General features: G+C 70.7%; 54 protein-coding genes and 1 pseudogene. 35 read left to right on the top strand and 20 right to left on the bottom strand.

All coding sequences use genetic code 11. The annotated features are described in order from the left end of the window. Positions 1-4: 4 nt before the first annotated feature. Positions 5-1243: a GDSL-type esterase/lipase family protein gene (locus ACLJQF_RS17105; RefSeq protein ID WP_410609785.1), complete on the top strand. Its 1239-nt coding sequence runs from the start codon at positions 5-7 to the stop codon at positions 1241-1243. Between the two features lie 117 nt (positions 1244-1360). Here ACLJQF_RS17105 and ACLJQF_RS17100 read toward each other — a convergent pair whose 3' ends face one another. Continuing rightward, on the bottom strand, positions 1361-2377 hold the full coding sequence (locus ACLJQF_RS17100; protein WP_410609784.1) for a LacI family DNA-binding transcriptional regulator: 1017 nt from the start codon (positions 2375-2377) through the stop codon (positions 1361-1363). Positions 2378-2544: 167 nt separating this feature from the next. On the opposite strand from ACLJQF_RS17100, the gene ACLJQF_RS17095 reads away from it, so the two are divergent. Genes ACLJQF_RS17095 through ACLJQF_RS17080 form a run of 4 tightly spaced genes read left to right on the top strand, consistent with a single transcriptional unit; the run spans position 2545 to position 7275 of the window. After that, the gene (locus tag ACLJQF_RS17095) at positions 2545-3774 is read left to right on the top strand and encodes an extracellular solute-binding protein (protein WP_410609782.1); all 1230 of its coding nucleotides are present in this window, start codon (positions 2545-2547) and stop codon (positions 3772-3774) included. An 8-nt stretch (positions 3775-3782) separates the two neighbouring features. Continuing rightward, a complete protein-coding gene (locus ACLJQF_RS17090) occupies positions 3783-4727 on the top strand; it encodes a carbohydrate ABC transporter permease (RefSeq protein WP_410609779.1) in 945 nt (314 codons plus the stop codon). Between the two features lie 11 nt (positions 4728-4738). Beyond that, a complete protein-coding gene (locus tag ACLJQF_RS17085) occupies positions 4739-5548 on the top strand; it encodes a carbohydrate ABC transporter permease (RefSeq protein ID WP_410610331.1) in 810 nt (269 codons plus the stop codon). A 26-nt stretch (positions 5549-5574) separates the two neighbouring features. Next, complete coding sequence (locus ACLJQF_RS17080) at positions 5575-7275, top strand: amylo-alpha-1,6-glucosidase (RefSeq protein WP_410609777.1); 1701 nt, start codon at positions 5575-5577, stop codon at positions 7273-7275. A 15-nt stretch (positions 7276-7290) separates the two neighbouring features. Here ACLJQF_RS17080 and ACLJQF_RS17075 read toward each other — a convergent pair whose 3' ends face one another. Further along, positions 7291-7659: a VOC family protein gene (locus ACLJQF_RS17075; RefSeq protein WP_410609775.1), complete on the bottom strand. Its 369-nt coding sequence runs from the start codon at positions 7657-7659 to the stop codon at positions 7291-7293. Positions 7660-7722: 63 nt separating this feature from the next. Here ACLJQF_RS17075 and ACLJQF_RS17070 point away from each other — a divergent pair, with 63 nt between their 5' ends. The 3 genes from ACLJQF_RS17070 (at position 7723) to ACLJQF_RS17060 (ending at position 9318) form a co-directional block, all read left to right on the top strand. Beyond that, positions 7723-7878, top strand: coding sequence for a hypothetical protein (locus ACLJQF_RS17070; protein WP_410609773.1), 156 nt, complete (start codon positions 7723-7725; stop codon positions 7876-7878). A gap of 154 nt (positions 7879-8032) precedes the next feature. After that, positions 8033-8725, top strand: a complete 693-nt coding sequence (locus tag ACLJQF_RS17065) for a glycoside hydrolase family 12 protein (RefSeq protein ID WP_410609772.1) — start codon at positions 8033-8035, stop codon at positions 8723-8725. 206 nt (positions 8726-8931) lie between these two features. After that, the gene (locus ACLJQF_RS17060; RefSeq protein ID WP_410609771.1) at positions 8932-9318 is read left to right on the top strand and encodes a hypothetical protein; all 387 of its coding nucleotides are present in this window, start codon (positions 8932-8934) and stop codon (positions 9316-9318) included. Positions 9319-9330: 12 nt separating this feature from the next. Here ACLJQF_RS17060 and ACLJQF_RS17055 read toward each other — a convergent pair whose 3' ends face one another. Continuing rightward, on the bottom strand, positions 9331-9915 hold the full coding sequence (locus tag ACLJQF_RS17055; RefSeq protein ID WP_410609769.1) for a TetR/AcrR family transcriptional regulator: 585 nt from the start codon (positions 9913-9915) through the stop codon (positions 9331-9333). Positions 9916-10000: 85 nt separating this feature from the next. Between ACLJQF_RS17055 and ACLJQF_RS17050 the strand changes: the two genes are divergently transcribed. Beyond that, positions 10001-10891, top strand: coding sequence for an aldo/keto reductase (locus tag ACLJQF_RS17050; RefSeq protein WP_410609767.1), 891 nt, complete (start codon positions 10001-10003; stop codon positions 10889-10891). Between the two features lie 55 nt (positions 10892-10946). Here the strand turns inward: ACLJQF_RS17050 and ACLJQF_RS17045 are convergent, their stop codons facing one another. Beyond that, positions 10947-11615, bottom strand: a complete 669-nt coding sequence (locus tag ACLJQF_RS17045; protein WP_410610329.1) for a GntR family transcriptional regulator — start codon at positions 11613-11615, stop codon at positions 10947-10949. 118 nt (positions 11616-11733) lie between these two features. Between ACLJQF_RS17045 and ACLJQF_RS17040 the strand changes: the two genes are divergently transcribed. Both ACLJQF_RS17040 and ACLJQF_RS17035 read left to right on the top strand, forming a co-directional pair. Beyond that, complete coding sequence (locus ACLJQF_RS17040) at positions 11734-12717, top strand: YbhB/YbcL family Raf kinase inhibitor-like protein (RefSeq protein ID WP_410609766.1); 984 nt, start codon at positions 11734-11736, stop codon at positions 12715-12717. A 40-nt stretch (positions 12718-12757) separates the two neighbouring features. After that, positions 12758-13699, top strand: coding sequence for a GlxA family transcriptional regulator (locus tag ACLJQF_RS17035; protein ID WP_410609764.1), 942 nt, complete (start codon positions 12758-12760; stop codon positions 13697-13699). Positions 13700-13858: 159 nt separating this feature from the next. Here ACLJQF_RS17035 and ACLJQF_RS17030 read toward each other — a convergent pair whose 3' ends face one another. After that, the gene (locus ACLJQF_RS17030; protein ID WP_410609762.1) at positions 13859-14323 is read right to left on the bottom strand and encodes a VOC family protein; all 465 of its coding nucleotides are present in this window, start codon (positions 14321-14323) and stop codon (positions 13859-13861) included. A 91-nt stretch (positions 14324-14414) separates the two neighbouring features. Between ACLJQF_RS17030 and ACLJQF_RS17025 the strand changes: the two genes are divergently transcribed. Continuing rightward, positions 14415-15392, top strand: coding sequence for a helix-turn-helix transcriptional regulator (locus ACLJQF_RS17025; RefSeq protein WP_410609760.1), 978 nt, complete (start codon positions 14415-14417; stop codon positions 15390-15392). A gap of 3 nt (positions 15393-15395) precedes the next feature. Here ACLJQF_RS17025 and ACLJQF_RS17020 read toward each other — a convergent pair whose 3' ends face one another. The 7 genes from ACLJQF_RS17020 to ACLJQF_RS16990 all read right to left on the bottom strand — a co-directional run bounded on the left by ACLJQF_RS17020 (position 15396) and on the right by ACLJQF_RS16990 (position 22100). Continuing rightward, on the bottom strand, positions 15396-16367 hold the full coding sequence (locus tag ACLJQF_RS17020; RefSeq protein WP_410609758.1) for an amidohydrolase family protein: 972 nt from the start codon (positions 16365-16367) through the stop codon (positions 15396-15398). Between the two features lie 94 nt (positions 16368-16461). Beyond that, positions 16462-17259 (bottom strand): ATP-dependent sacrificial sulfur transferase LarE, encoded by a 798-nt coding sequence (gene larE / locus ACLJQF_RS17015; RefSeq protein WP_410609756.1) that lies wholly within the window; start codon positions 17257-17259, stop codon positions 16462-16464. Continuing rightward, the gene (larC, locus tag ACLJQF_RS17010) at positions 17259-18392 is read right to left on the bottom strand and encodes a nickel pincer cofactor biosynthesis protein LarC (protein WP_410609755.1); all 1134 of its coding nucleotides are present in this window, start codon (positions 18390-18392) and stop codon (positions 17259-17261) included. Before larC ends, larE begins: the two co-directional genes overlap by 1 nt. Then, the gene (gene larB / locus ACLJQF_RS17005; RefSeq protein ID WP_410609753.1) at positions 18389-19060 is read right to left on the bottom strand and encodes a nickel pincer cofactor biosynthesis protein LarB; all 672 of its coding nucleotides are present in this window, start codon (positions 19058-19060) and stop codon (positions 18389-18391) included. The genes larC and larB overlap by 4 nt, the downstream gene beginning before the upstream one ends. 72 nt (positions 19061-19132) lie before the next feature. Then, entirely contained in the window at positions 19133-20413 is a 1281-nt protein-coding gene (gene larA / locus ACLJQF_RS17000) for a nickel-dependent lactate racemase (RefSeq protein WP_410609751.1), read from the bottom strand. Beyond that, positions 20410-21252 (bottom strand): amidohydrolase family protein, encoded by an 843-nt coding sequence (locus tag ACLJQF_RS16995; RefSeq protein ID WP_410609750.1) that lies wholly within the window; start codon positions 21250-21252, stop codon positions 20410-20412. Before ACLJQF_RS16995 ends, larA begins: the two co-directional genes overlap by 4 nt. After that, complete coding sequence (locus ACLJQF_RS16990) at positions 21249-22100, bottom strand: fumarylacetoacetate hydrolase family protein (RefSeq protein ID WP_410609748.1); 852 nt, start codon at positions 22098-22100, stop codon at positions 21249-21251. Before ACLJQF_RS16990 ends, ACLJQF_RS16995 begins: the two co-directional genes overlap by 4 nt. A gap of 183 nt (positions 22101-22283) precedes the next feature. On the opposite strand from ACLJQF_RS16990, the gene ACLJQF_RS16985 reads away from it, so the two are divergent. The 7 genes from ACLJQF_RS16985 to ACLJQF_RS16955 all read left to right on the top strand — a co-directional run bounded on the left by ACLJQF_RS16985 (position 22284) and on the right by ACLJQF_RS16955 (position 31199). Further along, positions 22284-23606: an enolase C-terminal domain-like protein gene (locus ACLJQF_RS16985; protein ID WP_410609747.1), complete on the top strand. Its 1323-nt coding sequence runs from the start codon at positions 22284-22286 to the stop codon at positions 23604-23606. After that, positions 23603-24373, top strand: coding sequence for an SDR family NAD(P)-dependent oxidoreductase (locus ACLJQF_RS16980; protein WP_410609745.1), 771 nt, complete (start codon positions 23603-23605; stop codon positions 24371-24373). Before ACLJQF_RS16985 ends, ACLJQF_RS16980 begins: the two co-directional genes overlap by 4 nt. Next, positions 24370-25437 carry a sugar ABC transporter substrate-binding protein gene (locus ACLJQF_RS16975; protein ID WP_410609743.1) on the top strand — a complete coding sequence of 356 codons (1068 nt, stop codon included), beginning with the start codon at positions 24370-24372 and terminating at the stop codon, positions 25435-25437. Before ACLJQF_RS16980 ends, ACLJQF_RS16975 begins: the two co-directional genes overlap by 4 nt. A 115-nt stretch (positions 25438-25552) precedes the next feature. Further along, entirely contained in the window at positions 25553-27052 is a 1500-nt protein-coding gene (locus ACLJQF_RS16970; protein ID WP_410609742.1) for a sugar ABC transporter ATP-binding protein, read from the top strand. After that, the gene (locus tag ACLJQF_RS16965; RefSeq protein WP_410609740.1) at positions 27045-28070 is read left to right on the top strand and encodes an ABC transporter permease; all 1026 of its coding nucleotides are present in this window, start codon (positions 27045-27047) and stop codon (positions 28068-28070) included. The genes ACLJQF_RS16970 and ACLJQF_RS16965 overlap by 8 nt, the downstream gene beginning before the upstream one ends. Further along, a complete protein-coding gene (locus ACLJQF_RS16960) occupies positions 28070-28927 on the top strand; it encodes an aldo/keto reductase (RefSeq protein ID WP_410609738.1) in 858 nt (285 codons plus the stop codon). Before ACLJQF_RS16965 ends, ACLJQF_RS16960 begins: the two co-directional genes overlap by 1 nt. 25 nt (positions 28928-28952) lie before the next feature. Next, complete coding sequence (locus tag ACLJQF_RS16955) at positions 28953-31199, top strand: alpha-L-fucosidase (protein ID WP_410609736.1); 2247 nt, start codon at positions 28953-28955, stop codon at positions 31197-31199. 31 nt (positions 31200-31230) lie between these two features. On the opposite strand, the gene ACLJQF_RS16950 is transcribed toward ACLJQF_RS16955, so the two are convergent. Next, positions 31231-31944, bottom strand: coding sequence for a FadR/GntR family transcriptional regulator (locus ACLJQF_RS16950; RefSeq protein ID WP_410609734.1), 714 nt, complete (start codon positions 31942-31944; stop codon positions 31231-31233). A gap of 133 nt (positions 31945-32077) precedes the next feature. Here ACLJQF_RS16950 and ACLJQF_RS16945 point away from each other — a divergent pair. From ACLJQF_RS16945 to ACLJQF_RS16925, 5 genes and pseudogenes are all read left to right on the top strand, one after another. Then, positions 32078-32344: pseudogene (locus ACLJQF_RS16945) on the top strand (nuclear transport factor 2 family protein); the annotation flags it as partial. Positions 32345-32447: 103 nt separating this feature from the next. Next, positions 32448-32576, top strand: coding sequence for a hypothetical protein (locus ACLJQF_RS16940; RefSeq protein WP_410610358.1), 129 nt, complete (start codon positions 32448-32450; stop codon positions 32574-32576). Positions 32577-32870: 294 nt separating this feature from the next. Next, positions 32871-32999 carry a hypothetical protein gene (locus ACLJQF_RS16935; RefSeq protein WP_410609732.1) on the top strand — a complete coding sequence of 43 codons (129 nt, stop codon included), beginning with the start codon at positions 32871-32873 and terminating at the stop codon, positions 32997-32999. A 4-nt stretch (positions 33000-33003) separates the two neighbouring features. Further along, entirely contained in the window at positions 33004-33876 is an 873-nt protein-coding gene (locus ACLJQF_RS16930) for a substrate-binding domain-containing protein (RefSeq protein ID WP_410609730.1), read from the top strand. 154 nt (positions 33877-34030) lie between these two features. After that, on the top strand, positions 34031-34855 hold the full coding sequence (locus tag ACLJQF_RS16925; RefSeq protein ID WP_410610327.1) for a DUF72 domain-containing protein: 825 nt from the start codon (positions 34031-34033) through the stop codon (positions 34853-34855). Between the two features lie 214 nt (positions 34856-35069). On the opposite strand, the gene ACLJQF_RS16920 is transcribed toward ACLJQF_RS16925, so the two are convergent. Next, on the bottom strand, positions 35070-35489 hold the full coding sequence (locus ACLJQF_RS16920; protein ID WP_410609729.1) for a hypothetical protein: 420 nt from the start codon (positions 35487-35489) through the stop codon (positions 35070-35072). A 388-nt stretch (positions 35490-35877) separates the two neighbouring features. Here ACLJQF_RS16920 and ACLJQF_RS16915 point away from each other — a divergent pair, with 388 nt between their 5' ends. The 3 genes from ACLJQF_RS16915 to ACLJQF_RS16905 all read left to right on the top strand — a co-directional run bounded on the left by ACLJQF_RS16915 (position 35878) and on the right by ACLJQF_RS16905 (position 38469). After that, positions 35878-36447 carry a hypothetical protein gene (locus ACLJQF_RS16915; protein ID WP_410609727.1) on the top strand — a complete coding sequence of 190 codons (570 nt, stop codon included), beginning with the start codon at positions 35878-35880 and terminating at the stop codon, positions 36445-36447. 113 nt (positions 36448-36560) lie between these two features. Next, complete coding sequence (locus ACLJQF_RS16910; RefSeq protein ID WP_410609725.1) at positions 36561-37298, top strand: hypothetical protein; 738 nt, start codon at positions 36561-36563, stop codon at positions 37296-37298. Positions 37299-37572: 274 nt separating this feature from the next. Beyond that, positions 37573-38469 carry an alpha/beta hydrolase gene (locus tag ACLJQF_RS16905; RefSeq protein WP_410609723.1) on the top strand — a complete coding sequence of 299 codons (897 nt, stop codon included), beginning with the start codon at positions 37573-37575 and terminating at the stop codon, positions 38467-38469. A gap of 110 nt (positions 38470-38579) precedes the next feature. Here the strand turns inward: ACLJQF_RS16905 and ACLJQF_RS16900 are convergent, their stop codons facing one another. Further along, positions 38580-39548, bottom strand: a complete 969-nt coding sequence (locus tag ACLJQF_RS16900; RefSeq protein ID WP_410609721.1) for an AraC family transcriptional regulator — start codon at positions 39546-39548, stop codon at positions 38580-38582. Positions 39549-39629: 81 nt separating this feature from the next. On the opposite strand from ACLJQF_RS16900, the gene ACLJQF_RS16895 reads away from it, so the two are divergent. Next, entirely contained in the window at positions 39630-40457 is an 828-nt protein-coding gene (locus tag ACLJQF_RS16895; RefSeq protein WP_410609720.1) for an NAD(P)H-binding protein, read from the top strand. A gap of 203 nt (positions 40458-40660) precedes the next feature. Further along, complete coding sequence (locus tag ACLJQF_RS16890) at positions 40661-43108, top strand: glycoside hydrolase family 3 N-terminal domain-containing protein (protein WP_410609718.1); 2448 nt, start codon at positions 40661-40663, stop codon at positions 43106-43108. A 168-nt stretch (positions 43109-43276) separates the two neighbouring features. On the opposite strand, the gene ACLJQF_RS16885 is transcribed toward ACLJQF_RS16890, so the two are convergent. Beyond that, complete coding sequence (locus tag ACLJQF_RS16885) at positions 43277-43660, bottom strand: hypothetical protein (RefSeq protein WP_410609716.1); 384 nt, start codon at positions 43658-43660, stop codon at positions 43277-43279. Positions 43661-43947: 287 nt separating this feature from the next. Here ACLJQF_RS16885 and ACLJQF_RS16880 point away from each other — a divergent pair, with 287 nt between their 5' ends. Further along, positions 43948-44694: an SAM-dependent methyltransferase gene (locus ACLJQF_RS16880; protein ID WP_410609714.1), complete on the top strand. Its 747-nt coding sequence runs from the start codon at positions 43948-43950 to the stop codon at positions 44692-44694. A gap of 284 nt (positions 44695-44978) precedes the next feature. On the opposite strand, the gene ACLJQF_RS16875 is transcribed toward ACLJQF_RS16880, so the two are convergent. Both ACLJQF_RS16875 and ACLJQF_RS16870 read right to left on the bottom strand, forming a co-directional pair. Then, positions 44979-45416, bottom strand: a complete 438-nt coding sequence (locus tag ACLJQF_RS16875; RefSeq protein WP_410609712.1) for a hypothetical protein — start codon at positions 45414-45416, stop codon at positions 44979-44981. Then, complete coding sequence (locus ACLJQF_RS16870; RefSeq protein ID WP_410609711.1) at positions 45413-46006, bottom strand: RNA polymerase sigma factor; 594 nt, start codon at positions 46004-46006, stop codon at positions 45413-45415. The genes ACLJQF_RS16875 and ACLJQF_RS16870 overlap by 4 nt, the downstream gene beginning before the upstream one ends. A gap of 197 nt (positions 46007-46203) precedes the next feature. Between ACLJQF_RS16870 and ACLJQF_RS16865 the strand changes: the two genes are divergently transcribed. The 3 genes from ACLJQF_RS16865 (at position 46204) to ACLJQF_RS16855 (ending at position 51530) form a co-directional block, all read left to right on the top strand. After that, entirely contained in the window at positions 46204-47265 is a 1062-nt protein-coding gene (locus ACLJQF_RS16865) for a hypothetical protein (protein WP_410609709.1), read from the top strand. 72 nt (positions 47266-47337) lie between these two features. Continuing rightward, positions 47338-49017 (top strand): S8 family peptidase, encoded by a 1680-nt coding sequence (locus tag ACLJQF_RS16860; protein ID WP_410609707.1) that lies wholly within the window; start codon positions 47338-47340, stop codon positions 49015-49017. Continuing rightward, positions 49017-51530, top strand: coding sequence for a CHAT domain-containing protein (locus ACLJQF_RS16855; RefSeq protein ID WP_410609705.1), 2514 nt, complete (start codon positions 49017-49019; stop codon positions 51528-51530). Before ACLJQF_RS16860 ends, ACLJQF_RS16855 begins: the two co-directional genes overlap by 1 nt. Before the next feature lie 161 nt (positions 51531-51691). Here ACLJQF_RS16855 and ACLJQF_RS16850 read toward each other — a convergent pair whose 3' ends face one another. Next, positions 51692-52363 (bottom strand): hypothetical protein, encoded by a 672-nt coding sequence (locus tag ACLJQF_RS16850; RefSeq protein WP_410609703.1) that lies wholly within the window; start codon positions 52361-52363, stop codon positions 51692-51694. Between the two features lie 201 nt (positions 52364-52564). Between ACLJQF_RS16850 and ACLJQF_RS16845 the strand changes: the two genes are divergently transcribed. Further along, a complete protein-coding gene (locus tag ACLJQF_RS16845) occupies positions 52565-54334 on the top strand; it encodes a trehalose-6-phosphate synthase (protein ID WP_410609702.1) in 1770 nt (589 codons plus the stop codon). A 526-nt stretch (positions 54335-54860) separates the two neighbouring features. Continuing rightward, a complete protein-coding gene (locus ACLJQF_RS16840) occupies positions 54861-55769 on the top strand; it encodes an IS110 family transposase (RefSeq protein WP_410609700.1) in 909 nt (302 codons plus the stop codon). Here ACLJQF_RS16840 and ACLJQF_RS16835 read toward each other — a convergent pair. Next, positions 55720-56241, bottom strand: a 522-nt coding sequence (locus ACLJQF_RS16835; RefSeq protein ID WP_410609699.1) for an IS3 family transposase, incomplete at its 5' end; no start/stop codon positions are given. The genes ACLJQF_RS16840 and ACLJQF_RS16835 overlap by 50 nt on opposite strands.

Below are 56241 nucleotides of genomic sequence, written 5' to 3'. Positions count from 1 at the left end.
TCGGATGCGCCTCCGCCGAACCGCCGTGCTCCTGGCCGTTTCCGCGTCGCTGTTGAGCCCGGCGACCGCGGAAGCCGCGCCGTCGGGCGGTGCCCCACCGGGATGGGTGACCCTGACGGAGTCCGCGCTCCAAGGCGTGCACGGCACCGCGCCCGACGTCACCATCCGCAACGTGCTCACCGTGACCGCAACCGGGGCGGCACTGCGGGTCCGGCTGAGCAACCCGTTCGGCAGCACCGCGATGACCGTGCGGTCGGTGTGGGTCGGCCGGCAGCCGTCGACGAATTCGCCCGCGCTCGTGCCGGGTTCGAACCGCCGGGCCACCTTCGGCTTCCGGCACGCCGTGACGATCCCGCCCGGCGGGAGCGCGTGGACCGACCCGCTGCCGCTGTCGGTCCGGCGTGGCGACCACGTCGCGGTGAGCATCTACGCGCCGGGCGCGCCGGTCAACGACCACACCTTCCCGCCGCCGGAGAAGTACACGCCGGGGTCGTTCACCTCGGCCGGCCCCGGTGACGCCGGCGCGGACGAGTCGGGGAGTGCGTACGGGCCCTTCGCACCCGGCGTCCTGTGGTGGGCGGACGCGATCAGCGCCGCCTCGCCCGCCCGCGGCACGATCGTCGCCCTCGGCGACTCGATCACCGACGGCTACAACGCCTTCGGCGGCGGTCCGCGCTGGACCGACGTGCTCGCCGAGCGCATCGGGACGCTCCCGCCGTCGCGGCGGCTCTCGGTGGCGAACGCGGGCATCAGCGGCAACACCGTCAGCGTCCAGCCGAACCCGTACGACCCGACCGGCCAGTGCTGCGGCCCGCCCGCGCCGGTCCGGCTCGACCGGGACGTGCTCTCCCTGCCCGGCGTGCGGTACGTCCTGCTCCTGGAGGGGACGAACGACCTCGGCGGCGGCGACAACGCGGCCCCGGCCCCGGCCACGCAGGTCATCGCCGCCATGCGCACCATCGCCGGGCGGGTGCACGCGGCGGGCCGCAAGATCGTCGGCGCGACGGTCCTGCCGATGTGCAACGCGGCCGGCAGCCCGAAGGAACAGGCCCGGCTCGCGGTCAACGCGTGGATCCGCACGTCCGGGACGTACGACGCGGTGCTCGACTTCGACGCCGTGCTGCGCGACCCGGCGGACCCGACGGTGATCCGCGCGGACTGGCGGACCGACTGCTACCACCCGAACGCGGCAGGCGACCGGCTCCTCGGTGATGCGATCGACCTGAAGGTGTTCGCCCGCTGAAGCTCCGGGCGCCGCCACGGGTCGCCGGGCGCCGCCGGTCTGCCGCGGCTTGTCGTGAGTGGTAATTAGGGTTAGAACCCTAATTACCACTCACGAGCGCCAGCCAGGGTCGGCCTGTCAGGTTTGGCGGGGCCGGGCGCCCGTGCTGGACCGCAGCGAGATCGGCGGCTCCAGCAACGCGTGCCGCGGCTCCGCGTCCCTGTCCGCGATCTGCGCCAGCAGCAGATCCACCGCCAACCGCCCCAGTTCCACGGCGGGCACGTCCGCCGCGGTGAGTGCGGGGTGGAAGTCCTCCGCCAGGCGCTCCGCGATCACGCCCGTCAGGGAAAAGTCGCGAGGCACCTCGAGTCCGGCCCGGTGCAACGCGCGCTGGACGCCCGGCAGGGCCGCTTCGTTGATCGTCACCGCCGCCGTCACCGATGGCCACTGGGTCCGGATCTGCTCGAAGCAGGCCAGGCCCGCTGCCGCTTCGTCGGCGCAGCAGACCGTTCGGGCCGTCAGGCCGCGCGCCGCCGTCGCGTCGAGGAAGCCCGTGGCCGAGCGCAGCGCTGGGCCGTAGCCCGCCGCCACCAGCTCGGCCGAACGGTTGATCAGCACCACCTCTTCGTGGCCGAGGTCCGCCAGGTGGTGTACGCAGCGCGTGATCAGGGCGCCGTAGTCGACGTCGACCCACCAGGATGCTCCCGGGTGCTCGACGTGGCCGATCGTCACGAACGGCAGGCTCGCCTGGCTCAGCCGCTCGACCCGGGGGTCTTCGAGGAGGATCTCCATCAGGATCACGCCGTCGACGCGCCGGCCGGTCACGATGCGCTCGAACGAACGGTCGTGGTCGCCGCCGCTGGGGGAGAGCAGCACGTCGAGGTCGTGGGCGGCGGCCGCGTCGACGACGCTGCCGACGAAGCCCAGCTGGACGTCGGTCAGGCGGCGGCTGGCCGGCGGCACCACCAGGCCCAGGGTGCGCGTGCGGCCTTCGGCCAGTGCGCGGGCGCTGGCGTTGGGCCGGTAGCCGAGCTCAGCGATGACGTCGTTGATGCGCTGCACGGTGGCGGCCGAAACCGGGCGTTTGCCGCTCAGCGCGTACGACACGGTGCTGCGTGAAACGCCCGCGCGCCGCGCGATCTCCCCGATGTTCATGCCACTCCTGACGCTGGTGCTCAGAACCGGTTCGATCGTAGTACACGCAGTATTGCGCAGGAGCGCCTTCGAGGTTTACGGTGACGCGGCCCTCCCGCATCGAACCGGTTCGATGATGCCGAGACTGCCTCCAGGTCGTCACAGGTGCCGACAGGAAGGACCTCCCCATGAAGCGTCACCCCCTCATCCGGCTGCTGTCGGTGGCCGTCGCCGCGACGACGCTGGCCGCCTGCTCCGCGGGCCCGGCCCCGACCGCGGGCGGCGGCACCTTCACCGTCTGGGACCCCTACCCGCAGTTCGACGCGACTTCCGCGTGGGCGAAGGTGATCGACAAGTGCGGCGCCGACGCCGGGGTCAAGATCGCGCGGCAGGCGTTCGACACGACCGACCTCACCAACAAGGTGCTGCTCGCCGCCCAGCAGAACACCGCGCCGAACGTCCTCGTGGTCGACAACCCGGTCGTCTCGACCCTGGCCGAGGGCGGGGTGCTGAAGTCCAATGCGGACACCGGCCTCGACGCCGCGCAGGTCGCCCCGAACCTGCTCGCCGCCGGTGACGTCAAGGGTCAGGTGTACGGCGTCCCGATCGGGGCGAACACGCTCGCCCTCTACTACAACAAGGCCGTGCTGACCGCGGCCGGCGTCGACCCGGCGTCGGTGAAGGATTGGGCGGGTCTCGATGCGGCGCTGGCCAAGGTGCACGCCGCGGGCAAGAAGGGCATCACCTTCTCCGCCATCGGCACCGAAGAGGGCAGTTTCCAGTTCCTGCCGTGGTTCTGGGGCTCGGGCGCAAACCTGACCGACCTCGCCTCGGCCGACGCCGTCTCGGCGCTCACGCAGTGGAAGTCCTGGCTGGACAAGGGGTACGCGCCGAACTCGGTGGTCGGCAACACGCAGACCACCAGCTGGCAGGAGTTCGCGACGGGCGACTACGCCTTCGCCGAGAACGGCACCTGGCAGCTGCAGAACGCGAAGAAGGCCGGCCTCGACTACGGCGTCCTCCCGATCCCCGCGCGCACCGGGGGACCGGCCCCGGCACCGACCGGCGGCGAGTTCGTCACCGTGCCTGCTCAGAGCAGCCCGGACGCCGAGAAGACCGCGGGCAAGATCGCGTCCTGCCTGACCAGCCCGGCCAACGTCCTCGACTCCGACACCGCGCTGACCTACGTCTCCGCCGTGCCGTCCGTGCAGGAGAAGCAGGTCGCCGCCCAGCCGGAACTGAAGGTGTGGGTCGACGCGGTCAAGGTCGCGAAGGGCCGCACCGGCGACAACCTCGGCACCCGGTACCCGCGGATCTCCGAACCGCTCTGGGGCGCCGTGCAGACCGCGCTCACCGGCGCGAAGGCCCCGGAGGCGGCGCTCGCGGCCGCGCAGGCGACCGCCGCGTCGGCGAAGTAGGCCTGCTCGTGCCGGACATCCGTGAACCGGTCACCGTCCGTCCGGCCGCGCGAGCGCCCGGGCGGACGGGACGCCGGCGGCCGCAGCTGCTCGCGTGGGCGTTCCTCGCGCCGCTCGTCGCCTACCTGCTGCTGTGCTACGGCTATCCGCTGGTGACGAACGTCGATCTCAGCCTGCGCAACTACACCGTCCGCACCTTCGTGCACGGCGGGGCACCGCTGGTCTGGTTCGACAACTACGCAGGAGTGTTCACCGATCCGACCTTCCGCACGGCGTTGCTCAACACGCTCGTCTTCACCGCCGCGTCGCTGCTCTTCCAGTACGGCATCGGCCTGGCGATGGCGGTGTTCTTCGCCCGCAACTTCCGCTTGGGCCCGACGCTGCGCGCGCTGTTCCTCGTGCCCTGGCTGCTGCCGCTGATCGTCTCCGGATCGACCTGGGCGTGGCTGCTCAACAGCGAGTCCGGCGTGGTCAACTCCGTGCTGGGCTGGTTCGGCGCCGGCCGGATCGACTGGCTGACGTCGCCGTCGTGGGCGCTGGTCTCGGTGATCATCGCCAACATCTGGATCGGCGTGCCGTTCAACCTCGTCGTGCTGCACAGCGGCCTGCAGAACATCCCGGCCGAGGTGTACGAGGCGGCGTCGCTCGACGGCGCCGGGGCGTGGCAGCGGTTCCGGCACGTCACCTTCCCGCTGCTGCGGGGAGTTTCGGCGATCACCCTGCTGCTGGGGCTGGTTTACACGCTGAAGGTGTTCGACGTCATCTGGATCATGACCAAGGGCGGACCCGGCGGGTCGTCGACCACCCTGGCCACCTGGTCCTACCAGCTCGGGTTCGGCGGCATGCTGCCGCGGTTCGGGCCCAGCGCGGCCGTGGGCAACGTGCTCATCCTGCTGGCCCTGGTCGCCGGGCTGCTCTACATCCGGGCGCAGCGCAGGCAGGAGGCAGTGTGATCGGCCGCTGGGTGATCCGCCGCTGGCGCACCGCGGTGGGGTTGCTTCTCACCGCCGTCATGCTGTTCCCCGTCTACTGGATGGTCAACGTGTCCTTGACCCCGGCCGGGCGGATGCGCAAGTCGCCGCCCGACTGGTTCCCCGCCGCGCCGACGTTCGAAGGCTACGAGCGGGTCCTGCGCGAGCAGCTCCCGTACTTCGCCACCAGCATGGTCGTCGCGCTGGGCACGGTGGCGCTGACCCTGGCCCTGGCCGCGCCTTCGGCCTACGCGCTGGCCAAGCTCCGCCCGCGCGGGCACCGGGCACTGGGGTTCGTGCTGCTGGCCGCCCAGATGATCCCCGGCATCATCATGGCACTGGGGTTCTACGGCATCTACGTCTCGCTGGGCATCACCAACACCGCCTGGGGCCTGGTCCTCGCCGATTCGACGATCGCGGTGCCGTTCGCTGTGCTCATCCTGACCTCGTTCATGACTTCGGTGCCGGACGAGCTCGTCCAGGCGGCCACGATCGACGGCGCGGGCCCGGTGCGCGCGTTCTGGTCGGTGGTGCTGCCCGCGAGCCGCAACGGGGTGGTGACGGCGGGGCTGTTCTCGTTCCTGTGGGCCTGGTCGGACTTCGTCTTCGCGGCGACGCTCGACGGCGGTGGCTCGATGCGGCCCCTGACCCTGGGCATCTACCGCTACATCGGCAACAACAACCAGGAGTGGAACTCCATCATGGCGACGGCGGTGGTCGCTTCCGTGCCCGCCGCCGTGCTCCTCGTGCTGGCGCAGCGGTTCGTCGCCGCCGGCGTCACCGCGGGCGCCGTCAAGGACTGAGCCCCTCTCTCGGAAAGGACGCTTCTGTGCCCACGGGCGAATTTTCGCTGCGGGAGATTCCCTTCAGCCACCCGGGATCGTGGTTCGACGTCTCCCCGGTGGTGGCCCAGGCCACCTACGCCGACGACCTGCACCTGGTGTCCCACCGCCACGGGATGCACGCCGTCCTGGCGCTGATCCCCGAAGAGGGCGGGAAACGGGCGGACGTCCCGGCCGTTGCCACGCCGTCCGCGCTCACCTGGGGGACCGGCGACCGGCGGATCACCGCGGCGTTCGCCACGCCGGACGCGCTCCGGATCGCCGGGCGCGGCCTGGCCTTGCGGATCCGCGCGGCCGAACTCACGCTGACCCCGTTCACCGGCACCTACTTCTTCGCCGATCCGGTCGACGGTTCCGCCGTCTTCACCTCCTACGAAACCGGGCACCGCTACCGCGTCACCGTCCTTTCCGGACACGTGCGGCACGTGGGCGCCGAAGCGCTCGGCACCGCCGAGCGGGCCGTCGTCGTCAGCGGCGACGCCTGGGAGGTGGCGATCGAGGAACTCCCCGGCGCCCGCGAGCCGTACGCGGCGACCGCTGCCTTCGACGACGTGGTCGCCACCGCCCGGGCCGGGTTCGCCGCTTTCACCGATTCAGTGGCGCCGTGGCGCGGCGAGCGCACGCCGGCGGCCGAGCTCGCCTGCTACGTGCTCTGGTCGGCCATCGTGGCGCCCGCCGGGTTCGTCGGCCGCCCGGCGGTGCTGATGTCGAAGCACTGGATGGACAAGGTGTGGAGCTGGGACCACTGCTTCACCGCGCTGGCGCTCGCCCCGGGACGGCCGGAGCTGGCCTGGCACCAGGTCCAGGTCGTCTTCGACCACCAGGACGACCGGGGTGCGCTGCCCGACTCGGTCACCCACGCCGAGGTGCTGCGCAACTTCGTCAAACCGCCCATCCACGGCTGGGCGCTGAGCCGCCTGCGCGGCCGCCTCCCCGGTGGCCTGCCCGAACCCGGGCTCGCCTACCGGCAGCTGGCGGCGTGGACGACGTTCTGGCTCGAGCACCGCCGCGTGCCCGGCGGGCCGTTCGCCCACTACGAGCACGGGAACGACAGCGGCTGGGACAACGCGACGCCGTTCGCGCGGCGGCGGCTTGTGCAGACGCCCGACCTCGCCGCGTTCCTGGTGCTGCAGCTGAAGGAACTGGCCGGGCTGGCCGGCGAGCAGGGCGATCCCGATGCGGCCCGGCGGTGGGACGCCGAAGCCGAAAGCATGCTGGCGGCCCTGCTGGGCGAGCTGTGGGACGGCACGAAGTTCGTCAGCCGCTCGGCCGCGACCGGCGCGGCGCAGTCCGGGGCGAGCCTCCTGGAACTGATGCCGATCGTGCTCGGCGAACACCTGCCGCCCGAGGTCCGGGACCAGGTCGTGGCCGGGCTGGAGGCGCACCTCACCGGGATCGGGCTGGCGACCGAGCGGCCGGAGTCCGCGTTCTACGAGGCGGACGGCTACTGGCGCGGCCCGGTGTGGGCGCCGGTCACCGTGCTGATCGAGGACGGCCTCCGGCGCGCCGGCGCGACGGAGCTCGCCGACCGCGTCAGCGCCCGGTTCCGCGCGGTGTGCGAAAAGTCCGGGTTCGCGGAGAACTTCGACGCGTTGACCGGGGACGGCCTGCGTGACCGCGCCTACACCTGGACCGCTGCCGCCTACCTCGTGCTCGCCGGCGACGCCGAGGCGCGCTCGAAGCCGTAGGCGGCCCACCGCGGGTCAGGTGCGGTCGTGGAGCGTGACGTGGTAGCCGTCGGGGTCGGCGAAGGTGAACGTCCGGCCGAAGGGGCCGTCGATCGGGGCGGCGACGATCGGGTGGCCGTCGGCGGCGAGAGCGTCGTGAATGGCCTGGACGTCGGTGGCGTGCAGCCAGATCGCGGCGCCGATGCCGGGCCGGGCCGCGGAGGCGAGATCGGTGCCCGGAACGATGTCGCGGAGCGCGAACGCGATCGGCTTCGTCTCGAAGACGACGGCGTGCGGAGGTCCGGCCGGTGAGCGGACGAGGCCGAGGTACCGCTCGTAGAACGCCTGCGAAGCGTCCAGGTCGCGGGCCTGGAGCGAGATGAAGTCGGGGCCGGTGGCGGGCATGGTGCTGCTCCTTCTCTTCATGTCAGGTTCCTGACATCGACCACCGTATGTCAGGAACCTGACATGAGTCAAGCCGGGGGCGGCCGGCTGTCGAACCGCATCGACGATCGCGGTGCCGAGATAGCCCTCCTGGTGGCGCGCGAAAACGGATCCCGATTCGACGAAATCGAATCCGGTGCATGGGTCGAAATCATCGAAGTATTGTTTTACGATTTTTGATCGATGCTGGTCGAATGCGGGTAAATCACACACAGTATCTTGACCGGTACGCGGCCTGCCTGCGATAGTCGTCCCACTCCCGTTCACGCCGCGCCGGCGATGAATACCTCGTCGAAACGATTCGACATCGAGTCCACCGGGAAAGGACGAACCAATGCACAACGTTGTGCGTTCCCTGCTCGTCTCGCTGACCGCGGCCGCCGTGGTGGCGACCACCGCCGGGGTGGCCGAAGCGGCCACCTGGTCGTCTTCGGACAAGTGGGCGACCTGGTCCAACGGCGGGTACACCATCCGCAACGACGTCTGGGGCAGCGGGGCCGGCCCGCAGTCGATCTGGGCGAACTCCTACAGCAACTGGGGGGTGAACTCCAACCAGCCGAACACCGGCGGGGTCAAGTCCTACCCGCACTCGGCGAAGAACGTCGGCCGGACGCTCAGCTCGCTGCGGCAGGTTTCCAGCAGCTTCAACGTGAGCCGCCCGGGCAGCGGCGCGTACGAGACCGCCTATGACATCTGGGCGAACAACAACGCCTACGAAATCATGTTGTGGGTCAACAAGCAGGGTGCGGTCGGCCCGATCGGCAGCAAGCAGACGACGGTGAGCGTCGGCGGGCACACCTGGGACGTCTACAAGGGATCGAACGGCTCGAACGCGGTGTTCTCGTTCCTGCGCACGTCGAACACGAACGCCGGCACCGTCGACGTCCTCGCGGTCATGAACTGGATCAAGGCCCGCGGCTGGTTCGGTGACGTGACCCTCGGGGAAGTGCAGTTCGGCTTCGAAATCACGTCGTCTTCGGGTGGGTTGAACTTCACCTCGAACAGCTATTCCGTTTCCGCGTCCTGATCGTTCACCGCATTCGGGAAAGAGGCGGCGTCAGGTCGCGGCCGCCTACGGGCCGTTCCGGACCGCGCAGCGACGGACGTCCTCGACCTGGCGCCGGCCGCCGGAACGCGCTCCCGTTCCGGCGGCTCTACACTTCGCCCAGCCCGCCCGCTCGCATTGTGCGAACCGGCTTGAGGGCAGCGAAGTCCCGATGAGAGGGTGGATCGATGGAACCAGGTGACGCCGCGCGGAAAGCGCTGGCCTGCGTGCGGATCTTCAACGGCGCGGTCGGGCGGCTCGCGCCCGGCCGGATGGCGGCGAGCCTGGGCAGCACGCCGGGGGAGGACCGGCGGTTCGGCTACCCGGCGCGCATGTTCGGCATCCGCACCCTGGTCCTCGGGACGGACCTGCTGCTGCTCAAGGCGGACGATCCGGCGGCCCGGCGGATCCTGCGGCAGGCGGTCCTGATCCACGCGACGGACACCGCGGCCGCCGCCTATGCCGGTGCGCGCGGCGAACTCCGGGGCAAAGCGGCGAAGCTGACCGTCGCCATCTCCGCCGTCAACACCGTGCTGGCGGTGATTTCGCTCGTGACCGCGAAGCCGCGCGGCTGACGCGCTCCCCGATCAGCGGTTCACGCGCAGCGCGTCGACGATCAGGTCGAGCATCCGCCCGGTCCGCCCGGGATCGCGCTCGTCCACCGTGGACAGGAACGTGCCCAGCAGGAGCAGGGTCACGTCCTCCGGGTCGGCGCCGGCGCGCAGCGTGCCCGCTTTCGCGCCCGCGTCGAGGATCGCCCCGATCGCGGCGGTGATGCGCTGCCGCGTCACCGGGGTCGCGATGCGGCCCGACGCGACGCTCGCGCGCAGGACGTCCGCCATTCCGCGTTTGGTCGCCACGAACGCCGCATAGCGGTCCATCCACGCGCGGAGGGCGTCTTCGGGCGCGAGCGCGTCGAGGAGAGCCGGCGCGCCGGCGGTGACGTCGTCGAGTTCCGCCGCGTAGACGGCTTCGACGAGCGCCTCGCGGGTCGGGAAGTGCCGGTAGAGCGTCCCGATCCCGACGCCGGCCTCGCGGGCGACGGCTTCGAGTGCGACGGTCCCGTTGACAGTGCCGTCGGTGGCGAACGCGGCACGCGCGACCGCGACGAGCTTGTCCCGGTTGCGGCGCGCGTCCGAGCGCACCGGTCGCGAGGGGTCGGGAGAAGGCAAAGCGGAGGCACCTCCGGTTGTGCTACGGTCGGCTCGAGCGGAGGCTCCTCCGCTTCGTCATCATCGCACGAGGACGGGGACACCCATGCCTTCTCCCGAACGCGCCGCGCTCGCCGGCCACACCGTCTCCCGCGTCGGCTACGGGGCGATGCAGCTCGAGCGCCTGCACGACGACCCCGCCGCGGCGGTCGCCCTCCTGCGCCGCGCGGCCGAGCTCGGCGTCGACCACGTGGACACGGCCCAGTTCTACGGCAACGGCTTCGTCAACGGCGTCATCCGCGAAGCCCTCGGCTCCGACGTCCTGATCGCCACCAAGGTCGGCGCCGATCCGGACCCCAGCGGGCCGATCCCGCTCCGCTTGGCGCAGCGGCCGGAAGAGCTGCGCGCGAGCGTCGAGGACAACCTTCGTTCGCTCGGGCTGGACCGGATCCCGCTGGTCAACCTGCGCCGGGCCGACCGGCGGCCCGGCGTGCTCGCCGAGGGGGACCAGCGCGTCGGCCTCGACGACCAGCTCGCGGTGCTGACGGCCCTGCGCGACGAGGGCAAGATCGGCGCGATCGGGCTCAGCGCCGTCACCCTCGACGTCCTGCGCCGGGCGCTTCCGGCGGGTATTGCCTGTGTGCAGAACGCCTACAGCCTGGTCGGCCGCGACGACGAGGAGATGGTGGAGTTGTGCGTCGCGGAGGACATCGCCTGGGTGCCGTTCTTCCCGCTGGGCGGCGCGTTCCCGGGGCTGCCGAAGGTGACCGACGAGCCCGCCGTGCAGGCGGCCGCGCGCTCTTTGGGGCGGACGCCGGCGCAGGTCGGACTGGCCTGGCTGCTGCACCGCGCGCCGAACGTGCACCTCATCCCGGGTACCGCGAGCGCGGCGCACCTCGAGGCCAACGTTGCGGCGGCGGACATCGTGCTCGACGGCGAGACGCTGGCCGCGCTGGACGCGATCCCGGTCCGGGCGATGGACGCCAGCCTGCTTTGAGGGCGCCGGCCCAGCCCTCGTGAGTGGTAATTCGGGTTAGAACCCTAATTACCACTCACGAGGGGTGCGGCAGGCGGGGGTCCGGCGCCGGGTCGTCCGTCAGGGCCGCCGCGGTCGATGTCAGGTGCCGGGTCAGGGCCTCGGCCGCGGCGTCGGCGTCGCGGGCCAAGGCCGTCTGCTCCAGCAGGGCGTGCTCGGCCAGGTGGTCGCGGCCGGGTGCGCGGTGGGCGGACCAGCGGCGGGCCAGCTCGCTCGCCGTCCACATCCGGTCGAACGTCTCCAGGAGCACCGGGTTGCCGCATCCCTCCAGCAGCGTGCGGTGGAAGATCCGGTGGGCTTCGGCCCATTCGCCGCTGTAGTGGCGGCCCTCGCCGGGGGCGAACGCCGGGGTGCGGGCCAGCCGGTGGTGCGTGGCCCGGACCCGGGCTTCCCAGTCGAGGTCGCCACGCTCGAGGGACAGGCGCAGCACGAGCGGTTCGACCGTCCGGCGGGCCTCGGCGACCTCCTGCCAGCGGCGGTCGGAAACGGTCGGGACCGCGAAGCCGCGATTGGGCAGGCGGTCCGCGAGACCGTCGCCGACCAGCCGCACGAGCGCCTCGCGCACGACGGCCAGGCTCACGCCGTGTGCCTTGGCCAGTTCCTGCGGTTTGAGGGCTTCGCCGGGGGAGTGCTGCCCGCGCATGATCGCGTCCCGCAGGTGCGCGTAGACCTGCTCGGAGAGCATCTGCCGCGCCGGTGAAGTCGTCTCGGTCACTCCAGAAGTATAGACGATCGAGTTGATAATCGATTATTGGTGCTATGGTCGATGGTGACGCCGCTCAGCTCAGGGAGAAAGTGATCCGATGAACGACCCGTTCGCCCGCCTGCCCGAGGTGCCTTCCTTCACCGTCACCAGTACGACGATCGCCGACGGCGCCGCCCTGCCGCCCGAACAGAGGTCCGGGAAAAACGTCTCGCCGCACCTGCGCTGGAGCGGTGCCCCGGCGGGCACGAAGAGCTACGCCGTCACCGTCTACGACCCCGATGCCCCGACCGGCTCCGGGTTCTGGCACTGGGCGGTCGCCGACATCCCCGCCACCGTCACCGAACTGCCCGTGGGCGCGGGCGACGACACCGGCTCGGGCCTCCCGGACGGCGCTTTCCAGCTCCCGGGCGACACCCGCGAAGCCCGCTTCGTCGGCGCGGCCCCGCCGGCCGGCCACGGCCCGCACCGCTACTTCTTCGTGGTGCACGCCCTCGACGTCGCCTCGATCGGCGTCCCGGCCGAGGCCACCCCGGCCGTTCTCGGCTTCACCATGGCCGGGCACGTCCTCGGCCGCGCGGTCCTGACCGCCACGGCCGAAACGCCGGGCGCCGAACGCCTCGAGGTGTCCCGGGTCGTCCCCGCGCCCGCCGACGCCGTCTTCGCGGTCTTGACCGACCCGAAGGGACACGTGGACATCGACGCGTCGGGCATGCTCATGGACGCCGAGGGGCCGCCGGTCGAGCGGGCCGGCGACCGGTTCGTGGTGCACATGGACCGGGCCGCCCTCGGGGACGTTCCGCTCGGCAAGTACGAGGTCGAGGTGGTCATCACCAAGCTCGTCCCGGACGAGGAGATCGCCTGGACCGTCGAGGGCCGGACCGGGACGCAGTTCCGCCACATCTACGGCTACCGGCTGGAGCCGGCCGAGGGCGGCACCCGCGTCACGTCCTACTACGACTGGTCGGAGCTCGCCGAGGAGTGGAAGCGGCGCCTCACCTTCCCGGTGGTCCCCGAGTCCGCCCTCAAAGCCACCCTCGGCATCCTCGAACGCACCGTCCGCCGGCGCCTGGCCACCAGGTAGCCGGACGACTGGATCACGCCACCCGGCGTACTTTGGCGGCATGTACACGGTGGCGGTGCTGGCCCTCGACGACGTGATCGCGTTCGATCTGGCCACGCCGATCGAAACGCTCGGCCGGGTCCGGCTGCCGGACGGCCGCGGGGGCTACCGGCTCGTCGTCGCCGGGCCGGAGCCGGTGGTCGGCGCCGGCCCGGTGCGGCTCACCGTCGACGTGGGGCTCGCCGAGGTCGCGCGCGCCGACCTCGTCGTCGTCCCGGGGCGGAACGATCCGGACCGGCCGACCCCGGACGGCGTGGCGGAGTTCCTGCGGGCCGCCGTCGCGCGCGGAACGCGGGTCGCCTCCATCTGCGTCGGTGCGTTCACGCTCGCCGAGGCCGGCCTGCTCGACGGGCAGCGGGCGACCACGCACTGGCTCGCCACCGACGAGCTGGCCCGCCGGTATCCCGCCGTCGAGGTCGACCCGGACGCCCTCTACGTCGACAACGGGCAGATCCTGACCTCCGCGGGCGCGTCGGCGGGGCTGGACATGTGCCTGCACATCGTGGAGCGCGACTACGGCGCCGCGGTCGCCGCCGACGTCGCGCGGCTGGCCGTCGCGCCGCTGCAGCGCACCGGCGGGCAGGGGCAGTACATCCTGCGCAACCGCCCGACCTATCGGACCGCGACGCTGGAGAAGGCCCTCGGCTGGATCGAGGAGAACGCCCACCGCCCGCTGACCCTGGCCGACATCGCCGACGCGGCGGGCATGAGCACGCGCACGCTGACCCGGCACTTCCACGCGGAGACCGGGCAGAGCCCGATCCAGTGGCTGACCGGGGTGCGGATCCGGCACGCGCAGGAGCTGCTGGAGCTGACCGACCACACGATCGACCGGATCGCCGGGCAGGTGGGGTTCCCGTCGCCGAGCAACTTCCGGGCGCAGTTCGCGCAGACGGTCCGGGTCAGCCCGAGCGCGTACCGGAAGACGTTCCGGTCGCGGTAGGTCCGCGACGCCGGCGCAGGCGTAGCGACGGGCCCGAGCGCCTTGAATGACTCATTCCTGGCGTCGGATGTCTTGAATGAGTCATTCAAGACATCCGGACGGCAGCAGATCGGACGCGGGGGGATGCGCCGGTGCCGGGCATCCCACCGCCGGGAACGATCAGCCCTGGTATTCGGCGGCGACGTCGATGATCCAGGTGACGCCGAAGCGGTCGGTCAGCATGCCGAAGGCGGGCGCCCACGGGGCCGGGCCGAACTCCTCGATGACGGTCGCGCCCTCGGCGAGGCCCTTCCAGACCGGGGAGACCTCGTCGACGGTCGCGCCGCGGACGGAAAGGAAGAACGGCTCCTTCGTGATCGTGGTGCCGTTCTCGCGGCGGGTGGTGGGCGCGGCCGGGGTGACCGGGCCGTCGGCGCCGGGGACGTCGTAGGCCATGACGGTGAACCCGTTGTCCGCGGTGACCTGGCCGAACACCACCTTGCCCGCGTCGGGCAGCCCGGCGGGCAGCCCGAAGTCGCCGTAGGTGACGACGGTGGTGTGGCCGCCGAAGACCGACTGGTAGAACTCCAGGGCCGCGCGAGCCTGGCCGGTGAAGTTGAGGTGGGCGACAGCGTTGAGCGACATGGTTGGTCCTTTTCGTGGGCGTTCCGACGAGAGCCACCGTGTCAGCAGTAGCGGTCAGGGAACGTCCGCTTCTGGTGGCACCATGAAAGTCATGCCGATCGCCTCCTCGACGGCGACCTCGGGTCGCCTGCTCTCGCTGCTGTCCCTGCTGCAGGCCCGCCGGGACTGGCCGGGCGCGCTGCTCGCCGGCCGGCTGGGCGTCAGCGAGCGGACCGTGCGCCGGGACGTCGACCGGCTCCGGGAGCTCGGCTATCCCGTGCAGGCGGTCAAGGGGCCCGACGGCGGCTACCGGCTCGAAGGCGGCAGCCGGATGCCGCCGCTGTTGTTCGACGAAGAGCAGGCGGTCGCGCTCGCCGTGGCGCTGCGGATCGCCGTCGGGACCGGCGCGGGCATCGAGGAAGCCGCCGCGCGGGCGCTGGCCACCGTGCGCCAGGTGCTGCCCGCCCGCCTGCGGCAGCGTGTCGACGTGCTGGAGATCGCCGCGGCCGGCGGCGCCGCCACCCAGGTCGACCCGGGCCTCCTGCTGGCCCTGAGCTCGGCGATCCGGGCCACCGAGGAGATCCGCTTCGACTACGAGTCCCCGGCGCGGCCGGCCGAGGTGCGCCCGCCGCGCCGGGTGCGGCCGCACCACCTCGTGGTCCGAAGTGGACGGTGGTACCTGATCGGCTGGGACGCCGCCCGCGAGGACTGGCGGACCTACCGCGTCGATCGGATGCGGCTGCGCATCCCGAACGGACCCCGGTTCACCCCGCGGGACGTGCCGGGCGGCGACGTCGCGGCGTTCCTTTCCGCCCGGTTCAAGGGATCCGACGCCGGTGACCGCTGGCCGTGCCGGGGAGAGGTGGTCCTCGACCGGCCGGTCGCCGACGTGGCGCCGTTCGCCGGCGACGGTGTCGTGGCCGAAGCCGCCCCCGGCCGGACCCGGCTGCTGGCCGGGTCCTGGTCGTGGGCGGCGCTCGCCGCCGGGCTGCTGCGCTTCGACTGCGAGATCGACGTGGTGGGCCCGCCGGAGCTGCGGGCGGCTTTCGCCGAGCTGGCCGGCCGGGCCGTCCGCAGCTCCGGCGGGTGAAGCTCAGGCCTTGAGCCGGGGGAACAGGGCCTCGGCGTTGCCGCGGTCGATCGCCGCGCGCAGGGAGGAGTCCATCGGGTACTGCGTGTACTGCGCGTCCATGAACCCGACCACCGGGGGCGCGGCGAACGGGAAGTCGGAGCCGTAGGTGATGTGGTCCGGGGCGGCGACTTCCAGGAGGCTGGGCAGCGCCGCGGGGGTCCCCGAGAGCGCGAGGTCGTAGTAGAACTGCTTGAGCACGGCCAGATAGCCGGGCACGTGGTGCTGCGGGTCGAGGAGCACCTGGGCCTGCTCCGCCTGGTCCTTCCCGTTGAGCATGGTCAGCAGGATCCGGTAGGCGATGTAGGGGACGAACCCGCCGGCGTGGGCGAGGATGAACTTGATCCCCGGGTACTTCTCCATCGCGCCGGACAGGATCAGGCTGACCGCGGTCCGGGTCGTGTCGAGCAGGAAGTCCGCGGTGAACGTCGGGATGCCGGGGACCACCGGCGCGGGCAGTTCGCCGGGGTGGACGAACACCGGCGTCCCGCGGTCGTGCAGGAACGCCAGCAGCGGCTCGAACCCCGGGTCGCCGAGGTAGCGGCCGTCGTTGTTGGCCAGCAGCACGATCCCGTCGGCGTGCAGCGTGTCCACGGCGTACTCGGCCTCGGCGAGCGCACCGTCCACATCGGGCAGGGTGAGGGTGGCGAAGAAGCCGAACCGGTCCGGGTGCCGCGTCACGGCTTCGGCGCACTGCTCGTTGATGTCCCGGGCCCGGCGGCGCGTTTCGGCGATGTCACCGAAGAAGAGGCCGGGCGCGGGCAGGGAGAGCACGGCTGTCTGGATGTCATGGCTGTCCATGAACTCCAGCGCTGCGGCTTCGGACCAGGGGGGCACGTCCACGCCGCCGGGGCGGATGCCCTTCTCGTGCAGCAGGTCCGCGTACCACGGCGGGATGATGTGCTGGTGCGTGTCGATCCGGCGGGCGCGGCTCATTCCTTCTCCTCGGCAGGGGCGGTCGATGCGGCGAACCCATCACGATACCGTGCATCCGAGGCGGGGAAGCCTGTTGCCGCGAACCTGCGATGCATCAGTGGTGGTTGAGGGCACCGGACCGGAAGGTCGTGACGGCGACCTCGCCGAAACCGAGCACTCGCACGGCATCAAGCAGGCGCCGATCGTCCTGGAGGGCCGCGGCCACGGCGGCGTCGAGCTCGATCCGGGCCGTGCCACCGAGGTCGCGCACCCGCAGGTCGCGGTAGCGCAGGCCACGGTCGTCCAGGACCGCGCGCACCACCGATTCGGCCTGTTCCACCCGCGCCAGCGTGGCCGTGGTGATCGGGATGCCGTACCGGACCCGGCTCGCCAGGCAGGGCGCCGCCGGTTTGTCCGCCCAGGCGAGCCCCCAGCGCCGCGCGATCGCCCGGACGTCCTCTTTGGACAGACCGAGGGTCCGCAGCGGGGTGTGCACGCCGAGTTCGTCGCCCGCGCGGATGCCCGGCCGGAACGGATCGACGGCGTCGTCGGCGTTCGTGCCGGTGGCCAGCGCCGGGAACCCGTGGGCGACGGCCACTTCGGCGATCGTCGTGAGCACGGTGGTCTTGCAGAAGTAGCAGCGCCGGCGCCCGTTGGCCGCGTACCCGGGCTCGGCCAGCTCGCCGGTCGGCGGGGTGAGGTGGCGGACCCCGAGCTCGGCCGCGATCTTCCTCGCGCCGGCCAGTTCCACCGCCGCCAGGCTGGCGGAGTTCGCCGTCACCGCGAGCACGTCCGCCGGGCCGAGGGCGCGGACGGCGGCCGCGAGCACCAGCGCCGAGTCGGCGCCGCCGGAGAACGCCACCGCGAGCCGACCGAGGCCGGCCAGGTGCGTGACGAGCCGGGTGTCGTCCATCAGCGCCCCGCGGCGATCGTCGCGACGACGCGGGCCGGCAGCCCGAGTTCGCGTGCGGCGGCCACGACGTCGTCGTGCTCGGGTTTCGCGCCGTGCGGTCCGCGCTTGCGCCGCACCGGCAGCCCGAGGACGTCGACGGTTTCGGTCTCCCGTTCCAGTGCGGTGCGGCGAACCGGGTACTCGCGGAAGCCGAGGCTGCCGGTTTCGGCGAGGACCAGGGCCCCGAGCCGGGTGGCGTGCTCCGGCTCGGCGAGCACGTGCAGGACGTGGGCCGGGCGGCCCTTCTTCATGGTCACCGGGCTGATCCACGCGTCGAGCGCGCCGGCGGAGAGGAGTTCGCCGACGACGTGCCCGAGCACTTCGCCGGTGACGTCGTCGAGGTTCGTCTCCAGCACCACCAGCGTGCGGGGCCCGGCGTCCACCGGCTCGCCGAGGTGCACGACCGCGACGTTCGGCCGGTCCGGCAGTGACCGGGTGCCCGCGCCGTAGCCGGTGGCCAGCAGGCGGAATTCCGGCGGCGGCTCGTACCGGGCGCCGGTGGCCTTCAGCAGCGCGGCCGCGGTGGGGGTGACCGTCTCGCCCACCAGGTCGCTCCCGACCGTGCGCGCGCCCTTCAACAGAGCCGCGGTCGCGGGGGCGGGGCACGGGAGGATGCCGTGCGCGGTGCGGACGGTGCCGGTGCCGAGGGGCAGCGCCCCACAGTACACAGTGGACACTTCGAGGGCGTCCAGTGCGGCGCAGACGCCGATGACGTCGACGAGCGTGTCGTGCCCGCCGAGTTCGTGGAGGTGGACGCGTCCGGGATCTTCCCCGTGCAGCCTGCCTTCCACTTCGGCGATCGCGCGCAGCGCGGCGACCGCCCGGGCCGCGACCGGCGCGGGCTCGACCCGCCCGGCCATGGCGATCAGCTCGGCCGCGGGCCGGCTGGTGGCGTCATCGGTCACGGCCACCTGCGCGCGGGCGGCCGTGAGCCCATGGGTGAGCAGGGACTCGACGTGCAGCTCCCACCCGGTCAGCCCGCTGGCGGCGATGGCGGACCGGATGGGTGCCACCGGTGCACCGGCATCGACGAGGGCGGCCAGCAGCATGTCTCCGGCCAGGCCGGTGAAGGGCGAGATGACGCACAGGGTCATCGTGGCCTCCGCAGGACTTGCGCGAGTCGGAAGGCGGCCATCGCCGCGCCGAAGCCCGAGTCGATGTTGACCACCGTGATCCCCGCCGCGCAGGACGCGTGCATGGCCAGCAGCGCGGTCACGCCTTCGAGGCCCGCGCCGTACCCGGTGGAGGTGGGGACGGCGATCACCGGGCCGGCGACCAGGCCCCCGACGGCCGAGGCGAGCGCACCCTCCATGCCCGCGACGACGATGACCGCGTCGGCTTCGCGCAGCTGTTCGGCTTCGGCGAGCAGCCGGTGGATGCCCGCCACACCGACGTCGGTGATCGCCCGCACCGCGAGGCCGATGGCCGTGGCGACTTCCGCGGCCTCCTCGGCGACCGGGCCGTCGGACGTGCCGGCCGCGGCCACGGCGACCGTGAAAGCCGTCGCCGGGGCCGGGCGCCAGACCAGGAGCCGCGCGCCGGGGGCGTAACGGCCGCCGGGGACCTCGGCCAGCACGGCCTGCGCCGGTTCGGCTTCGATCCGGGTGACCAGCACCGGACCGGTGTTGTGCGCGAGCAACGTCCGCACGATGGCCGCGATCTGCTCGGGTTGTTTCCCTGGCCCGTAAACGACTTCCGGGAGTCCCTGGCGGTGTTCGCGGTCCAGGTCGACGCGCGCGAACCCGAGATCGGCGGTGTTCATGCCGCCTCCGCGGGGAAAAGTACGTCGGCGGTGTTCATGCCGCCTCCGCGTGGAAAAGTACGTCGGCGGTACTCATGCCGGCACGTACGGGATCGTCAGCGGGCCTTCGGGGAGCACGCAGGCCCGCGCGCCCGGTCCGGCCCGGTCGAGCGCTTCGGCCACGGTGGCCGCGATGTCGGTGGTCCGGGTCAGGTGCGCCGTCGCGAGGTCGGCCTCGCTCAGGAAATCGGTGTGCACCACCACCCGGCAGTCGTCCTGGATCTTCGCCTGGATCTGGACCTGCCACTGGTCGGGCACGGTCACCGGGCGGGCGGCGATCTCGGCGAGCAGGGCCGCCGGGGAACTCGCCGAAGCGAGGACCTCCCGGTAGGAGCCGTGGTCGGGGAAGCCGTCCCGGCACTCGGCGGCACAGACGATCGTCCCGCCGGGCTTGGTGATCCGGTGCGCCGCCGACATCCCTTTGACGGCCTGGTAGAGGTTCTGGTCGAGGGGATAACCGGAATTGGTCGTCACCACGACGTCGAACGGCGCCGGCACCGGCCGCATGGCGACGTCGCGGGCGGCGCGGGTCGCGGCCGCGTGCATGTCCGGGAGGTCGCCGCCGAAGGCACCGATGACCGCCTTGTCGCGGTTGAGGATGACGTCGAGGGCGAAGGTGACGCCGGTGGCCGCGGCGATCGCGCGGACGTCGTCGTGCACGGGATTGCCTTCGGTGATCCCCCAGGTGGCGTTGGCGTGCCCGATCCGGCGGGCGTCGTGCAGCACCAGCACGGTCTCCAGCGCCGCCAGCCCGGGCGCGACGAGCTTGGGGCCGCCCGAAAAGCCGGCGAAGAAGTGCGGTTCGACGAACCCGGTGGTGATCCGCACGTCGGCGGCGGTCCACTCGCTGTTCAGCCAGACCGGGACGTCGTCGCCGTAGCGTCCCAGCCAGGTCAGGCTCGCGCGGTCGCGGGCGTCGTGGTTCACGATCCGGACGGTGTCGACGACTTCGTCGCCGAACATGGCGCGCAGCTCGGCGGGGGAGTTGCCGCGGTGGGTGCCGGTGGCGACCAGGATGACGACGTCCTCGAGGCGGACGATGCCGTCCAGTTCGGCAAGGATCGCCGGTATCATCAGTTCGCGCGGCTGCGGCCGGGTTCCGTCGCACGCCGAGATCGCGACGGTCTGCCCCGGCCGCACCCGCTCGCGCAGCGGCGGCCCGGCGACCGGTTCCCGCAACGCCCGGCGCAGCAGCACGTCCGCGGGTTCGGTGACCGGGTGGTGCACCGGGGTCACCACGGTGGTGACCGCCGGGTCGATGGTGAGATCCAGGCCGTTCTCGCCGTACGCAAGCCGGACCGCCCGCGCGGTCATGACGCCGGCCCGTAGACGCGGGTCGCGGTCCCGCCGCGGACGGCGTCGCGTTCGGCCGGTGTCAGGCCGTCGAGCAAGCTGTCGGCGGCGGCCATGACTTCGGCGTAGGTTCCCGCGAGCAGGCACACCGGCCAGTCGGACCCGAGCATCAGCCGGTCGGGGCCGAACGCGGTGAGCGCGGTTTCCGCGTAGGGCCGCAGATCCTCGACCCGCCAAGGCCGGCCGGCTTCCGTCACCAAACCGGAGAGCTTCGCGACGACGTTGGGTTCCCGGGCCAGCGTGGCCAGTTCCGTCGCCCAGGGTTCGAGCTGCCCGGCGGCGATCGGCGGTTTCGCGAGGTGGTCGAGGACGAAGGTGAGGTCCGGCAGCGCACGGACCGCCGCGGTGGCCGCCGGGAGCTGGTGGGGCAGCACGAGCAGGTCGTACACCAGCCCGGCGTCGCGCACGGCCGCGAGCCCGGCCAGGACGTCTTCGCGTTCCAGCCAGCGCGGGTCGGGCTCGGCCTGGACGAGGTGCCGGATGCCGGTCAGCAGCTCGCCGCCTGGCGCGGACCGCAGCCGTTCGAGGTCCCGGGCCGGCGAGCCGGTGAGGTCGATCCAGCCGACCACGCCGGCGATGAGCGGCTCGCCGGCGGCGATCGCGAGGAACTCCACCGACTCTTCGAGGTCCGGCAGGACCTGGACGAGCACCGTCGCGTCGATTCCCGAAGCGGCCGCCCGGAGATCGGCCGGGGTGAAGTCGCGCCGGATCGCCGCGGTGTCGTCTCCGTCGAGCCACTCGTGGCGCCGCACGGAGGTCTGCCACAGGTGGTGGTGCGCGTCGACCCGCCGGCCCGTCATGCCTGGCCGATCCGGTGGTGCTGGCGGCCGAGGCCGTCGATCTCCACGGTCACTTCGTCCTCTTCGGACAGATAGGGGAAGTCGTTGGCGCCGAACGCGACGCCGGCCGGCGTACCGGTGTTCACGACGTCGCCCGGCTCGAGCACCATGAACTGGCTGAGGTACCAGACGATGTGCCGGACGCCGAAGAGCATGTTCCGCGTCGTGCCGTCCTGGCGCGGCTGCCCGTTGACGGCGAGGTGCAGGCCGAGGTCCTGGGGGTCGCCGGCCTCGTCCGGGGTGACCAGCCACGGGCCGAGCGGGTTGAACGTCTCGCACGACTTGCCCTTGGTCCACTGGCCGCCGCGTTCGTGCTGGAAGTCGCGCTCGCTGACGTCGTTCGAGACGGCGTACCCGGCGATGACCGCGTCGGCGTCCTCCGGCGTCGCCAGGTACCGTGCCCGCGCGCCGAGCACGACGGCGAGCTCGACTTCGTAGTCGGTCTTGGTGCTGGTGCGCGGGATGAGCACGGTGTCGTCCGGGCCGACGATCGTGTTGGTGGCCTTGAGGAACACCACCGGCTCGGCGGGCGGGTGCGCGCCGGTTTCCGCGGCGTGGTCGGAGTAGTTCAGCCCGATGCAGACCAGGAGGCCGGGCCGGGCCACCGGGGCGCCGACGCGCAAGCCGGCCGTCTCGAGCGCCGGGAGGGTCCCGTCGCGCAGCGCCGCGCGGGCCCGCGCGACGCCGTCGGCGGTGAAGAAAGCGCCGTCGACGTCCGGGGTCAGCGACCGCAGGTCCCGCGCCGCACCGGTTTCGTCGAGGACGACGGGGATCTCGTGGCCGGGGTCGCCGAGGCGTTGGAAGCGCATGGCCGGGGACCGTAGCAGACATATGATGTCTTGTTCAAAGCTCTGACCATTCATCATATGTAAAAGTGCGCAGAGTAGTCATCGATAACTTTGCGTCCACGTTATTGCCGTGTTACGGATCGACTCTGGACATTCCACGAGCCGACGCGTAGCCATACATATGTTGTCTGCCCCGAAGGAGAGGTGGCCCCGTTGGCCGAAGTGATCAGCGCCATCGACGCCGTGGACGTGCGCTTCCCGACTTCGCTGAGCCTGGACGGGTCGGACGCGATGAACCCGGAACCCGACTACTCGGCGGCGTACGTGACCATCCGCACGAGTGACGGCGACGAGGGCTACGGGCTCGCTTTCACCGTGGGCCGCGGCAACGACGTCGAGGTGGCCGCCGTCCGGGCGCTCGTGCCCCTGGTCGTCGGGATGCCGGTGACCGACGCGCTCGGCGACCTCGGCGCCTTCTCCCGCCGGGTGACCGGGGACAGCCAACTGCGGTGGCTGGGCCCGGACAAGGGCGCGATCCACATGGCCGCGGCCGCGATCGTCAACGCGGCGTGGGACCTGCGGGCCCGCCGCGAAGGCAAGCCGGTCTGGCGGCTGCTCGCCGAACTGCCGCCGGAGGAACTGGTCGACCTCGTCGACTTCCGGTACCTGCAGGACGCCCTGACCCGCGACGAAGCCCTCGACATCCTCCGCCGCGCCGAACCGGGCCGCGCGGCCCGCCAGGCCGAGCTGCTGGAGTCCGGTTTCCCCGCCTACACCACGACTCCCGGTTGGCTCGGGTACTCGCCGGAGAAGCTGGCGGCGCTCTCCGCGGAGGCGGTCGCCGACGGCTTCACCCAGATCAAGCTCAAGGTCGGCGCCGACCTCGACGAGGACATCCGCCGGCTGCGGCTCGCCCGGGACGTCGTCGGACCGGACATCCGGATCGCCATCGACGCCAACCAGGCCTGGGGCGTCCGGCAGGCCATCGAATGGCTGCGCCCCCTCTCCGAATTCGACCCGTACTGGATCGAAGAACCGACCTCGCCCGACGACGTGCTCGGCCACGCGGCGATCCGCCGGGCCGTCGCGCCGATCAAGGTGGCCACCGGCGAGCACACCCACAACGCGGTGATGTTCAAGCAGCTCCTGCAGGCCGAGGCGATCGACATCCTCCAGCTCGACGCGAGCCGGGTCGCCGGCGTCACCGAGAACATCGCGATCCTGTTGCTGGCCGCGAAGTTCGGCGTCCCGGTCTGCCCGCACGCCGGCGGGGTCGGGCTGTGCGAAATGGTCCAGCACCTGTCGATGTTCGACTTCGTCGCGGTGAGCGGCAGCCAGGAGGACCGCGTCATCGAGTACGTGGACCACCTGCACGAGCACTTCGTCGACCCGGTCCGGATCGAACGGGGCCGCTACCTGGCCCCGCGGGAGCCCGGGCTCGGGGCGCGGCTGCACGCGGAATCCGTGGCGCAGTACCGGTTCCCCGACGGCCCGGTCTGGCAGCGGGACGCGGTGGTGGTCGCGTGAGCGGGGAGTTCGACGGTGTCCGGGCGATCGTGACCGGCGGGGCGTCCGGGATCGGGCTCGCCACGGCGCTGAGGTTGTCCGCGTGCGGCGCCCGGGTCGTCTGCCTCGACCTGAACGACAAGGTCGAAGAGCCGCTGACCGGCGTGCGGGCCGACGTCTCCGACGACGGGTCGGTGCGGGCCGCGGTCGCCGCCGCGGCAGACCACCTCGGCGGCCTGGACGTCCTGGTCAACAACGCCGGGATCGGCGCGCAAGGAACCGTCGAGGACAACGCCGACGCCGAGTGGCACCGCGTCTTCGACGTCAACGTCGTGGGCATGGTGCGGGTGACCCGCGCGGCCCTGCCGCACCTGCGCGAGTCGGCCGCGGCGGCGATCGTGAACACCTGCTCGATCGCGGCCACCGCCGGCCTGCCGCAGCGGGCGCTCTACAGCGCCACGAAAGGCGCGGTCCTCGCGCTCACCCGCGCGATGGCCGCCGACCACCTGGCCGACGGGATCCGCGTGTGCTGCGTGAATCCCGGCACCGCGCACACCCCCTGGATCGACCGGCTGCTGGCCACGGCCGACGATCCCGCCGCCGAACTGGCCGCGCTCGCCGCCCGTCAACCCACCGGGCGGCTCGTCACCGCCGACGAGGTCGCCGCGGCGATCTGCTACCTGGCCGGCCCGGACTCCGGTGCCACCACCGGCACCGATCTCGCCGTGGACGGCGGGATGTCGGGCCTCCGTCTCCGCCCGAAACCTGTCAACGAGGAGAGGTCATGAAGTTCCAGCACCTGCGCGCCGCCGCCGTCATCACAGCCGGTGTCCTGACCACGGCCGCACTGGCCGGCTGCAGTGGCGGCGGTACGACCGCCGCTTCGGGCGGCAAAACCGTCGTGGGGGTCGACTACCCGCGCTCGGACACCGACTTCTGGAACGCCTACATCAAGTACGTGCCCCAGTTCGCCGGCCAGTTCGGGCTCGACCTCAAGACCACCAACTCGCAGAACGACGTCGCGAACCTGACGGCCAACGTGCAGACGATGATCAGCCAGGGCGTCAAGGGCGTGGTGATGGCGCCGCAGGACACCGCGGCGATCATCCCGACCCTGCAGCAGCTCGCGAGCAAGAAGATCCCGGTCGTGTCCGTCGACACCCGGCCCGACCAGGGCAACGTCTACATGGTCGTGCGGGCCGACAACCGCGCCTACGGCGAGAAGGCCTGCCAGTTCCTCGGCACCAAGCTCGGCGGCAAAGGCAAGGTCGTCATGCTGCAGGGCGACCTCGCCTCGATCAACGGCCGCGACCGCACCGAAGCCTTCAACGACTGCATGAAGAAGGACTTCCCGGGCATCACGGTCTTCGGCGAGGCGACCAACTGGGACGCCAACACCGCGGCCCAGAAGCTGCAGACCCGGCTGACCGCGAACCCGGACATCAAGGGTGTCTACATGCAGTCCAGCTTCGCCCTGTCCGGCACGCTGCAGCTGCTGAAGCAGCGTGGCCTGGCGGTGCCGGCGAGCGACCCGAAGCACGTGTTCATCGTGTCCAACGACGGCATCCCCGAGGAGCTCGCCAAGATCCGGGCCGGCGAGATGGACGCGACCGTGTCCCAGCCCGCGGACCTGTTCGCCAAGTGGGCCCTGCAGTACGTCAAGGACGCCATCGCCGGCAAGACGCCGGCCCCGGGCAAGACCGACCACGACAGCACCATCATCGCCGTCCGCGACGGCCTGATGGAGGACCAGCTGGCCGCGCCGCTGGTCACCGCGGACGGTGCCACGTTCGGGCCGGTGAGCAGCGTCAAGGTCGACGACCAGTCCCTGTGGGGCAACAGCAAGAGCTGACCCCCGTCCAGCGTCCCGCGGCGGCTCGTGAGTGGTAATTAGGGTTCTAACCCTAATTACCACTCACGAGAGCCGCGGCAGACCACCACACCGCCATGCTTCGGAGAGGAAGCACATGAGCACCGTGCCGGTCGTCGAGGCCCGTCAGGTGGTCAAGCGCTACGGCGCCACGGTCGCCCTGGACGAAGCCGACCTGACCGTCCTACCCGGACAGACGCACGCGCTGGTCGGCCGCAACGGGGCCGGCAAGTCGACCATGGTGTCCGTCCTCACCGGACTGACCGAGCCGGACGCCGGAACCGTGCGGCTGAACGGGGAGCCGGCCCCGGCACTGGCCGACCGGGACGCCTGGCGGTCCCGGGTGGCCTGCGTGTACCAGCGGTCGACGATCATTCCCGAGCTGTCGGTGGCGGAGAACCTGTTCCTCAACCGGCAGGAGACCCGCGGCGGGTTCGTCCGCTGGGCCGCGCTGCGCCGCTCGGCCGGCGAGCTGCTCGAACGCTGGTCGGTGGACGTCGACGTGCACCGCCCGGCCCGGGAGCTGAGCGTGGAGCAGCGGCAGTTCGTGGAGATCGCGCGGGCCCTGTCGTTCGGCGCCCGGTTCGTCATCCTCGACGAGCCGACCGCGCAGCTCGACGGGGCCGCCATCACCCGGCTGTTCGAGCACGTGGCCGAGCTGCAGAGGCAGGGCGTCACCTTCCTGTTCATCAGCCACCACCTGCAGGAGGTGTACGAAATCTGCGACACGGTGACGGTGTACCGGGACGCCCGGCACGTCCTCACCTCGCCGGTCGCCGAGCTGCCGAAGGCCGATCTCGTGGCCGCGATGACCGGGGAGAACGCCGTCGCGGTGCAGGAGCGGACGTCGTCGGCCCGGCACGGCCTCGAACCCGTGCTCCGGGTCGACGACCTGACCCTCGCCCCGTACTTCGCGGACGTGTCGTTCGACATCGCGCCCGGAGAGGTCGTCGGGCTGGCCGGATCGGGCGGCAGCGGCAAGACCGAGCTCGCCGAGGCACTGGCCGGGCTGCGCAAACCCACCTCCGGTACGGTCTTCGTCGGAGACCGGCGGCCTCGGTCCGGCGACGTCCCGTCGGCACTGGCCGCGGGGGTCGGGTTCGTCCCGGAAGACCGCCACCACCAGGGTTTCGTGCCGGAGATGTCCATTGCGGACAACTCCACGATGAGCGTGATGGACCGGCTCGGCCCGGGCATCTTCGTCCGGTCCGGCCTGCGCGACCGGCTCGCCGGGACGCTGATCACGCGGCTGGCGGTGAAGACCCCCGGCCCGGAACTGCCGGTGTCGGCGCTGTCGGGCGGCAACCAGCAGAAGGTCGTGATGGCCCGTGCGCTGGCCGGCGACCCCCGGCTGCTCGTGCTGATCACCCCCACCGCCGGGGTCGACGTGCGGTCGAAGGAGTTCCTCCTGGGCAAGGTCGCGGAGGCCGCCGCGGCGGGCACCGCGGTGCTGATCGCCTCGGACGAACTCGACGACCTGCGCCTGTGCGACCGGCTGCTGGTCGTGGTGCACGGCCGGCTCGCCACCGAAATACCCGCAGGCTGGCAGGACCGCGAGGTCGTGGCCGCCATGGAAGGAGTCGACCTCGATGCCTGAAAGCCCCGCCGCGGTGGGCGCCCCGCCGCGGACCGAGCCCGGCGCCACGCGGCCGCCGCGGCGCATCGCACTGGCCCGCCTGCGCGACTTCGCGCTGGTGCCCGGGATCATCGCGATCGCCGTCGTCGGCCAGCTGGTGAACCCGGTGTTCCTCCAGTACGACAACGTGATCAACATCCTGCAGACGATGTCGGAGATCGCGCTGCTGGTGCTCGCCCAGACGATGGTCCTGGTCGTCGGCAAGATGGACCTCTCGCTGGAATCGACCTTCGGCCTGGCGCCCGGCGTGGCGGCCTGGCTGACGATCGGCGGTGGCCATTCGCTCGGGCTGCTGCCGTCGTGGACCGCCGTGCCCGTGGTGCTCCTGGTCGGCGTGGTGGTGGGGGCGCTCAACTCCCTGCTGATCGTCCGGTTCGGGCTGAGCGGGTTCGTCGTCACCCTCGGCATGCTGATCGTGCTGCGCGGCCTGCTGACCGGGATCTCCGGCGGCCAGACCTTCTTCGGCCTGCCCGATTCGCTGCTCTACCTCGGTACGACGTTGTGGGCCGGGATCCCGGCTTCGATCTGGGTCTGCGTGCTGCTGTTCGCCGGCGGGATCGTCCTGCTCGGCTACACCCGGTTCGGCCGCAGCCTCTACGCGATCGGCGGGAACGAGGACGCGGCGAAGGCCGCGGGCATCCGGACCGACCGCATCGTCTGGCTCGTGCTGATCGGGGCCAGCGTGCTGGCCGCACTCGGCGGGCTGCTGCTTTCGGGGCGGCTCGCCTCGGTGGCCGCGGCGCAGGGCAACGGCTACATCTTCACCGTGTTCGCCGCCGCCGTGATCGGCGGCGTGAGCCTGAACGGCGGCCGCGGCACGCTCTTCGGTGCCTTCACCGGCATCCTGCTGCTGTACATGATCCAGAACGTGCTGACCCTGGCGGGCGTGCCTGCCCAGTGGATCGGCGCGCTCAACGGCGCGATCATCCTCATCGCGCTGGTGATGTCCCGCATCACCAGCGGCAAGCGGCAGACCTGATGGCGGACCTCGGCCTGGGCACCGCGGGCCTGGGCAACGTCTTCGGGGACGTCGACGACGAGGCCGCCGCGGAGGTCATCGCGGCGGCGGCCGGCGCCGGGGTGCGGTACTTCGACACCGCGCCCTACTACGGCTTCGGGCTGGCCGAGCGCCGGCTCGGCCGGGCGCTGGCCGGGCTGCCCGCAGGCTCGTTCACGGTATCGACCAAGGTGGGGCGGACGCTCACCGACGGCGGCTGCTTCTTCGACTTCTCCGCGGACGCCGTCCGCCGGGGGATCGAAGGCAGCCTCGACCGCCTGGGCCTCGACCGCGTCGACGTCGGCTACCTGCACGACCCCGACGAGCACGAGGAGCAAGCCGCCACCGAGGCGTGGCCGGAGCTGTGCCGGCTGCGCGACGAAGGTGTGGTCTCCGCGATCGGCGTCGGGATGAACCAGTGGGAGATGCCCGCCCGGTTCGTCGAGCGGCTCGACGTCGACGTGGTGCTGCTCGCCGGCCGGTACACGCTGCTCGACCGCAGCGGTGGGCGGCTGCTCGACCTCTGCGGCGAGCGCGGGGTGGACGTGGTGCTGGGCGGGGTGTTCAACTCCGGCCTGCTCATCGACCCCCGGCCGGGCGCCTGGTTCGACTACGCCCCGGCGTCGGTTGACCTGCTGGCCCGGGCGCAGCGCATGCGGGAGGTCGCCGCTTCGGCGGGGTACGACCTGGCCGAGGCCGCGCTCGCGTTCGCCGCCGCGCATCCCGCCGTCATCTCAGTCCTGGTCGGTGTCACGAGCGCCGCCCAGGTGCAGGCCAACGTCGGTGCCTTTCGCCGCGAGGTGTCGCCGGACCTGCTGTCCCGATTGATTTCCGGTTAGCTCCCCATCACCTCCGAGGAGTGCAATGACGCACCAGAACCCGTTGTCCCGCCGCCAGTTCGGTGCCCTCGCGGCCGCCGGGCTCGCCGCGGCGGCCGTGCCGCCCGCGCTGGCCGGCCCGGCGGCGGCGGCCGCCGCGTGCGAGCGGTACGAACCCACCTGGCCGTCGGTCGACCGGCACCCGCCGGCGCCGGAGTGGTTCCAGGACGCCAAGTTCGGCATCTACTGGCACTGGGGCGCCTTCACCACCCCGGAGTTCGGCAGCGAGTGGTACGGCCGGAACATGTACATCCCGGACAGCGGCGAGAACAAGCACCACAAGGCGACCTACGGCGACCCCACGGTGTGGGGCTACGACCGGTTCATCGACGGCGGCACCGACGTGGCCGGCAACCACGTCCAGTTCGCGCCGAAGCCGGCCTCCCGGGGCGGGCAGTTCGACCCGGAGGAGTGGGCCCGGGTGGTCAAGGCGTCCGGGGCGAAGTTCGCCGGCCCGGTCGCCGAGCACCACGACGGGTACTCGATGTGGGACAGCAAGGTCAACGAGTGGAACTCGGTGGCGCGCGGGCCGCACCTGAACCTGCTGAAGCTGTTCTCCGACGCGATCCGCGGGCAGGGCCTGAAACTGCTGGTCGCGATGCACCACGCGTTCAACTACAACGGCTTCTACGACTTCGCCCCGCCACAGAGCACCCCGACCCTGCGCAAGCTGTACGGCCAGCTGCCGCGCAGCGAGGAAGACAAGCTCTGGCTGGCCAAGCTCAAGGAGGTGATCGACCGCGCGAAGCCCGACATCCTCTGGCAGGACTTCTCGCTGAACTCGCCCGGCTACTGCATCAACAGTGGCCCGTGCGCGGTGGGGGAGCAGCAGCGCCTCGAATTCCTGGCCTACTACTACAACCAGGCGCAGAAGTGGGGCAAGGACGTCGTCTCGACGTACAAGCACTTCGACCAGGGGTTCAACACCAACGGCGAGGTCGCGGACTACGAGCGCGGCGGCCCGGCAGACATCGTCACGCCGTACTGGCTCACCGACGACGCGATCAGCAGCAGCAGCTGGAGCTACACCCAGGGCATCGGCTACTACTCGAGCACGCAGATGATCCACGCGCTGATCGACCGGGTCAGCAAGGGCGGCAACATGCTGCTCAACATCTCCCCGACGCTCGAAGGCACCATCCCGGCCGAGCAGCGCGCGGTGCTCGCCGACTTCGGCACCTACCTCGGGCGCGTCGGCGAGTCGATCTATTCGACGCGGGCCTGGGACGTCTACGGCGAGGGGCCGACCAAGATGGGCGGCGGCTCGTTCGTCTCGCCGAAGGTGGGTACGCCGAAGGACTTCCGGTTCACCCGGGACAAGGCGGGCCGCGTGCTCTACGCGACCGTGCTGGGCTGGCCCGGGACCACGGCGGACCTCACCACGCTGTCCGGCAAGCGGATCGACCTGAGCAGCCTGCGCCGCGTCGAACTGCTCGGCGCCCCCGGCGCGCTGAAGTACACGCAGGACGCAAGTGCTTTGCACGTCACCCTTCCTGCCAAGCCGTACGACTCGCCTGCCTACGTGCTGAAGCTGACGTTCGCGGGCAAGATCCCGGTGGTGGGTCCCGCGTCCGGCGCGAAGGTGTTCGCCGACCGCGGCTTTCGCGGAGCGAGTGCGACGCTGGGGATCGGCAGTTACACCGCGGCCCAGCTGAAGGCCGCGCTGGCGAAGCCCGTTTCCGCGATCTGGCCCGGGGACGGCTACCAGGCCATCGGCTACCCGGCCGACGACTTCACCGGGACGCCGAGCCGGTTCCTCGTGGCCACGCCGGACGTGCGGGCGGCCGCCATCGTCTCGCTGCGCGTGGCGTTCGACCCCGCCCGGTGGTTCCGGATCGTCAACGTCACCAACGGCCTGGCCGTCGACGGCGGGGGAGCGGTCGCGGCGGGCAGCAAGCTGAAGATCTGGACCCCGGACGACAGCACCAACCTCCAGTTCGGCATCGAGGACACCGGCGACGGGTTCGTCAAGCTGACCAACCGCACCAACGGCCTGGTGATCGACGGAGCCGGTGCCACCACCGCCGGCGGCAACCCGGTGCAGTCGGCCTACACCGGCGCGGCGAGCCAGCAGTGGTCGATCACCGACACCGGCGGCGGGGTCTGCGCGATCAAGAACCGGGCCAGCGGGCTGGTCCTCGACAGCGGCGGGAACGTGCCCTCGGGTTCCCCGCTCAAGGTGTGGTCCGACGACGGCAGCCCCAACCTGCGCTGGGTCTTCTCCGTTGCCTGACGGGTTCACGAGCGCCGTGACCGGTCTCCGGTCACGGCGCCTTGCCGTCGAGCTCCCGGACCTCGGCCAGGTGCGCGCGCAGCCAGCGTTCGGACGTGTCGACGTGCATCAGCGCGGCCGCGGTGGCCATCGCGGGGTCACGGTCGGCGAGCGCGTCGTAGATGGCCTTGTGCTGCGACAGCGTCACGTGCGTCGCGCCGCGTTCGACGGTGCCGCGCCAGACCCGCGCGCGCAGGGTGCGCGAGGAGATCCCATCCAGCAGTGCGGTGAGCGTCTCGTTGCCCGTCGCGGCGACGACCGCCCGGTGGAAGGCGGCGTCGAGCACGGTGAGGCGTTCGACGTCCTCGACCGCGTCGTGCATCGCGTCGAGCAGCTCGCCGACGGTGCGCAGCTGCGCGTCGGTGATCCGGGTGGCGGCCAGGCCGGTCGCCGCGGGCTCGAGCAGGCGGCGCACCTCGGTCAGTTCGAGAATGCTGCCGCCCTGCATGAGCGACACCGCGTTGCCGAGGCCTTCCAGCAGCAGGCTCGGCGCGAGGCTGGTGACGTACGTGCCGTCGCCGCGGCGGACTTCGAGCACCCTGGCCAGCGCGAGCGCCTTCACGGCTTCCCGGGTGGGGCTGCGGGAAATGCCCAGTTCGGTGGCCAGTTCGTGTTCGGGGGGCAGCTTGGCGCCCGCCGGGAACCGGCCGGACCGGACGAACTCCCGGATCCGGTCGATCGCTTCGTCGGTCAACGACCTCGCCATGGCCCTCCTCGGACGCCTCACCTGGAGAACCATTCTAGCATTCGTATGATGTATGTGTACGAAGGAGGCATCGGTATCGCGTGAGAGTGGCTGATTCACCAGTTTCGCTCACAGAACGAAGTCAAGACATGTGATGTCTGAATCGCGCTTGTCGCCGTGCGCGGCCGACCTCGTCTACGACGAACCCGCCCTGGGGCACACCGTCCACGGACCGGATGCCATCCGCGAGTTCGTGACCCGGATGGCGCGTGCCTACCCGGACTACTCGTTCACGCGCATGGGGCTCTACACCGAGGTGACCCGCCGCGCGGTGCTCGTCGCCTGGCGCTTCACGGGCACGTTCGCCAAGACCGGCAACCGGGTCGAGTTCCACGGTGACGACCGGCTGGAACTGGGCGAGGACGGGCTGATCCACGCGTACCGCTGCCTTTACGACAACCAGTTCGCCGTGAACGGGCTGGCGGGACGCGATCGCCCGGCTGACGGGTGCGGACGCGTGGCAGGTGCGGACGTTCTTCGCCACCGGCCTCGTCCAGACGGTGTCGACGGCGCTGGAGCTGCCCGACCAGCGGGCCGACACGGCGTGGAGCGCGTGGATCCTCGATCTCGCCGACCCGGCCGGGAATTCCTGAAGTGCCGCCGAAGCGTCGGTCACGCGCGCTCCCCGTGACATGGCCATCTCGGCAAAGCGTGCAGCTGGGCGAATCACCGGCCGCGCGCGATTGTCCGGTTCATTGTCCGGCGCCCGGAATTCGAGTATTTCGACGGCGGGGGCCGATACGGCTGAACGGCCTATCCGGTTGTTTCGGAAAGGTCACGACCGCGTGGCGATCATGAGATTTACAAATCGGCCCCGCTCGTCCTAGTCTCCACGCGGATCGGGATGCGCGAATCCTTCGCGTGGGGGTGTTCGGGGAGGTGGCGGCGTGGCGTACGTGACGCGGGTGCGGCGGGAACGGGTATCGGCCGACGAGCTGGTGCGCCGCACGGCGAGCGTGCCCGGGCTGCCGCCCCAGTGGCCATCGCCCGCTTCGGCGACCGTCGCCGGGCGCTGACCGCGTGCGGCCGAGCAGGCAAGCCACCGGGACGGCGGTCGTGCTGCCGGACCCGGCGCGGTCGATCGGGGTGGTGACCTCGACGCTGGCGACGCTGGGCAACAGCCGGACCTTCGACGCGGTCGCCCAGGCGGCCGCGGCCGAGGGGTACGCGGTCAAGCTCATGCCGATGGGCCGGCTGTCCCGGCCGGCGGTGACCGACGCCTTCCGGGAGTTGCGGAACCACGATGTCGACGGTTTGGTCGTCCTGGTCGAGGAATACGACCTGGATTGGCCGGGCATCGTTTTTCCGGAGGACATCCCGGTGGTGGTCGTCGATTCGAACGCCCGCGCCGGGTATCCGACGGTGGACACCGATCAGGCGCAGGGTGCGGTGCTGGCGACGGAGCACCTGCTCAAGCTGGGGCACGAGACGGTGTGGCACATCGCGGGCCCGTCGGATTCGTTCGCGGCGGAGTACCGGGAACGGGCGTGGCGGCGGACGTTGACGCGGTTCGACCGGACGGTGCCGGTGCCGGTGGTGGGGGACTGGACGGCGGAGTCGGGCTACACGCTGGGGCGGGTGCTGGCCCACGACCCGGCGGTGACGGCGGTGTTCGCGGCCAACGACCAGATGGCGCTGGGCTTGCTGCGGGCGGTGCACGAGGCCGGCCGTTCGGTGCCGGGTGAGGTCAGCGTGGTCGGCTTCGACGACATGGCGGAGGCGGCGAGCTTCTGGCCGCCGCTGACCACGGTCCGGCAGCCGTTCGCCGAACTGGGGCGCCGGGTGGTGCGGACGCTGCTGGGCGAGATCCGGTCCGGGGTGCGGATCGCGACGCCGGAGAGCGTGCCGGTGACGTTCGTCGTGCGGGCGAGCACCGGGCCGCCGCCCTGGTGATGTGGGAGCCGTGCCGTCGCGGATGCGCAGGAGGCAGGCGCGACGGTGGTGTCCCCGCTGTCCGAAGGGCCGCACGAGCGACCCGTGGGGCGACGCCTTCGTGCGCTACGCCCCCCAGTAGTTTTCGGGTATGAGCCTGCACGTCGGGTGCGCGATGTGGACCCACAAGGCGTGGCCCGGACGCTTCCTGCCGCCATCGCTGCCGGCCAGGGAACGCCTGCGCGCGTACGCCGGCTGGTGCAACGCGGTCGAGGGCAACACGACGTTCTACGCGACGCCGGCTCGCGACACGGTCGCGACGTGGGCGCAGCAGACCGGCCCCGGGTTCCGGTTCGTGGTCAAGCTGCCCAAGGTGGTCACGCACGAGCGCCGGTTCGCCGGGGTCGAGACGGAGATGCGGGCGTTCCTGGACGCGATCGAGCCCCTCGGCGACCGGGCGGTCCTGTGGACCCAGCTGCCGGGCTCGTTCGGCCCATCCGACGTCGATGCGCTGCTGCGCTTCCTGCGCCGTCTCCCGCCCGACCGCCGACGTGCGGTGGAGGTCCGGCACCCGGACTTTTTCACCGACACCGGAGCGACGTCGCGGCTGGAGCGCACGCTCGCCGCCGCGGAGGCGGAGTGGGTCCCGTTCGACACGACGGTGTTCTTCGGCAGCCCGCCGGCCAGCGAGGCCGAGCAGGACGCCTGGGCCAAGAAGCCGCGCCTGCCCCGGCGGACGCGGGCCCTGACGGACCACCCGATCGTCCGCTACCTGGGCCGGGATTCGGTGGAGCAGACGGTCGAGGGCTGGCAGCCGTGGACGGAGGTGGTCGCGGGCTGGCTGAGAGAGGGCCGCTCGCCGACGGTGTTCGTGCACACGCCCGACAACGACGACGCACCGGCGCTGGCCCGCCGCTTCCACGACGACGTCCGAGCGTCCGTGCCCGGTCTCGCCGCGCTGCCCGAGCCGGAGCCGGTCGAACCCGCGACCCTGTTCTGAGATCATCGGAACGCTGACTCACCCTGGCCGCGGTGGCGGCGCGGCCGGTGCGATGTCCGGCCTGCTGCGTGATTCTCCCATTGAGAAAACGTCACGTCGTCGGCCACGGCGCGGAGCAGGTCGTCCACGAGACCGGGCTGCCAGGGCCCGGACGCGGCAACTTGGCGGCACCCGGAGAGCTCCTGTCACGTTCTGCTGAGGAACCCGGCTCCGGTCAGTCGCCCCACTCCTGCTCGAACGTGACCGTGACGTTGGGGGTGTAGGCCGTGATCCCGGCCGAGTCGATCACCTGGCAGCGGAACACCGCGGTGCGGTACGTCGTCTTTCCGGCGGGGATGAACGTGGAAAAGCTCGTCGACGCGCTGGTGGGGTTGCTCGCGGAAATGGTGCTGCTGGAAATCTGTTGCCACAAGTACTGGTACGACCCCACGCCACCGGTGGCGGTCACGACGACCGGAGGGTCGTATCGTGGCGGATCGGAGAAGTGCCGGAGCCAGTTCCAGCTGGTCGAGCTGACGGTCGGCGGGTTGAGCAGCACGGTGCGCGGAGCGGCGGCGGCCGGTGTACCGGCACCGGTCACAGCCAGCGCGGCGCACAGCGCGGCCAGGGTCCGGAAGAGGCGCGTGCGGGTCATCTGATCCCCCTCTTGAGAAACATCGAGCGCCTACCTGAAACAGGCCGGAGTGTAGGCGCTTTTCGAGACCCGGAAGCGAAATTGCGCCGAGCGGGGTAGCCGGTGCGGCCGTGCCGCCGCGGGGCAGCGGCAGAAACGGCGGCACCATAACGAAGAACGGTTCGCCGGAGGCACCGGTGCATGGATCGTCCTCCGGACGAGCGGGTCTGCTCCCGAGGCATGGTAATCGGCGATGCCGTGGCCAGGGCTTCGCCGGATCACGGTGCACCACGCTTTGTCCGGAGCAGCACCGCTGAACGTCCGCCCATCGGCTACTGAGCGGATTCGGCGAAGCCCGCTCGTTGGCCAAGGGAGACCGGAGGGACCCGGTGACCGGTACTGTCTGCCGATGGGGTTCACCGAGCGGGCGCGCAGGGTGCGTGATGGGCGGCTGGCGCATGGCCGGCGGGTCGCGGCGTTGTGTTCCTGTGTGGGCCTGTATCACCCGATCGGTCACCGGGCGACGTTGAGCTTCCTCAGTGAGCTGGCCGGGCCGTATCAGCACCACGAATCGGCTCTGCTGCGGGCGCTCGAGGCGTTGGAGGCCAGTCGCGCGGTGTGGCGCGAGGAGGTCGCTTCGTACATCAACGCACGCGTGCGGCAGAAGCGACTCGGCCGGCGGGTGCCCTCACCCGGCGATCCGCCACCGAGCAGGATGGGTGGGCACTGGTACGCCTCAACCCCGGAGGTGTCGCGCCGCGCTGCGCTGCACGCGCTCAAACTGTGGGAGCGGGGCCTGCAGGTGGACTCGGCGAACCAAGAGGTGCGGTCCATCGTGCGATGCTGCGTCGCCACCGGCGGGCGGTTGACGGACGAGCAGTGGGACATCGTGATCGGCCGGCGAACGCTGGGCGAGACCGAGGATGTTCGCTGGCCGATCACGCTAGTGGTGTCCGCCGGCGGTGCGGTCCGGGCGTGACTTGCCCAGCGGCATGAGCGTGCGTTGCTCGATCGCCACGGGCCGGTGCCCGAACTGATTCCGTATAGGGTTCCAGGCTGGGCGACAACCTGACGACCCCGAGGGAGCTTGCTGTGGCATCTGACGCCCTTGACCGACCGGCCCCGGCCCCGAGCGGGCCGGGACAGCCGGCCCTCAAGCTGCTGGACAAGGCCATCGGCTTGCAGGCACCGTTGGTGCGCAAGAACATCGCGCGGGCCCGTCAGCGCAACCCGGAGGCGACGCCGGCGGAGGTCGTGCGCACCCTGGAGCGGATGTACGTCAGTGCCCTGGCAGGTACCGGAGCCGCGGTCGGGGCGACCGCGGCCGCGCCCGCGGTCGGCACCGGGGTCGCGCTGGCACTGTCGGCGGGCGAGACCTTCTCCTCGCTCGAATTGAGCGCCCTGTTCGTGCTCTCGGTCGCCGAGGTCCACGGCGTTCAGCTGGACGAGATCGAACGCCGACGGACGCTGGTCATGGGAATCCTGCTCGGCCAGTCCGGTTCCTCGACCATCGTCGGCAAGGCCGCCGAGCGCACCGGGCAGCACTGGGCCCGCCAGCTCGTCAGCAAGGTGCCCGCAGCGACGTTGAACCAGATCAACAGCGTGCTGGGCAAGAACTTCGTCACGAAGTACGGCACCAAACAGGGCATCATCGTGCTCGGCCGGGTGGCTCCGTTCGGCATCGGCGCGGTGATCGGCGGCGGCGCCAACGCCACCGTCGCCGCCCTGGCAGTCCGGGCCGCCCGCCGCGCGTTCGGCCCCGCGCCACAGTCGTGGCCCGAGATGGAGCTGGATTCCGCGCCTCCCGACTCGGGGCTTTCGAACCGTTAGCGCGTTTGTCCGCGGCCTGCACTGCGATACAAGAACGTGTCAATGTGCCTCGACCGAGACCGGATTCCCGTCGCCTCCGCGGTCCTTCGTGGACAGTGTACCGAGGAGTCACTCCGATTCGGACAGATGTGACAACAGGGACGGGAAGGTCTTTTTCCTTTGTGGAAAGCCAACTACTGGGCAACTGGGTTGGGAAAACGCCATCAAGCGAGTGGTTCGCACGGTAAACTGAGGCGATGAGCACGACGAAGCAGGCCACGATCGGTGCAGTGCGGTGAAACTTGCCGAGATCGCTCCCGAACTCCGTTCTCGGGCCGACCGGCTCCCGCGCGTGCCGCTGGAGGAAGCCGGGGTGCTGCAGCAGATCCGCGCGGCGACCGCGCAGATCCGGCCCGTCGAGGTACCTGGTGTGGACATCGAGAGCACGCCGGGGTGGCGGATCCACCGCCCGCGTGTCACGCGGCCCGGTCGCACCCTCCTGTGGATCCACGGCGGCGGTTTCGTCGTCGGCCGCGCGGCCCAGGACGACCGGCTCTGCGGCGAAACGGCTCGCGAGCTGGGCATCACGGTGGTGTCCGTGGAGTACCGGCTCGCTCCGGACGCCCGGTACCCGGCCGCGCTCGACGACTGCCACGCGGCCTGGACATGGGCCCGCGACCAGGCCGGTGGCCCGGACGGCGTCATCGTCGGCGGGCAGAGCGCCGGTGGCGCGCTCGCGGCCGCGCTGGTCCAGCGCCTCTGTGACGGCGGCGAGCGGCCGCGAGCGCAGTGGCTGTTGTGCCCGATGCTCGACGACCGCACCGCCGCCCGCCGCGAGCTCGACGACCGCAACCACCGAGGGTGGGACAACCGCCTCAACCGCTTCGGCTGGCGTTCCTACCTCGGCACCGAACCCGGTGCCCCGGACATGCCGTCGTACGCCGTGCCCGCCCGCCGCGAAGACCTCGCCGGGTTGCCCCCGGCGTGGATCGGCGTGGGCGACATCGACCTGCTCCACGACGAGTCCGCCGCGTACGCCCGCCGGCTCCGCGAGGCGGGCGTCGACGCCACGCTGCACGTGGTGCCCGGCGCGCCCCACGGCTTCGAGGCGTGGGCGCCCGACACCGCCGTGACGCGGGACTACCTGGCCACCGCACGGGCGTGGCTGGGCGACCGCACCGCGGCTCCGTGAACCGGGCGGAAACGTTGTGTCGCCGGACCCGGCGGCCCGCTGTCGCTACGGCACCACCGGGCACGTCCGGAGCGACGCGGCGGCGGTCACTCCGGCTGGGGGGTGGCCCCTCATCCGCCGGTCGTTGCCGAGGTGTCAGCGCATTTGCGGCGCCAGACCGAGGGGCTGACGCCGCGGGCGCGTTTGAACGCGACGCTGAAGGCGAAGGCGTCCTCGTAGCCGACCGTGCGGGCCACGGTGGCGATGGCGGCCTCGGTGTCCCGGAGCAGGTCCGCCCCCAAGGTCATCCGCCAGCCGGTGAGATAGGTGAGCGGTGGCTGGCCGGCCAAGGTGGTGAAGCGTGCGGCGAAGGCGGCGCGGGACATGCCGACCTCGGTGGCCAGCGCGGCGACTGTCCACCGGCGGGCGGGATCGTCGTGCATCAGGCGCAGCGCGTCGCCGATGGCGGGATCTTCCAACGCCCGGTACCAGGCCGGGAGTACTGCCTGCGGCCCGGCGCACCAGGCGCGCAAGGCCAGCACGAGCACCAGATCCAGCAATCGGGCGAGGACGGCGTCCTGGCCGGGTTCGTCGCGCGCGATCTCGGTGGCGAGCAGATCCAGCGCCGGCCGCGTCCGCGGCCCGGCGGGCACGACCGCCAGCGGCGGAAGCATGTCCAGCAGCCGGGCACCGGCGTCACCGTGGAGGTCGTAGGCGCCGCGCAGCATGGTGGTTGCCCCGGGCAGGCTGTCGCCGTAGGTACGGGGTGCCGAGTGCCGTTGGGCCTGCGCTGCCACCTCACCGCCGTCGGGGAAGTGTTTCCTCCCCCGGTGGATCACGAACCCGGGTGGGGTGGACGGGTCGTCGGCGATCGTGTGCCGGCCGGGTCCCTTGATCAGGGCGATATCCCCCGGGGCAAGCCGCGCCGCCGCCGCACCGGCGTCGTCGAACCTGACCGAAGCGCACCCGCCGAGCGCGGCCACGACGGTCAGCGGTGGCGGATCGGCATAGGTCACCGACCACGGCGGCCGCCGGATCAGCTGCCGGACTCGCGTGTTGCCGGCGCGGGCCCGGACCAGCAGGTCGCTCAGCACGTCCACCCGTCCACCGTAGACGATCACAAAGGCATTCTCGACGTTCTCCCATGGATCGTCCTCGAGTCGGGGAGTTGGCTGTCTGGCATGCAGAACATCCTCATCGTCGGCGGCACCGGGAAGACCGGTCGCCGCATCACCCGGCGTCTCAGGGCCGCCGGCCAGGCAGTGCGAACGGCTTCCCGCACCGGCGGAGACATCGCGTTCGACCTCGCGGATCCGGCGACCTGGGCACCCGCGCTGGAGGGCGTCACCGCCGCCTACGTCGTGGAACCCCACCTGCGGGCGAGCGGGGACCGCATCCCGAGGTTCGTGGCCGGAGCGGTCGCCGCAGGTGTGCGGCGGTTGGTGCTCCTGTCGGCCGGCGGCGTCGGCCAGGCTGACGACCGCCATCCGCTCAAGGCCGCCGAACAGGCCGTGCGCGCCTGCGGACTCGACTGGACCATCCTGCGACCGGACTGGTTCTCGCAGAACTTCAGCGAAGGACCCTGGCTGCCGGGAGTTCTCGCCGGGTCGCTGTCCCTGCCTGCCGGTGAAGGGCGCACGCCGTTCATCGACGCCGAGGACATCGCCGAAGTCGCCGCCGCGGCGCTCACCGAAGACCACCACGGAGGCCGGACCTATCAGCTGACCGGGCCACGGGCCATCAGCTTCGGTGAGGCGGCAGATCTCATCGGCAAGGCCACCGGACGCACGATCCGTTACACCGACGTCGCTCCCGAGGCCCATACCGAGCGCCAGGTCGCCGACGGCATCCCGCCCGACATCGCGCGGCTGCTCACCGGCATCCTCGTCGCCATCCGGGACGGCTCGGCCCCCGAGCCCACCGACGGTGTGGAACGGGCTCTCGGCCGGGCCGCCAGGGCGTTCGAGGACTACGTCACCGAAACCGCCGCCACCGGTCTCTGGAACTGAGCAAGCTGCGGTGGAGAAACCGCCAGGGCATGCCCCGAAGCGAGTCACGGTGAAAGTTTCTTCCCGGGAAGGTCGCGGACGCGCAGGAATTGCCGCCTCCGGTGCACGGCCGCCGTTCGGCGCTTTACAGCCTGGGGGATGGTGCCTACGGTGCGCTCGCACCATGCGGCCGGTCCGTGCCGACCATGGCTGAAGGAGGTCAGGTGTTCCGCAATCACAGACGCAGTACCCGCGCCACCGTCACGGGGTTCGCGGCGGCGATCCTGCTCGCGGTTCCCGCGTTCGCCGCCAGTAGCAGTGCCGCCGTCGAGCCGGGCAGCGTGCTCTGGCTGGACGCCCGCCGGCCGGTGCCGGCGCGGGTGGAGGCGCTGCTGCACGCCATGACGCTGCCCGAGAAAGTCGGCCAGATGGACCAGCAGCTGGTCACCACGCTGACCGATCCGAACGGCACCACGTGCGGGAACAACGGATTCAACCTCCCCAACCCCGAATGCATGCGGAAAATACTGGTCGACGCCAACGTCGGCTCGGTTCTCGCGGGCGGCACCGAGAATCCGGTCGACACCACGGGCAAGGGCGGCGTGGGCAACACCGGTTACGACTGGGCCACCGAGTACAACACCATCCAGCAGTTCGCGATCAAGAACTCGCGCCTGCACCTCCCCGTGGTGTTCGGCGTCGACGCGGTGCACGGCTTCGGCCACCCGTGGCAGGCGCCGCTGTTCCCGCAGTCCATCGGCATGGGCGCCACCTGGAACCCCGCGCTCGCCCAGGCCGGTGGCAAGGCGACCGCGGACGCCCTGCGCGCCACCGGCTGGACCTGGAACTTCGCCCCGGTCCAGGACATCGCGCGCGACAACCGGTGGGGCCGCACCTACGAGACGTGGGCCGAGCAACCGGTCCTGTCGGCCGCGATGGGCGCCGCGAACATCAAGGGGATGCAGACGCCCGGCAAGCGCGGTGAGCTGAACGTCGGCGCGACGGTCAAGCACTTCGCCGGCTACTCGCAGTCGGTCAACGGCCACGACCGGGCCGAGGCGCTACTCCCCATGAACTACCTCCAGACGACGATCCTGCCACCGTACGCGGCCGGGATCGACGCGGGAGCCGAGACGGTGATGGTCAACTCCGGTTCGATCAACGGCGTTCCCGCCACCGCGTCGCGCTACCTGCTGACCGACGTCCTGCGCGACCAGATGCACTTCCAGGGTGTCGTGATCAGCGACTACCAGGACGTCACCGCGTTGCAGACCGCCTATCACGTCGCGGCGGATCTCCCGGGTGCCATCGCCGCCGCCGTGAACGCGGGCGTCGACATGAGCATGCAGGTCTCCGACGCGGCCGGGTGGCAGGCCGCGATCCTGCAGGCCGTCGACACGGGCAAGATCTCGCGCGCCCGGATCGACCAGGCCGTGCGCCGCATTCTCACGCTGAAGTTCCGGCTCGGCCTGTTCGACCAGCCGTGCGTGGCCGATCCGGCGAAACCGTGCGTGGACGCGAATGCCGCCGATGCCGCCGTCACCGCGGGCCGTGATCAGACGCTGAAGGCCGCGCGGGAGTCGATCACCCTGCTGCGCAACGAGAACAACGCGCTGCCGTTGCCGGCGGGCGCGAAGGTGGTGGTGACCGGCCCGAGTGCGGACTCGATGACCAACCAGCTCGGCGGCTGGAGCGTGAGCTGGCAGGGCGTGGCGGGTGCCGGGCACGTGTGCTGCATGGGCCCCGAGAACCAGATCCCGCCGGGTACCACCGTGCTGGGCGGCATCCGGGCCGCGAACCCGGCCGCGGTCTACGCACCGGACCAGGCGAGCGCCGTCGCGGCCGCGGCGGACACCAGCGCCTACGTGGCGGTGGTGGGGGAGAAGGCCTATGCGGAAGGACTGGGCGACAACCCGGCGCCGGCCCTGGCGCCCGACCAGCAGGCTCTCATCTCGGCGCTCGAGGCGACCGGCAAGCCGGTGATCGTCGTGGTCGTCGCCGGCCGGCCGGTCGGGCTGGGCCCGGCCGGGAAGGCGAACGCGGTGCTGATGGCCTACCAGGGCAGCACGGAAGCCGGCACGGCGGTGGCGGATGTGCTGTTCGGCAAGACGAACCCCGCGGGCAAGCTGCCGATCAGCTGGCCGTCCGACGCGCCGGCCGTCGGCGGTGACTTCGCCGGCACGGCGCCGTCCCCGCTGGGGGACCAGCCGAAGTTCTTCGACCAGCTGCCCAGCACCGCCTCGGGTCAGGGCAACGCGTACAACCCGCAATTCCCGTTCGGTTACGGCCTGTCGTACACGACGTTCACCCACACGAACCTGTCGGTGCCGCCGAAGGTGGCGCGGGGCGGCACGGCCACCGCGACGTTCACCGTCACGAACACCGGAACCCGCGCGGGCACCGACATCGTGCCGGTGTACGTGGCACAGCCGGTGAGCCCGGTGGTCGTCCCGCCGCAACGGCTGGTCGGCTTCGCGCGGGTGACGCTCGACCCGGGCCGGTCCCAGGTCGTGCGGGTGTCCTTCCCGGCGGCGGCGCTGGCCGAAAGCGCGGGGGACATCAACGCGTCCGGCCCGCCCGTCGTGCTGCCGGGCAGCTACGTGCTGCAGCTGGACAAGAACGGCACGACGCCGTACGCGGTGGACGTGTCGGCGCCGTTCGCGATCCAGTAGCACCGCGCCGGTCTGCGGGGGCGACGCCGGCGCGTCGCCCCCGCAGATCGGTATGGACGGCGTCATCCACCTCGGGCCGCGCGCCGACGACCCGGTGCGGTCCCTGCCCGAGCGCGGCACATCGGGCTGACCCTGCCCGTACGGACAAACTCGTGAAGAGAAGAGACGTCACCGCCAGCGAGACAGCCACCACAAGCACGCATCGAACCGCGTCTGCCACCTGTCCGCCTTCACGCCCAGCCGCACGCCGTGATGCCACCGGAACAGCAGGACGGTGCCGCCCGCGCCGAGCAGGGTCAGCAGGCTGCCGGCCACGATGACCGGGGTGTGCTTGTCACCGTCGTCCAATTCCGCGCGTCGCTCGTCCGGCCACACCCGGATCTGCACCCGGCGGCCCGGGACGATCTCCCGCCCCGGGAAAAGTCCCGCCGACCGGTGCACATCCACGGCCATGGAGACGCCGGTCCACACCACCGCGAGCCCGCCGACCAGCACCAGCAGGGGAAGCCACAACAACGCCGCCTCGGGCAGCCAGGACTTCGACGACGTCATGCCTCCAGCACGCCAGGAAGGCCTCGGTGGTTGCCCGGCGGCCCGGAAACGCACAGCGTACGTACAGCCCGATCTGCGGCTGACGGGCTGCCTGCAGAGCGAGAGCGCGTCGGAGTCGACGCGATAACCGGTGGACGGGCACGTGCGACCCACCTAGCCTTCCCGTCGAACGTATGGCCTTCCGTCCGAAGAGGTGCATTTCATGAATGTCCGGGTAGCCCGGCCGTCAACGGCCGACCCAGTGCTGACCACTGTGAACTACCCCTTGGACGTGAGGAATCCCCGAAGTGGATCTACCCCGTAGCTTCACCATCCGCGAGAGCGGCCACCGCATCCACAACCCGCTCACCAGCCGGAAACTGGCCGACTTGGGCGAGGCGCTGAACCCTCCACCCGGCACCCGGATGCTCGACCTGGCCTGCGGCTCGGGCGAGCTGCTGTCTACCTGGGCCCGCGATCACGGCATCACCGGAACCGGCGTCGACATCAGCACCGTGTTCCTGGCCAAGGCCCGGGCACGGGCGAGCGAACTGGAGGTCGCCGGACAGGTCAGCTTCACCCGTGGTGACGCGTCGAACCACGTTGCCGACGACCCGGTCGATATCGGGTCGTGCGTCGGTGCGAGCTGGATCGGAGGTGGCGTTGCCGGCACGGTGGACCTGTTGCGACGCAGCCTGCGTCCCGGCGGCATGATGCTGATCGGCGAGCCGTACTGGCGCAGGCAACCTCCGGATCAGGCCACCGTCGAAGGCTGTCACGCCACCGGTGAAGACGACTTCCGTGGCCTTCCGGAACTGCTGGAACAGTTCGGGGAGCTGGGTTGTGACGTCGTGGAGATGGTCCTGGCCGATCAGGACAGCTGGGACCGGTACGTCGCGGCTCAATGGCTCAACATCCGCCGTTGGCTGGACGCACATCCCGACGACGAGCTGGCCGGGCAGATGCGCGCGGAGCTCACCGCCGCTCCGGTACGCCACGTCCGGTACCAACGCGAGTACCTCGGCTGGGGTGTCTTCGCTCTGATGGACCGCTGACACCAGCGGCCGAGTGAGTCCCGGTGACCCGGCACCGGGACTCACTCTGTCCCCATCGAGCACGTCGGCATCGGCCAAGCGTCGCCGCTGTGCTGCCCCGCAGGTCAATCACCCAGCCGTACGGGCCGGTGGCGCAACCCCGCGCATCACCTGCTGCCGACCGTGCGGTACCGCTGCTCGGTGGCTGCGTGGCGAACAGGCCCGGGAGGCGCATCAGAGCGAGACACCTCGCAACGCGGGCGTCCCTGCGGCATCGGCGCTCAGGACAGCGCGGCCGACCACCGTCACAGCACGATGGCCGGTGTCAGCGTGGTGCCGTCGTCCCGCACCACCAACTGCACCTGGCCGTGCTCGACCTGGTCGAACGCGAACCTCCCTCGCTCATCGGATGTCGTCGACAGCAGTCTTTTCCCGGTGCGCAGCTCGACCGGCAGCGCACCTGGAGGGGCGATCCAGCCGTCCACCCGGACCGTGTCCTCGGTCGAGGGCGTCAGGGTCAGCACAACGGTCCGGCGCGTGCCGCTGAAGGTGATCGACCGCGTGCATTCCTCGCCCCGGGCACCCGCCAGTTCGCGGCGCCCGCCCGCCCGGAAGATCTCGACGTCCGCGGTGGTCGGTTCCAACGCGAACAGGACCCAGTCCGCCAACAGCGGCGGGGGTGGGTCGACAGCCGTCCACAGCTCGCGGACCTGCTGCAGGACGACCTCGTCGGGGTTGGTCATGGCACCCACACTTCGTCGTCGCGGCCACCGGCCTCCAGCAGCCGCCGCAGCTGGGCCAGGCATCGGCCGCGGGTCGGGCCGATCGACCCGTGCGGAAGACCGAGGCTCGCGCCGACGGCGCGGTAGTCCGGTCGCGGCACGAACGCGACGATGCGCAGAAGCCGTTGGCAACGGTCGGGAAGCCGGCGCAGCAGGGTCCAAAGCCGGTGGTTGGTCTCCGCGGCCACCGCGAGCTGTTCGGGACCGAGGTCCTGGTCCGGGCTGTCGCGCAGGTCCGCGGGATCGACGAGCCGCTCGGCGCGCAGGGCTCGCGCGACCCGCCACGCCTCTCGCTTGGTGACCACGACGAGCCAGCCGGTGAGCGCATCGGGGGTGCGGATGTCCGCCAGCGAGCGCACGAGGGTGAGCCAGGTGTGCTGCACGACGTCCGAACTCGAATCAGGGTCGAGTCCCTGCGCCCGCGCGATGTGCCAGAGCATCGGGGTCAGCTCGCGGACGATCTCGGCGAGGCACTGGCGGTCGCCGGTCCTGGCGGCCTCGAGCAGTTCGCCGATGTGTGCGTTGGTGGCCGACGTCGGAAGTCCGTTCATCTCGGTGCCGCGAAGCCAACGGCGAGCGGCAACGCTCACCTCCTCCAGCAGAGAAGTCGTGTCGATCACCGAGAGCGCTACACGTGCCGCGAGATTCACCCGGACGGCCACAAAAACAATCACGGATTTCGTCGTATCTGCGAGGCCCTCGCGCCACCCCTGGTGCGGTAATCGATTTTGAGGGGACGTGGAGTGCGATGGCGACAACGGAAGCGACGAACGCGTCGATCGGCCTCGGGCTGTCGATCGTCGGGGCGGTGTGCGGGACGGCCTTGTCCACCCTGGTCACCGAGTCCGGCCCCGGCAGGCTGGTCGCGCTCTGTCTCGGTGCGGCCATCCCGCCGTTCATCAGCACCGTGGGTCGGTGGCGTCCGGTCCGGGCCACCCTGGGCCTGCTGATCACGGTGGTCGCGGCTCTTGTCACCTACTCGGGCGCGGCCGGCGTGACCGTCGCGACCGGCGAGAAGATCGTGCCTGTTCTGCAGATCCGGACCAAGATAGTGGGAACCGGGTCGACCACGCCGCCGTCGACCACGCCGACTCGCAAGAACGACCGCAAGCTCGAGGCCACGCCCGCGAGACTGACCTGCAGACCGGTCTGCGACAGCAAAGTCTCGATCAAGAGCACCGGGGAGGCGCCGGTGCACGTCGACACCGTCGAGCTCGACGGCCCGGCGAAGGCGAAGTTCACCCACACCGGGGAATGCGTCGGGAAGACGCTTGAACCCGGTGACGGCTGCACCGTCGACGTGAAGTTCAAGCCCGGTGGTGCGACCGGTGCGCAGACCGCGCAATTGGTCGTCAAACACGACCTGAACGACGAAGCGATGGTCGTCGAGCTGAGTGGTGAACGGCCGCCGAGTCCGGCCCTCGACCTCGCCGTACCGGCGCGCGGGTTGCGCTGCGTCCTGCAGCCCGGCGGGGCTGCCGACGGCCAGGACGCGCTCGAGGTGTTCTTCCACGTCGCGCTGACCGGCGCGACCCCCGAACAGCTGCCGGGGCTCGTTCCGGTCAAAGTGAGCAGCGTCCCCGGCGCGATGGTCACGCTGAACACGGCCGTGAGCCCGGATTCGGCCGGCTCCACGGTCGCGGCCCTGCCGTTGAGCGCGTTCGATTACGGCCGCGCGCACACGGTCACGATCACCATTGATCCCGATCACAAGATCGCGGAACGCAGCGAGTCGAACAACGCGCTCAAGTTCCGTGTGACGCTTCCGGCCAAGTCCACCTCACGCCAAACCGTCCCGCTGCACTGCTGATCCTGCGAATGGTGCAACGCGCCTGGTTCCCGCGGCGACTTACCGAATGACCTGTTTGAGAGGAAGATTCCGATGACGATCCGTGTCAGCGAACGATCGGACGTCTATGCCGACCACCCCGACCTGCCTGACTGGCCACAGTCGTTGCTGGACAGGCACGGCAGCCGTATGTTGCGCCCCGTCGAGGCAGCACGCGTGCCCGGGGGCCGGCCGACTCCGCAATCGCTGTCGACCGTGTACCGCTCCGCCGTTCTGCTGTTTCCCCGAAGTGTGCTCCTCGACGCCAATCTGCTCGAGAAGATCGAAAAAGAGATCAACGTGACGGGCGTCAGTCTGCTCACGGACGGTAAAACACCGCCGTCTCCCGCTCTCCCCGACCAGCTGCGGCGACTGGACGACCGGTACACGGCGCTGTTCCCGATCCCCGTTGTGCTCGTCGCGTACGGCAAGAACGCCGTAGAGATCGACGCCTGGAAGGCACTCCAGCAGATCCGCACTGCAAGCAGCCAGGGCCGGCTGGACGCGCACCCCGGCCTCGACCTCATCTCGCTGGAACACCTCATGGTCGGCGCCAACTACGGTGGTGTCCCGACCTGGGGCCCGCGTGACATCCGCGACTCCGCCGATGACGGCGGCCCCAACGCGTCCTACCGGATGCTGCCGGTCGCCTACACCGGCGCACCGCCGCTGCGCGGCAAGAAGCCGCCGGGTGGCCGCCGGGTCGTGATCGCGGTGCCGGACACCGGCCTCAACGCGCACCCGTGGTTCGGCCTCAAGAAGCTCGGGGATCCCTTGCCCGCCGGCGGTTTCCTTCATCGCTTCGAAGCATCGGAGGCCGCGATCATGGCGCAGCAGCAGCGCCTGGACACGCTGACGCCCACCGATATCCTCACCGAAGCCTGGGAGAGCGCGACCTACGACGACACCGTGACCGAGAACGTCTCCAGGGCGACCGGGCATTTCACGTTCATCGCGGGCCGCATCCTGCAGAACGCGCCGGACGCCGACGTGCTCGCCATGCGGGTGCTGCACAGCGACAACATCTGCTATGAGGCCGACCTCCTGCTCGCCATGTGGTTGCTCGTCGACCGCATCACCAACGCACAGAGCGACAAGGACATCGTCGACATCGTGTCGATCTCGCTCGGCGGCTACGTCGAGACCGAGTCGTCGAAGGCGAGCCACCTCCGCACGGTTCTCCGGGCGCTGGCCGAGCTCGGCGTGATCGTGGTCGCCGCCGCGGGCAACGACTCCACCACCCGCCGGTTCTACCCGGCCGCCTTCGCCACCGAGGCCGCCGACTCGAGCGATCCGTGGCCCGGCCCCCCGGTGGTCGCGGTGGGAGCGCTCAACCCGGACGACACCCAGGCGTGGTTCAGCAATGCCGGGCCGAACGTGACCGTCGAGGCGACGGGGGCGAACGTTCTCAGTACCTTCCCGCCCAGCGTGCGCGGCCCGGTCGGTCCCGGACGCATCACCCGGTCGGGCAAGCGGCAGTCCGCCGACGCCGACCTGTACGCGACCGGGTTCGCCATCGGGTCCGGAACCTCCTATGCGGCTCCGGAAGTCGCCGCCCAGCTCGCGCGGTACCTGGTGAAGCAGAGCGTGCCGATCACGGAGGTGGGCAAGGATCTCATGAGGGAACGGGCGATGCAGGCGATCAAGAGCTTCCGGAAGGACCACTCACCCCAGAGGAACCGGACGAGCTTCTGGATTTGGCTGGCTCTCGCGATCAGGCGCGCCTCGACGTGATGGCGCGCGTCGGAGCTCAGGCCCGGGACCTCCACGGCCGGGGCCGCGCCGCGATCGAGAGCAGCCGTTCCGGCGAGGGCATCCGGCTGTTCCGGCGGGCGTTGCGGCTGATCGGATGGCCGGACGCCCGCGAGCGCGAGCATCAGGTGATCGCGGCTCGCATCCTCATCAGCATGGCTGCGGCCGAGGTGCACCTCGGCCGCAGCGAGGAGGGTTTCCGGCTGCTTGACGAGGCCGAACGCGTCGTGGCGCCGGAGGATCGCAGTGCGCTGCTCTCGCAGCGCGGCCTTCTCTGCATTCTCGTCGGCAGGATGGACGACGCCCTCCACCACCTGAACGAGGGCATCTCCCTGAACAGCGATCCCACCGACCAGTACGGCCTCGCCACCGATCTGATGAACCGCGGCATGCTGCACGGGCTCGCCGGGCGGGCGCGGCTCGCGAAGATCGACCTCGAACGCTGCGAAACGGTCGCCCACGCCGCGGACCTGCCGCTGATCGTGGCCAAGGCACGCCTCAACCTCGGTTACTGCGAAACGCTCAGGGGCGACATCCCGGCGGCGTTGCGCGCGTTCACCCTGGCCGGACAAGGATTTGCGGTCCATGCGCCGAAGCTGCTCGCGGTCGTCGGCATCGACAAGGCGAGAGCGCTCATGCAGGCCGGTCTCGCCGACGAAGCCGCGTCAGAGCTGGATGAGGCGATCCGGTTGCTCGGCCGGCGGCCGACGTACGAACGCGCCGAGGCCGCGCTCACCCGAGCGCAGGCGGCCGTCGCCCAGCAGCAGTTCGGTACGGCCAGGTCATGGGCGCGTCGCTCCGAACGGTACTTCCTCCGGCGCGGCGACTCGAGCCGGGCCGCGGTGGCCGTGCTCACCCGCCTGCGCGCGGACTTCTGCACAGGTAAACGACTCAACAGCGTCGAGGCCGAAGCCGCCGAACTCGCCATCCGGTTGCGCGGCCTCGGCCTGCAGAACGACGCCGAGACTGCCGGTCTGCTGGCTTCGCGGGCCGCGACGCGGCGCGGACGGCTCGAAGACGCACGGCGTCACCTCGCGACCGGACGCAGCGCCCAGCCCGTGCTGGAGACCGTGCTGTTGCGCAGGATGACGACTGCCGAGCTGCACCTCGCCGCGGGACGCACTGGTGACGCGCTACGGCAGGCGCGATCGGGACTCTCGCTGCTGCACGAACACCGCGGCAGGCTCGGCAGCCTCGACCTGCGCACCGGCGCGGCCGCGCTGGCGTCGGAGCTGGCGGCTGTCGGGCTGGCCACCACCGTGCGGCACAGCAGCCCCGCACGGATCTTCGGCTGGGCGGAACGCTCGCGAGCACAGGCGTTCCTCATGCGACCGGTGCGCCCGCCGTTCGACGCCGAGACCTCCGATGCGGCGGCCGAGCTGCGCCGGCTGGCAGTCGTGATCCGGGACGCCGAGCTCGCGGGACGCCCGGACGTCGAAGCCAGGCGCCGCTGCACCCGTTTGGAGCACCTCATCCGGGAACGCGGGTGGCGCGTCGGCGGGGACGGTGGGTACCACCACCTGGCAACGTTGCACCACGTCTCGGACGAGCTGTCCGCGCAGAACGCGGTGATGGTGAGCTTCATGACCGTCGACGACGAACTGCTCGCTCTGGCGATCGCCGACGGGCGGGCCGACCTCGTGCGTCTTGGGGACAGGCCGACGGTCGTCGAGGCGATCACCCGGCTGCGCGCCGACCTCGACGCCCTGTGCGGCAGGCGGCATCCGCCCGCGTTGCGGGAGGTCATGACCGGGTCGGTCGACCACCAGCTGACCGTACTGGGCGAGCGTCTCGTGCGGCCGTTCGAGAAGATCCTCGCCGACCGGGACCTGGTCGTCGTCCCGACAGGCCCGCTCGCCGGAATCCCGTGGGGGCTCCTCGACGCGCTGCGCGGACGTCCGGTCACCGTGACACCTTCGGCGTCGTCGTGGCTGCGCGGCACACACGCACCACGCACCGAGCCGTCCGGCGCGGGCCCGCTGCTGGTCGCCGGGCCGGGCCTCGAGTTCGCCACCGCCGAGATCGGCAAGATCGCGGGCATCCTGCCCGCCAGTACGATGCTCACCGGCGACGACGCGACAGTCGCGGCGACTCTCGCGCACATGGACAACCGCCGGATCGTGCACTTCGCCGCGCACGGCCACCACGAGCCGGGCAATATCCTGTTCTCACGGCTGGACCTCGCAGACGGCCCACTGATGGCGTATGACATCGAAGCGCTGCCTGCGGCACCCGAACACGTCGTGCTGTCCTCCTGCGACACCGGCCGCTCGGTGATGAGAACCGGTGACGAAATGCTCGGCTACGCCGCGGCCTTCCTCTACAGCGGAACGAAAACCGTGGTGGCCGCGGTCGCGAGAGTGGCAGACGACACTGCCGTGGACGTCATGAGCTGCTACCACGACCTGCTGCATCGGGGTGCGACACCAGCGCGTGCGCTCGCCAAGGCGTCACAGGCCGCACCCCTTGTCCCGTTGGTGTCCTTCGGCTCCTGATGCACGGAGCGGGGAGGCCGGCCTGTCCTTCATGCGGAGCGCCCTGCCCGGAATCCACGGCGCGCTGTTCAGCTTGATCCACTCGGGCGGTCGTCGGCAGGAGCGGACGTCCGGGTCAACGACCGATCAGCGGCATGAGCGAGCGTTGGGGCAATTGACCTTCACCCCGTCTCGGTGATGGGGGCGTGCCGTGCGAGTGTGTGGATCCAAGCGCATGCATCGACTTCTTTTACTGCCACGTGAACAGGCTGATAGGAGGTGGGGTCGATTCCTCTGTGACCGTGCCGGACTACTCCCTGGTGGATCACGTCGGAGACGGCAAGCGCGAGGCCTGTATGTGGGTGGCGCGTGAGTGCTTCGTACAGCGGTGCGGAATCGACCAGGCGGCAGGCCAGGTTGAGATCGGTCCCGACCCAGCCGTGCGGGCCGGGGAGAACTTCGCCGGCGTGGACGGCGACCCGCACCCGGATCTGGTGGCCCGGCGTGGCACGCAGGTTGTGATCGTGCAGGCGGGCGTTCAGCTGAGGAATGAACGGGTTGAGCAGAACCGCCTTGGACACCGCAGCCGGTACGAACACGATCATGCCGTCGCCTCGATCGGCGGTTTCGAGCCGGTGCCACGGGATCTTGGACGCGTGGAAAGCCGTGCGGACGACCCGATCGAGGCTCGCCCGGATGTGCAGCTGCGCGCGATCGTTCCGCCGTCCGGAGTCCGCCATGTCGATGACCACGATCGACCGGTGCTGCGGGTCCAGGGTTTTGAAGGTCTTCGTGCCGATGTGGAACGCCGACAAGGAGAGCGCGAATCTGGTGATCTCGTGTCGCAAAGTCATGGCCTGCCTCCTGCCGATGTGATGCCGGTCGGATCGATCGTCCGGTGATGGGTCGTCCGGTTTACGGGCGCCGGCAGGAATGTGACGACCTAGCACGGACGCGGACAGGTCTGAACGCACCGCGTACTCCGATCCGCTACGGGGACTGGTGGTCACCTGACAGCTTCTGACAGAGTTGAACACCAGGAGCATGGGAGAGCCGTGGCGCTGAAACGGGAGCCGACACCAGCCGGGGCAGTCACCGACCTGTTCGATCGGCTGCACGAGTTGCACCTCGATGCTGGTGAGCCGGGTGTACGGCAGATCGCCACGGGTATCGGCCGCGGAGTTTTGAGCTACACCACGGTGCACAACGTATTCCGAGGCCCGAGGGTCCCCAAGTGGGGACACCTTGAGCTGATCGTCGACCAGCTCGGCGGCGATGTCGGGACCTTCCGGGCGCTCTGGCGTGCCGCGCGCCTGGCGGAGCTCGCCCTACCCGCGCCATCCGAGGTCGAAGACGCCCGGCAGCTCGTGCCGCACAGCGCGTATCGGCCGGACGTGCCCGCTGCGACCACGCGGGCACCGGTGGTCGGCCGCGACAGCGATCGGCAGTTCGAGTTCGTCGTGGTGATGAGCAGAATCCCGCCGTTCGGTGCCGGTGACGGGCGGTCGAAACATAATACCGGGATCAGTCACACGTTGCGCAGGTTGGTCGTGGAGCGGCGTGGGGTGTGGGTCGGGTGGTCCGGCCTCGCCGACGCGGCCGCCGGCCTCGAGTCAGCGAGTGGGATGGACGCCATGGCGATCCCGATGTCCGGCCGTGAAGTCGAATGGCACCTGGAGGGGCAGTGCCATTCGACGCTGTGGCCGCTGTACCACGACGCGATCGAGCGCCCCGAATTCCACCGGGACTGGCGCGACACCTATCGCATGATCAATCAACGCTACGCCGACGCAGTCGCGCACGTCGCGGCGCGCGGGGCGACGGTATGGATCCACGACTACCAGCTGCAGCACGTGCCCGCGTTGCTCCGGGACCAGCGACCCGACCTGCGCACGGGGTTCTTCCTGCACATCCCATTCCCGCCACCGGAACTGTTCACCCAGCTGCCCGATCGTGACGAGACGTTGCGGGGGCTGCTCGGTGCCGACGTCGTCGGCTTCCAACGTCCCGCCAGTGCGCAGAACTTCCTCCGGTTGTGCGCCGACCTCCTCGGTCTGCGCAACGGCGACAGCTCCGTCCACGTCGGCGGGCGCACGGTCATGGTTGACGCCTATCCGGTCTCGGTCGACGTCGAGGCGATCGAACGAGACGTCGGGCGACCGCAGATCATGCGACGGGCCCAGCGGATCCGAGCCGAACTGGGGAATCCCGAGATCGTGATAGCCGGGCTCGACCGTCTCGACTACACAAAGGGAATCGAACAACGTCTCCTGGCCTACGGCGCGATCCTCGCCGACGTGCAGACGGCCTCGAACCCGCTCGCGTTCATCCAGGTTGCCACCCTGAGCAGGGAGCGAGTGGCGAGGTACACGAGCTTGCGAGAGCGGGTGGACCGCCTCGCGGGCCACCTCAACGGCAGCTACGGCCGAATGGGGAACCCGGTGGTCCGCTACACGAACCAGCCGCTCGACTACGACGAGGTCATGGCAATCTACCGAGCGGCCGATGTCATGGTCGTGACCCCCTTTCGAGACGGCATGAACCTCGTTGCGAAAGAGTATGTCGCGAGTCGTGTAGACAATCGCGGTGCCATTGTCCTGAGCGAATTCGCCGGGTCAGCCGCAGAGCTGGACGAAGCCATTCTGGTCAACCCGTATGACGCGGACGATTTGAAAGACGCGATCTTACGGGCGATCGAGATGAGTCCGGCCGAGCAGGTCCGAAAGATGAAAGCCATGCGGAGCTGGCTGCGGGCCCACGACGCTCGGGCATGGATCACGGCTTTCATGACAAGCTTGGACAACGTCTCGCGCACCACTTTGTGACACCTCGCTCGGCGAAAGACGTTCAGTCCTTTTGGGCAGGCAGACGTCGTGACGGACGTCGTGGGGCATGGTGACTTCGCAGGTGCTCGCCGAGGTTGACCGCAGTGCGCTGTGGCGCCGTCGCCGCAGGCCAAGCCATTGCCCTGACCGCAGGCGCGTCTATGTTCGCGGCGAGCGTGGCTCTGATCGCCTTCACCCCGTCAGCCGCGGATCAAGGACTTGATCGGCCGGCGTGCACCTACTCGCCCTGCCAACTCTCATCGCCCTCATGGCTCGAGTCGTAGTGACATTCGCTCATCGGCTACTTGACACTGGTGGGCAGGACCGGGTCCGGCCAGACTGCGGTCCAGGTGCTCGGTGAGTTGCTCCCACATTGCGGCTGCCTGCCCGTGTCATTGGTGTGGCTCTCTCATGGCATGCGTCTCGCCGAGCACCGTGCGAGGAGTGGCTCAAAAGGGGTTTGTTCTGCTCAAAGTAGCGGTGCCCTCCTTGCTGGAACAATCAGCATCGAGCAAGGAGAATATCCATGACGTTCATTATTGGGATGGATCCACATAAGCGTTCGGCTACGATCGAGGTGATCAACGAACGCGGTGACCTGGTCACGGTCGGCAAGTTCGGCACTGACAAGTTCGGGTATGCAGAAATGTTGTCGGCTGGACGTCGGTTCGCCGGGCGAGTATGGGCGGTGGAAGGTTGTAACGGCGTCGGCCGGCATATTGCCCACCGGCTGGTCCATGACGGTGAGACGGTGCTGGATGTGCCGGCGAAGTTGTCGGCGCAGGTGCGGGTGTTCGCCACCGGCAACGGCCGCAAAACCGACCCGGTCGACGCGCACTCCGTCGCCTTGGCCGCGTTGCGCGCTCCGAACCTGGTCCGAGTCCAGGCTGACCCTGAGCTGGTCGTGATGGGCATGCTCGTCGATCGCCGTGACGAACTTGGCCGCGCCAGGACGCAGACCGTCAACCGTCTCCACCGGTTGCTGCTGGAACTGTTTCCCGGAGGTGTGAAGAAGTTCCTGTCCGCGGCACAGGCCCGTGCGCTCGTGGCGACGATCAAACCGCGGGACATCGTGGGCAAGACCCGCCGCCGTCTGGTCGTGGAGCTGATCGCCGAACTCGAGACCATCGACAGGAAGATGAAGGCTGCGGACAAGGATCTTCGCGAGCTGGTGATCGCCCGCGGATCGACGCTGCTGGACCTGCACGGTATCGGCCCGTCCGGTGCCGCGCGATTGTTGGCCGACGTCGGCGACATCCACCGGTTCGCCAGCCGGGACCGATTCGCGTCCTGGAATGGCACTGCACCTCTGGATGCATCCTCAGGAGAACAGCAGCGGCATCGGGGTCTGCCCAGAGTTTGGTTGACACCGGAGCTGACTGTTTTCAGGCCGCAGCTGCGGTCGTGTAGATGGTCTCAAACTCGACCGGGGTGAGCTTGCCCAGGGTGCGTTGGCGGCGTTTGCGGTGGTACTTCGTCTCGATCCAGGACACGATCGCCAACCGGAGTTCCTCGCGAGTACGCCACCGTCGGGTATCGAGAACGTTCTTCTGCAGCAACGAGAAGAATGATTCCATGGCGGCGTTGTCGCCGCAGGCACCGACCCGGCCCATCGACCCGGTCAGCCCATGGCCGCGCAACAGGGACCGGTAGGCCGCCGAGCGGAATTGGGCGCCGCGGTCGGAGTGGACCACGACATCGCTCGGGTCGCGCAGTGCGATCGCGTTGCGCAGCGCGCTGACGGCGAGTGAGGCTTTCATGTGCGAGGCGATGGAGTATCCGACGATCTTGTTGGAGTAGCAGTCCTTGACCGCACACAGATACAGCTTGCCCTCACCGGTCGGGTGCTCGGTGATGTCGGTCAGCCACTTGGTGTTCGGCGCCGTGGCGGTGAAGTCGCGGCGCAC

Source organism: Amycolatopsis sp. lyj-109 (genome assembly GCF_046548995.1).
GTDB lineage: Bacteria > Actinomycetota > Actinomycetes > Mycobacteriales > Pseudonocardiaceae > Amycolatopsis.
This window is presented reverse-complemented; position numbering and strand designations above follow the sequence as displayed.

Bases quoted from the DNA above. Each gene is read 5' to 3' on its own strand.
- larA (WP_410609751.1), bottom strand. From the start codon at position 20,413: ATGACCGCGCGGGCGGTCCGGCTTGCGTACGGCGAGAACGGCCTGGAT.
- ACLJQF_RS17035 (WP_410609764.1), top strand. From the start codon at position 12,758: ATGTACACGGTGGCGGTGCTGGCCCTCGACGACGTGATCGCGTTCGAT.
- ACLJQF_RS16915 (WP_410609727.1), top strand. From the start codon at position 35,878: ATGGGGTTCACCGAGCGGGCGCGCAGGGTGCGTGATGGGCGGCTGGCG.
- ACLJQF_RS17060 (WP_410609771.1), top strand. From the start codon at position 8,932: ATGGAACCAGGTGACGCCGCGCGGAAAGCGCTGGCCTGCGTGCGGATC.
- ACLJQF_RS17050 (WP_410609767.1), top strand. From the start codon at position 10,001: ATGCCTTCTCCCGAACGCGCCGCGCTCGCCGGCCACACCGTCTCCCGC.
- ACLJQF_RS17045 (WP_410610329.1), bottom strand. From the start codon at position 11,615: ATGCTCTCCGAGCAGGTCTACGCGCACCTGCGGGACGCGATCATGCGC.
- ACLJQF_RS16970 (WP_410609742.1), top strand. From the start codon at position 25,553: ATGAGCACCGTGCCGGTCGTCGAGGCCCGTCAGGTGGTCAAGCGCTAC.
- ACLJQF_RS16855 (WP_410609705.1), top strand. From the start codon at position 49,017: ATGGCGCGCGTCGGAGCTCAGGCCCGGGACCTCCACGGCCGGGGCCGC.
- ACLJQF_RS17105 (WP_410609785.1), top strand. From the start codon at position 5: ATGCGCCTCCGCCGAACCGCCGTGCTCCTGGCCGTTTCCGCGTCGCTG.
- ACLJQF_RS16875 (WP_410609712.1), bottom strand. From the start codon at position 45,416: ATGACCAACCCCGACGAGGTCGTCCTGCAGCAGGTCCGCGAGCTGTGG.
- ACLJQF_RS16990 (WP_410609748.1), bottom strand. From the start codon at position 22,100: ATGCGCTTCCAACGCCTCGGCGACCCCGGCCACGAGATCCCCGTCGTC.
- ACLJQF_RS16850 (WP_410609703.1), bottom strand. From the start codon at position 52,363: ATGACTTTGCGACACGAGATCACCAGATTCGCGCTCTCCTTGTCGGCG.
- ACLJQF_RS17100 (WP_410609784.1), bottom strand. From the start codon at position 2,377: ATGAACATCGGGGAGATCGCGCGGCGCGCGGGCGTTTCACGCAGCACC.
- ACLJQF_RS16960 (WP_410609738.1), top strand. From the start codon at position 28,070: ATGGCGGACCTCGGCCTGGGCACCGCGGGCCTGGGCAACGTCTTCGGG.
- ACLJQF_RS17040 (WP_410609766.1), top strand. From the start codon at position 11,734: ATGAACGACCCGTTCGCCCGCCTGCCCGAGGTGCCTTCCTTCACCGTC.
- ACLJQF_RS16975 (WP_410609743.1), top strand. From the start codon at position 24,370: ATGAAGTTCCAGCACCTGCGCGCCGCCGCCGTCATCACAGCCGGTGTC.
- ACLJQF_RS17030 (WP_410609762.1), bottom strand. From the start codon at position 14,323: ATGTCGCTCAACGCTGTCGCCCACCTCAACTTCACCGGCCAGGCTCGC.
- ACLJQF_RS17070 (WP_410609773.1), top strand. From the start codon at position 7,723: ATGAGTCAAGCCGGGGGCGGCCGGCTGTCGAACCGCATCGACGATCGC.
- ACLJQF_RS17025 (WP_410609760.1), top strand. From the start codon at position 14,415: ATGCCGATCGCCTCCTCGACGGCGACCTCGGGTCGCCTGCTCTCGCTG.
- ACLJQF_RS16920 (WP_410609729.1), bottom strand. From the start codon at position 35,489: ATGACCCGCACGCGCCTCTTCCGGACCCTGGCCGCGCTGTGCGCCGCG.
- ACLJQF_RS17095 (WP_410609782.1), top strand. From the start codon at position 2,545: ATGAAGCGTCACCCCCTCATCCGGCTGCTGTCGGTGGCCGTCGCCGCG.
- ACLJQF_RS16950 (WP_410609734.1), bottom strand. From the start codon at position 31,944: ATGGCGAGGTCGTTGACCGACGAAGCGATCGACCGGATCCGGGAGTTC.
- ACLJQF_RS16865 (WP_410609709.1), top strand. From the start codon at position 46,204: ATGGCGACAACGGAAGCGACGAACGCGTCGATCGGCCTCGGGCTGTCG.
- ACLJQF_RS16955 (WP_410609736.1), top strand. From the start codon at position 28,953: ATGACGCACCAGAACCCGTTGTCCCGCCGCCAGTTCGGTGCCCTCGCG.
- larE (WP_410609756.1), bottom strand. From the start codon at position 17,259: ATGGACGACACCCGGCTCGTCACGCACCTGGCCGGCCTCGGTCGGCTC.
- ACLJQF_RS16885 (WP_410609716.1), bottom strand. From the start codon at position 43,660: ATGACGTCGTCGAAGTCCTGGCTGCCCGAGGCGGCGTTGTTGTGGCTT.
- ACLJQF_RS16840 (WP_410609700.1), top strand. From the start codon at position 54,861: ATGACGTTCATTATTGGGATGGATCCACATAAGCGTTCGGCTACGATC.
- ACLJQF_RS17020 (WP_410609758.1), bottom strand. From the start codon at position 16,367: ATGAGCCGCGCCCGCCGGATCGACACGCACCAGCACATCATCCCGCCG.
- ACLJQF_RS16965 (WP_410609740.1), top strand. From the start codon at position 27,045: ATGCCTGAAAGCCCCGCCGCGGTGGGCGCCCCGCCGCGGACCGAGCCC.
- ACLJQF_RS16925 (WP_410610327.1), top strand. From the start codon at position 34,031: ATGTGGACCCACAAGGCGTGGCCCGGACGCTTCCTGCCGCCATCGCTG.
- ACLJQF_RS16860 (WP_410609707.1), top strand. From the start codon at position 47,338: ATGACGATCCGTGTCAGCGAACGATCGGACGTCTATGCCGACCACCCC.
- larC (WP_410609755.1), bottom strand. From the start codon at position 18,392: ATGACCCTGTGCGTCATCTCGCCCTTCACCGGCCTGGCCGGAGACATG.
- ACLJQF_RS16895 (WP_410609720.1), top strand. From the start codon at position 39,630: ATGCAGAACATCCTCATCGTCGGCGGCACCGGGAAGACCGGTCGCCGC.
- ACLJQF_RS16870 (WP_410609711.1), bottom strand. From the start codon at position 46,006: ATGAACGGACTTCCGACGTCGGCCACCAACGCACACATCGGCGAACTG.
- ACLJQF_RS16995 (WP_410609750.1), bottom strand. From the start codon at position 21,252: ATGACGGGCCGGCGGGTCGACGCGCACCACCACCTGTGGCAGACCTCC.
- ACLJQF_RS17065 (WP_410609772.1), top strand. From the start codon at position 8,033: ATGCACAACGTTGTGCGTTCCCTGCTCGTCTCGCTGACCGCGGCCGCC.
- ACLJQF_RS17075 (WP_410609775.1), bottom strand. From the start codon at position 7,659: ATGCCCGCCACCGGCCCCGACTTCATCTCGCTCCAGGCCCGCGACCTG.
- larB (WP_410609753.1), bottom strand. From the start codon at position 19,060: ATGAACACCGCCGATCTCGGGTTCGCGCGCGTCGACCTGGACCGCGAA.